At 69.7% G+C, this 55106-nt stretch carries 51 protein-coding genes and 1 pseudogene (1 of these 52 cut by a window edge); 25 read left to right on the top strand and 27 right to left on the bottom strand.

Annotated elements, in window-relative coordinates; all coding sequences use genetic code 11:
• Positions 1 to 596 precede the first annotated feature (596 nt).
• A complete protein-coding gene (locus JR064_RS03200; protein WP_033483465.1) occupies positions 597 to 806 on the top strand; it encodes a cold-shock protein in 210 nt (69 codons plus the stop codon).
• A 229-nt stretch (positions 807 to 1035) separates the two neighbouring features.
• Positions 1036 to 1731, top strand: coding sequence for a glutathione S-transferase family protein (locus JR064_RS03205; RefSeq protein WP_179565298.1), 696 nt, complete (start codon positions 1036 to 1038; stop codon positions 1729 to 1731).
• 70 nt (positions 1732 to 1801) lie between these two features.
• On the opposite strand, the gene JR064_RS03210 is transcribed toward JR064_RS03205, so the two are convergent.
• Positions 1802 to 2698, bottom strand: a complete 897-nt coding sequence (locus JR064_RS03210; RefSeq protein ID WP_206228804.1) for an alpha/beta hydrolase — start codon at positions 2696 to 2698, stop codon at positions 1802 to 1804.
• A gap of 461 nt (positions 2699 to 3159) precedes the next feature.
• Here JR064_RS03210 and JR064_RS03215 point away from each other — a divergent pair, with 461 nt between their 5' ends.
• The gene (locus JR064_RS03215; RefSeq protein ID WP_206228805.1) at positions 3160 to 4713 is read left to right on the top strand and encodes a protein adenylyltransferase SelO; all 1554 of its coding nucleotides are present in this window, start codon (positions 3160 to 3162) and stop codon (positions 4711 to 4713) included.
• Positions 4714 to 4846: 133 nt separating this feature from the next.
• Here JR064_RS03215 and JR064_RS03220 read toward each other — a convergent pair whose 3' ends face one another.
• Entirely contained in the window at positions 4847 to 5551 is a 705-nt protein-coding gene (locus tag JR064_RS03220) for a TetR/AcrR family transcriptional regulator (protein WP_241092831.1), read from the bottom strand.
• A 62-nt stretch (positions 5552 to 5613) separates the two neighbouring features.
• Between JR064_RS03220 and JR064_RS03225 the strand changes: the two genes are divergently transcribed.
• The 4 genes from JR064_RS03225 to JR064_RS03240 all read left to right on the top strand — a co-directional run bounded on the left by JR064_RS03225 (position 5614) and on the right by JR064_RS03240 (position 11101).
• Entirely contained in the window at positions 5614 to 6768 is a 1155-nt protein-coding gene (locus JR064_RS03225; protein WP_206228806.1) for an efflux RND transporter periplasmic adaptor subunit, read from the top strand.
• Positions 6769 to 6774: 6 nt separating this feature from the next.
• Positions 6775 to 9888: an efflux RND transporter permease subunit gene (locus JR064_RS03230; RefSeq protein WP_179565290.1), complete on the top strand. Its 3114-nt coding sequence runs from the start codon at positions 6775 to 6777 to the stop codon at positions 9886 to 9888.
• Between the two features lie 81 nt (positions 9889 to 9969).
• Positions 9970 to 10527 (top strand): adenine phosphoribosyltransferase, encoded by a 558-nt coding sequence (locus JR064_RS03235; RefSeq protein WP_179565288.1) that lies wholly within the window; start codon positions 9970 to 9972, stop codon positions 10525 to 10527.
• A gap of 223 nt (positions 10528 to 10750) precedes the next feature.
• Positions 10751 to 11101, top strand: a complete 351-nt coding sequence (locus JR064_RS03240; RefSeq protein WP_179565286.1) for a hypothetical protein — start codon at positions 10751 to 10753, stop codon at positions 11099 to 11101.
• 122 nt (positions 11102 to 11223) lie between these two features.
• Here the strand turns inward: JR064_RS03240 and JR064_RS03245 are convergent, their stop codons facing one another.
• Positions 11224 to 11736, bottom strand: coding sequence for a DUF6985 domain-containing protein (locus JR064_RS03245; protein WP_241092832.1), 513 nt, complete (start codon positions 11734 to 11736; stop codon positions 11224 to 11226).
• A gap of 2 nt (positions 11737 to 11738) precedes the next feature.
• Positions 11739 to 13115 (bottom strand): ATP-dependent RNA helicase DbpA, encoded by a 1377-nt coding sequence (gene dbpA, locus JR064_RS03250; RefSeq protein ID WP_179565282.1) that lies wholly within the window; start codon positions 13113 to 13115, stop codon positions 11739 to 11741.
• Between the two features lie 131 nt (positions 13116 to 13246).
• On the opposite strand from dbpA, the gene JR064_RS03255 reads away from it, so the two are divergent.
• Entirely contained in the window at positions 13247 to 15145 is a 1899-nt protein-coding gene (locus JR064_RS03255) for an ATP-binding cassette domain-containing protein (protein WP_206228808.1), read from the top strand.
• A 574-nt stretch (positions 15146 to 15719) separates the two neighbouring features.
• Here the strand turns inward: JR064_RS03255 and JR064_RS03260 are convergent.
• Positions 15720 to 16220, bottom strand: a complete 501-nt coding sequence (locus JR064_RS03260; RefSeq protein ID WP_179565278.1) for a barstar family protein — start codon at positions 16218 to 16220, stop codon at positions 15720 to 15722.
• The gene (locus JR064_RS03265) at positions 16217 to 16690 is read right to left on the bottom strand and encodes a guanyl-specific ribonuclease (protein WP_179565276.1); all 474 of its coding nucleotides are present in this window, start codon (positions 16688 to 16690) and stop codon (positions 16217 to 16219) included. Before JR064_RS03265 ends, JR064_RS03260 begins: the two co-directional genes overlap by 4 nt.
• A gap of 333 nt (positions 16691 to 17023) precedes the next feature.
• On the opposite strand from JR064_RS03265, the gene JR064_RS03270 reads away from it, so the two are divergent.
• Positions 17024 to 17635 carry a superoxide dismutase gene (locus JR064_RS03270; protein ID WP_185826205.1) on the top strand — a complete coding sequence of 204 codons (612 nt, stop codon included), beginning with the start codon at positions 17024 to 17026 and terminating at the stop codon, positions 17633 to 17635.
• Positions 17636 to 17695: 60 nt separating this feature from the next.
• Here the strand turns inward: JR064_RS03270 and JR064_RS03275 are convergent, their stop codons facing one another.
• Positions 17696 to 18187: a helix-turn-helix domain-containing protein gene (locus JR064_RS03275; protein WP_206228809.1), complete on the bottom strand. Its 492-nt coding sequence runs from the start codon at positions 18185 to 18187 to the stop codon at positions 17696 to 17698.
• Between the two features lie 143 nt (positions 18188 to 18330).
• Positions 18331 to 18729 carry a hypothetical protein gene (locus JR064_RS03280; protein ID WP_179565271.1) on the bottom strand — a complete coding sequence of 133 codons (399 nt, stop codon included), beginning with the start codon at positions 18727 to 18729 and terminating at the stop codon, positions 18331 to 18333.
• Between the two features lie 177 nt (positions 18730 to 18906).
• Between JR064_RS03280 and JR064_RS03285 the strand changes: the two genes are divergently transcribed.
• Both JR064_RS03285 and JR064_RS03290 read left to right on the top strand, forming a co-directional pair.
• The gene (locus tag JR064_RS03285) at positions 18907 to 21912 is read left to right on the top strand and encodes a triple tyrosine motif-containing protein (RefSeq protein WP_206228810.1); all 3006 of its coding nucleotides are present in this window, start codon (positions 18907 to 18909) and stop codon (positions 21910 to 21912) included.
• Positions 21913 to 21957: 45 nt separating this feature from the next.
• Positions 21958 to 22575: a response regulator gene (locus JR064_RS03290; RefSeq protein ID WP_179565666.1), complete on the top strand. Its 618-nt coding sequence runs from the start codon at positions 21958 to 21960 to the stop codon at positions 22573 to 22575.
• A gap of 33 nt (positions 22576 to 22608) precedes the next feature.
• Here the strand turns inward: JR064_RS03290 and JR064_RS03295 are convergent, their stop codons facing one another.
• The 3 genes from JR064_RS03295 to JR064_RS03305 form a co-directional block, all read right to left on the bottom strand.
• Positions 22609 to 23514: an endonuclease/exonuclease/phosphatase family protein gene (locus tag JR064_RS03295; protein ID WP_206228811.1), complete on the bottom strand. Its 906-nt coding sequence runs from the start codon at positions 23512 to 23514 to the stop codon at positions 22609 to 22611.
• Between the two features lie 64 nt (positions 23515 to 23578).
• Positions 23579 to 26560, bottom strand: coding sequence for a glycoside hydrolase family 3 C-terminal domain-containing protein (locus JR064_RS03300; protein ID WP_206228812.1), 2982 nt, complete (start codon positions 26558 to 26560; stop codon positions 23579 to 23581).
• A 78-nt stretch (positions 26561 to 26638) separates the two neighbouring features.
• A complete protein-coding gene (locus JR064_RS03305) occupies positions 26639 to 28411 on the bottom strand; it encodes a M14 family metallopeptidase (protein ID WP_206228813.1) in 1773 nt (590 codons plus the stop codon).
• Positions 28412 to 28590: 179 nt separating this feature from the next.
• Here JR064_RS03305 and JR064_RS03310 point away from each other — a divergent pair, with 179 nt between their 5' ends.
• Positions 28591 to 30147 carry a POT-type proton-dependent oligopeptide transporter gene (locus JR064_RS03310; protein ID WP_179565266.1) on the top strand — a complete coding sequence of 519 codons (1557 nt, stop codon included), beginning with the start codon at positions 28591 to 28593 and terminating at the stop codon, positions 30145 to 30147.
• 9 nt (positions 30148 to 30156) lie between these two features.
• On the top strand, positions 30157 to 30792 hold the full coding sequence (locus tag JR064_RS03315) for a rhomboid family intramembrane serine protease (protein WP_206228814.1): 636 nt from the start codon (positions 30157 to 30159) through the stop codon (positions 30790 to 30792).
• 175 nt (positions 30793 to 30967) lie between these two features.
• Here JR064_RS03315 and JR064_RS03320 read toward each other — a convergent pair whose 3' ends face one another.
• The gene (locus JR064_RS03320) at positions 30968 to 31168 is read right to left on the bottom strand and encodes a hypothetical protein (protein WP_179565262.1); all 201 of its coding nucleotides are present in this window, start codon (positions 31166 to 31168) and stop codon (positions 30968 to 30970) included.
• A 300-nt stretch (positions 31169 to 31468) separates the two neighbouring features.
• On the opposite strand from JR064_RS03320, the gene JR064_RS03325 reads away from it, so the two are divergent.
• From JR064_RS03325 to JR064_RS03340, 4 genes and pseudogenes are all read left to right on the top strand, one after another.
• A complete protein-coding gene (locus JR064_RS03325; RefSeq protein WP_206228815.1) occupies positions 31469 to 31756 on the top strand; it encodes a GNAT family N-acetyltransferase in 288 nt (95 codons plus the stop codon).
• A gap of 61 nt (positions 31757 to 31817) precedes the next feature.
• Positions 31818 to 32678: a DUF3298 and DUF4163 domain-containing protein gene (locus JR064_RS03330; protein ID WP_206228816.1), complete on the top strand. Its 861-nt coding sequence runs from the start codon at positions 31818 to 31820 to the stop codon at positions 32676 to 32678.
• A gap of 23 nt (positions 32679 to 32701) precedes the next feature.
• Positions 32702 to 33806, top strand: a pseudogene (gene cfa, locus JR064_RS03335) (cyclopropane fatty acyl phospholipid synthase).
• A gap of 79 nt (positions 33807 to 33885) precedes the next feature.
• Positions 33886 to 34383 (top strand): MarR family winged helix-turn-helix transcriptional regulator, encoded by a 498-nt coding sequence (locus tag JR064_RS03340; protein WP_179565254.1) that lies wholly within the window; start codon positions 33886 to 33888, stop codon positions 34381 to 34383.
• Positions 34384 to 34498: 115 nt separating this feature from the next.
• Here the strand turns inward: JR064_RS03340 and JR064_RS03345 are convergent, their stop codons facing one another.
• On the bottom strand, positions 34499 to 36700 hold the full coding sequence (locus JR064_RS03345) for a M3 family metallopeptidase (protein WP_206228817.1): 2202 nt from the start codon (positions 36698 to 36700) through the stop codon (positions 34499 to 34501).
• A 209-nt stretch (positions 36701 to 36909) separates the two neighbouring features.
• Between JR064_RS03345 and JR064_RS03350 the strand changes: the two genes are divergently transcribed.
• On the top strand, positions 36910 to 38952 hold the full coding sequence (locus tag JR064_RS03350) for an amidohydrolase family protein (RefSeq protein WP_179565251.1): 2043 nt from the start codon (positions 36910 to 36912) through the stop codon (positions 38950 to 38952).
• A gap of 4 nt (positions 38953 to 38956) precedes the next feature.
• On the top strand, positions 38957 to 39448 hold the full coding sequence (locus tag JR064_RS03355) for a glutathione peroxidase (protein ID WP_179565249.1): 492 nt from the start codon (positions 38957 to 38959) through the stop codon (positions 39446 to 39448).
• 136 nt (positions 39449 to 39584) lie between these two features.
• On the opposite strand, the gene JR064_RS03360 is transcribed toward JR064_RS03355, so the two are convergent.
• From JR064_RS03360 to JR064_RS03370, 3 genes are all read right to left on the bottom strand, one after another.
• Positions 39585 to 40364: a ferredoxin--NADP reductase gene (locus JR064_RS03360; RefSeq protein ID WP_179565247.1), complete on the bottom strand. Its 780-nt coding sequence runs from the start codon at positions 40362 to 40364 to the stop codon at positions 39585 to 39587.
• 97 nt (positions 40365 to 40461) lie between these two features.
• Positions 40462 to 40857 carry a hypothetical protein gene (locus JR064_RS03365; RefSeq protein WP_241092833.1) on the bottom strand — a complete coding sequence of 132 codons (396 nt, stop codon included), beginning with the start codon at positions 40855 to 40857 and terminating at the stop codon, positions 40462 to 40464.
• Positions 40858 to 40883: 26 nt separating this feature from the next.
• Positions 40884 to 42767 (bottom strand): ABC transporter ATP-binding protein, encoded by a 1884-nt coding sequence (locus JR064_RS03370; RefSeq protein ID WP_206228818.1) that lies wholly within the window; start codon positions 42765 to 42767, stop codon positions 40884 to 40886.
• 207 nt (positions 42768 to 42974) lie between these two features.
• Between JR064_RS03370 and JR064_RS03375 the strand changes: the two genes are divergently transcribed.
• Entirely contained in the window at positions 42975 to 43202 is a 228-nt protein-coding gene (locus JR064_RS03375; protein ID WP_206228819.1) for a hypothetical protein, read from the top strand.
• Positions 43203 to 43272: 70 nt separating this feature from the next.
• Here the strand turns inward: JR064_RS03375 and JR064_RS03380 are convergent, their stop codons facing one another.
• The 3 genes from JR064_RS03380 to JR064_RS03390 all read right to left on the bottom strand — a co-directional run bounded on the left by JR064_RS03380 (position 43273) and on the right by JR064_RS03390 (position 45809).
• Positions 43273 to 44178 (bottom strand): dimethylarginine dimethylaminohydrolase family protein, encoded by a 906-nt coding sequence (locus JR064_RS03380; protein WP_179565241.1) that lies wholly within the window; start codon positions 44176 to 44178, stop codon positions 43273 to 43275.
• A gap of 211 nt (positions 44179 to 44389) precedes the next feature.
• Positions 44390 to 44830, bottom strand: a complete 441-nt coding sequence (locus JR064_RS03385; RefSeq protein ID WP_179565239.1) for a carboxymuconolactone decarboxylase family protein — start codon at positions 44828 to 44830, stop codon at positions 44390 to 44392.
• A 97-nt stretch (positions 44831 to 44927) separates the two neighbouring features.
• On the bottom strand, positions 44928 to 45809 hold the full coding sequence (locus JR064_RS03390) for an RNA polymerase sigma-70 factor (RefSeq protein WP_206228820.1): 882 nt from the start codon (positions 45807 to 45809) through the stop codon (positions 44928 to 44930).
• A 101-nt stretch (positions 45810 to 45910) separates the two neighbouring features.
• On the opposite strand from JR064_RS03390, the gene JR064_RS03395 reads away from it, so the two are divergent.
• Together JR064_RS03395 and JR064_RS03400 are read left to right on the top strand one after the other, a co-directional pair.
• Complete coding sequence (locus tag JR064_RS03395; protein WP_206228821.1) at positions 45911 to 47434, top strand: FumA C-terminus/TtdB family hydratase beta subunit; 1524 nt, start codon at positions 45911 to 45913, stop codon at positions 47432 to 47434.
• A gap of 84 nt (positions 47435 to 47518) precedes the next feature.
• Positions 47519 to 48154 carry a glutathione S-transferase family protein gene (locus tag JR064_RS03400; protein WP_179565233.1) on the top strand — a complete coding sequence of 212 codons (636 nt, stop codon included), beginning with the start codon at positions 47519 to 47521 and terminating at the stop codon, positions 48152 to 48154.
• A 73-nt stretch (positions 48155 to 48227) separates the two neighbouring features.
• Here the strand turns inward: JR064_RS03400 and JR064_RS03405 are convergent, their stop codons facing one another.
• Positions 48228 to 49379: a phospholipase A gene (locus JR064_RS03405; protein WP_206228822.1), complete on the bottom strand. Its 1152-nt coding sequence runs from the start codon at positions 49377 to 49379 to the stop codon at positions 48228 to 48230.
• Positions 49380 to 49508: 129 nt separating this feature from the next.
• Entirely contained in the window at positions 49509 to 49994 is a 486-nt protein-coding gene (locus JR064_RS03410) for a DUF456 domain-containing protein (RefSeq protein ID WP_179565229.1), read from the bottom strand.
• Between the two features lie 236 nt (positions 49995 to 50230).
• On the opposite strand from JR064_RS03410, the gene JR064_RS03415 reads away from it, so the two are divergent.
• Entirely contained in the window at positions 50231 to 50446 is a 216-nt protein-coding gene (locus JR064_RS03415) for a cold-shock protein (RefSeq protein WP_046979462.1), read from the top strand.
• A 96-nt stretch (positions 50447 to 50542) separates the two neighbouring features.
• On the opposite strand, the gene JR064_RS03420 is transcribed toward JR064_RS03415, so the two are convergent.
• Positions 50543 to 51019, bottom strand: a complete 477-nt coding sequence (locus JR064_RS03420) for a glycine zipper 2TM domain-containing protein (RefSeq protein WP_206228823.1) — start codon at positions 51017 to 51019, stop codon at positions 50543 to 50545.
• Positions 51020 to 51172: 153 nt separating this feature from the next.
• The gene (locus tag JR064_RS03425; RefSeq protein WP_179565225.1) at positions 51173 to 51598 is read right to left on the bottom strand and encodes a hypothetical protein; all 426 of its coding nucleotides are present in this window, start codon (positions 51596 to 51598) and stop codon (positions 51173 to 51175) included.
• A gap of 95 nt (positions 51599 to 51693) precedes the next feature.
• Here JR064_RS03425 and JR064_RS03430 point away from each other — a divergent pair, with 95 nt between their 5' ends.
• Positions 51694 to 52527 (top strand): tRNA threonylcarbamoyladenosine dehydratase, encoded by an 834-nt coding sequence (locus tag JR064_RS03430; RefSeq protein ID WP_206228824.1) that lies wholly within the window; start codon positions 51694 to 51696, stop codon positions 52525 to 52527.
• Between the two features lie 69 nt (positions 52528 to 52596).
• On the opposite strand, the gene JR064_RS03435 is transcribed toward JR064_RS03430, so the two are convergent.
• The 4 genes from JR064_RS03435 to JR064_RS03450 all read right to left on the bottom strand — a co-directional run bounded on the left by JR064_RS03435 (position 52597) and on the right by JR064_RS03450 (position 54545).
• Positions 52597 to 53031 (bottom strand): hypothetical protein, encoded by a 435-nt coding sequence (locus tag JR064_RS03435; protein ID WP_206228825.1) that lies wholly within the window; start codon positions 53029 to 53031, stop codon positions 52597 to 52599.
• A 3-nt stretch (positions 53032 to 53034) separates the two neighbouring features.
• Positions 53035 to 53403, bottom strand: a complete 369-nt coding sequence (locus tag JR064_RS03440) for a hypothetical protein (protein ID WP_206228826.1) — start codon at positions 53401 to 53403, stop codon at positions 53035 to 53037.
• Between the two features lie 113 nt (positions 53404 to 53516).
• Positions 53517 to 54299, bottom strand: a complete 783-nt coding sequence (locus tag JR064_RS03445) for a TatD family hydrolase (RefSeq protein WP_206228827.1) — start codon at positions 54297 to 54299, stop codon at positions 53517 to 53519.
• 6 nt (positions 54300 to 54305) lie between these two features.
• Positions 54306 to 54545, bottom strand: coding sequence for a DUF6116 family protein (locus JR064_RS03450; RefSeq protein WP_191824034.1), 240 nt, complete (start codon positions 54543 to 54545; stop codon positions 54306 to 54308).
• Positions 54546 to 54724: 179 nt separating this feature from the next.
• On the opposite strand from JR064_RS03450, the gene JR064_RS03455 reads away from it, so the two are divergent.
• On the top strand, positions 54725 to 55106 hold the 5' portion of the coding sequence (locus JR064_RS03455) for a glycine zipper 2TM domain-containing protein (RefSeq protein ID WP_179565213.1). It continues 431 nt past the right edge of the window; 382 of the gene's 813 nt are visible here — the first part of the coding sequence; the start codon lies at positions 54725 to 54727; the stop codon falls past the right edge of the window.

Genomic DNA, 55106 nt, shown 5'->3' on the forward strand with positions numbered 1-55106 from the left:
GAGACGCGTCGCGCCGCACCCTCATCCCAACACCTCTCCCGGCGGGAGAGGGGGTTATGCGCCTGGCGGCTGTTCCCTTCTCCCCTCGGGACCATGGCCCCCTTTTCGGGGGAAGGTGCCCCGCAGGGACGGATGAGGGTACGGGCGCAGCCTCGTGCATCCAGACTCCGCGAGCCGCTTCGCGCCGGACCCTCACCCCAACCCCTCTCCCGATGGGAGAGGGGCTTTCAGTGTCATAGTGGACGACGATTGCGTGCGCCGGCAGGTCATCCAGTGGAACGCCCGGCAAGGGGAGGGCGGCTGCGCAATTTGCGTAGAACGGCAGTTATATCGACCGCACCACCGCGGACTTTAGGCCTGGGTTCAGCATCTTTGTGGGCGATCTCGGTTTGTCTACACAAACATGTCGCTTTTTGCGGACGACCCGCGTATGGTAGGTCCCACTGTGTTTGCTAGGGTCACCGTGAATCGTGGCCTGGTGCAGTTGATCTCGCGATCCGCTTCATCGTTCCGCTTTACCAACGCCTGCAACTCAGTCTCGGCCCCGATACCCGGTGGCTGCGATTTCTTCAATCCAATGTTTCAGGAGTTAGTAAATGAGCGAGCGTCAGGGTGGTACCGTGAAGTGGTTCAACGATGCCAAGGGCTTCGGCTTCATCACCCCGGAAAGCGGCCCGGACCTGTTCGTGCATTTCCGCGCGATCCAGGGCACCGGCTTCAAGTCGCTGCAGGAAGGCCAGAAGGTGACGTTCGTCGCCGTCCAGGGCCAGAAGGGCATGCAGGCCGACCAGGTGCAGGCCGTCTAATTTAGACGCCAGCTACCGCAAGGTTGCCAAAACGCCGGGAGCGCAAGCTCTCGGCGTTTTTATTTGTGCGTGTGCGTAGCTGCGGCCCCGCTTGGAGCCGCGCCCGCGTTGGCCCACACGTGCCTCTGCAGCCGCGTCGGGGTGCAGAGACCTTGCGCGGTGCCTGTAGTCGCGATCCCCATGCGGGCCCGGCTACCATGGCCGCCCCCGCGCCTTCGGAACCGTTGCCATGATCACCGTCCACCACCTCAACCAGTCCCGTTCCCAGCGCGTGCTGTGGCTGCTGGAGGAACTGGCGCTGCCCTACCAGGTGGTCAAATATCAGCGCGACAAGCAGACCATGCTGGCACCGCCGGAGCTGCGCGCGATCCATCCGCTGGGCAAGTCGCCGGTGCTGGTCGACGACGGCCACGTGCTGGCCGAATCCGGCGCGATCCTCGATTACCTGGTGGAGCGCTACGACACCGAGCGCGCGCTGTCGCCGTCGCCGCAGCCGCTGGAGGCGCCCGAGCGCCTGCGCTACCGCTACTGGATGCATTACGCCGAGGGTTCGGCGATGCCGCCGTTGCTGATGAGCCTGGTGTTCGGGCGCATCCGTTCGGCGAAGATGCCGTTCTTCGCGCGGCCGATCGCCCGCGCCATCGTCGACAAGGCGATGCACAGCTTCGTCGGCCCGCAACTGAAGCTGCATCTGGACTGGATGGAGCGCGAACTGGCGGCCACCGGCTGGTTCGCCGGCGACCGCTTCACCGCCGCCGACGTGCAGATGAGCTTCCCGGTCCAGGCCGCGGCCGCGCGCGCCGGCCTGCAGGCCTATCCGAACCTGGCCGGCTTCGTGCAGCGCATCGAGCAGCGTCCGGCCTACCAGCGCGCGCTGCAGCAGGGCGGGCCGTTCGAACTGCTCGGCAGCGGCAAGGCCGGCTAGGGCGCGTCCTTCGTCCCAAGGCAGAGCGCGGCCCGTGGCGAGGGCGTTCGATACGCTGCGCTACGTTGCTTCACGGTTGCGGCGTGCGCGGCTGGCACTGGCGCACGAAGGCGATGCTGTCGGCCATGACCGGCAGCGCCGGATCGTCCTTGCGCAGCGCCAGCGCCAGGCGCAGATGGCCGACGCCCGGATAGATCTTCAGCTCGGCGGGCACGCCGGCGCGGTGCAGGGCCGCCTGCAGCGAGCGGCTGTCGCGCGGTTCGACCACGCGGTCGTCGGCGCCGTGCAGCAGCAGCGCCGGCGGTTCGTCGCCATCGACGAAGGCCACCGGCTGCGAGCGCCGCTGCTGCGCCGGGTCGCGGCCGAACATGCCGATCAGGTCGGTGTCGGTCAGCGGCAGGAAGTCGTAGGGGCCGGCCAGGCCGACCAGGCCGCACAGGTGCCGCGGCGACAGGCCCTGCGCCTGCAGCCAGCGGCCGTCGGTGGCCAGCAGCGCGGCCATGTGCGCGCCGGCGGAGTGACCCATCAGCACCAGCCGGCGCGGGTCGCCGCCGTGCTCGGCGGCATGCCGTTGGCTCCAGGCGACCGCGGTGGCGGCATCGTGCATGAAGCCGTCCAGGGTCACCTGCGGGTACTTGCGGTAGTCCGGCACGATCGCGACCACGCCATGCCGTGCCAGCGCCTCGCCGGCCCAGCGGTACTGCTGGCGGTTGCCGGTCTTCCAGGTGCCGCCGTGGAAGAACACCACCACCGGCGCGTTCTGCGCCGCGACCGGGCGATAGACGTCCAGCTTCAGGCCATGCGCCGCATCGAACACGATCCCGCGCTGCTCGCTCAGCCCGTTGCGCGCGGAGCCGGCGTTGAGGCCGCCGAAGAACACGCTGCTGCAGGCGGAGACCAGTAGCGAGGACAGGGCGACCAGCAGGTGGCGCGGCCAGCGTGGCGGCGTTGGCGAACGTTCGGACATGACGGTACCTGCAGGAAAGGAGCGGGAGCATGCCGCATGCATGTGTCGGCAGCGAGTGCATGGCGTCGGCGGCACTGCCGGCAAGTACGCGCAAGATGTCGCTGCGGATGCGCTGGCCCGGCCGAGCCCGCCATTTCCTTCTCTCGCCGGAAGCGTGGCTCCCTTTTCGGGAAGGTGTCCGGCAGGGCGGATGAGGCTAGGGTAGGGGAAGCCTTTAGCACCTGGACACCGCGAGACGCTTCGCGCCGTACCCTCACCCCAACCCCTCTCCCGGTGGGAGAGGGGCTAGCGGCTGTTCCCTTCTCCCGTCGGGACCATGGCCCCCTTTTCGGGGGAAGGTGCCCCGCAGGAGCGGATGAGGGTCCGGGCGCAGCCTCGTGAATCCAAACGCAGCGAGGCGCTTCGCGCCGCGCCTTGACCCCAGCTCCTCTCCCGATGGAGAGGGCTGTAAGCTGGCGCGTATGCCTGCATTGCGCTTCGATAACCGTTTTACCGCCGAGCTGCCTGGCGATCCCGAGCGCGGACCGCGTTTGCGCGAGGTGGTGGGCGCGCTGTGGTCGGAGGTCGCGCCGACCCCGGTGGCCGCGCCGCAGTTGCTGGCCCATTCGCGCGAAGTGGTGGCCATGCTCGGCCTGTCGGAGCAGGAGGTGCTGGCGCCGCAGTTCGCCGAGGTCTTCGCCGGCAACGCGCTTTACCCGGGCATGCGGCCGTATGCGACGAACTACGGCGGCCACCAGTTCGGGCATTGGGCCGGTCAGCTCGGCGATGGCCGCGCGATCGCGCTGGGCGAGGCGCTGGGGGCGGACGGGCAGCGCTGGGAGCTGCAGCTCAAGGGCGCCGGGCGCACGCCGTATTCGCGCGGCGCCGATGGCCGCGCGGTGCTGCGCTCGTCGATCCGCGAATTCCTGTGCAGCGAGGCGATGCACCACCTCGGCGTGCCGACCACGCGCGCGCTGAGCCTGGTCGCCAGCGGCGAGCGCGTGGTGCGCGACATGTTCTACGACGGCCATCCGCGCGCCGAGCCGGGCGCAGTGGTGTGCCGGGTGGCGCCGTCGTTCGTGCGCTTCGGCAGTTTCGAGCTGCCGGCCGCGCGCGGCGAGACGGCCTTGCTGCGGCAACTGGCCGATTTCGTGATCGAACGCGATTTCCCAGTGCTGCACGCGGGTGGCGCCACGCCCTATGCTGACTGGTTCGGCGAGGTCTGCACGCGCACCGCGACGATGGTCGCGCACTGGATGCGGGTCGGCTTCGTGCATGGAGTGATGAATACCGACAACATGTCGATCCTGGGCTTGACCATCGACTACGGCCCGTACGGCTGGATCGACGACTACGATCCGGACTGGACGCCGAACACCACCGACGCCCAGGGCCGCCGCTACCGTTTCGGCACCCAGCCGCAGATCGCGTACTGGAACCTGACGCGGCTGGCGCAGGCGCTGGCGCCGCTGTTCGCCGACGTCGCGCCGCTGCAGGCCGGATTGGCCCGTTTCCGCGACACATACGCGCAGGCCGAACGCGACAACACCGCCGCCAAGCTCGGCCTGTCTGCCTGCGGCGAGACCGACCTGGCGCTGATGCAGGACCTGCTGCAACTGCTGCAGCAGGGCGAGGTGGACATGACCCTGTGGTTCCGCGGGCTGAGCGCGGAGCAACTGCCGACGCTGGCGGACCTGGCCGTGGCGTTCTACGACCCGGCCAAGCTGGCCGCGCAGGCGCCTGCATTCGAGGCCTGGCTGGCGCGCTATGCGCAGCGGCTGCGCGACGATCCGCTGCCGGCGCCCGCGCGCGCGGCGAAGATGCGCGCGGCCAACCCGCGCTACGTGTTGCGCAACTACCTGGCGCAGCAGGCGATCGACCGTGCCGAGCAGGGCGATGCCGAGGGCGTCGCCGAATTGCTGGAGGTGATGCGCCGGCCCTACGACGAGCAGCCGGGACGCGAGGCGTTCGCGGCGCGGCGCCCGGACTGGGCGCGCGACCGCGCCGGTTGTTCGATGCTGTCGTGCAGTTCCTGACGAAACACGAAGCACTGCAGCAGGGGCTTCGGCTCCGACGCTTTACCGGCAAGGTGTCGGAGCTGAAGCCCCTCCTGCAGAAGGCTCGGCATCGCCGCGATTTCGCAGTCGCCTCGTCAGGCCCGGGCGGGCGTCAGCGCGACGAAGGCGCGCGATAGCGCCAGGCGGCGAGGAAGCTGGTCACCACTTCCGCCGCCAGCGCCTGCTGGCTGTCGCGATCCGGGGCCTGCCCGTTGAGCATCGCGCCGGGATAGGCGTAGCCGATCGCCGCGCCGATGAAGGCGCTGGCGGCCAGCGTGGGCGAGGCCACGCGCACGTCGCCGCGCGCATCCAGCATCTGCAGCAGGTCGCTCAGGCGCTGGCGCAGGCGCCCGGTGCGGCGCTGGTGCATCGATTGCAGCAGGTCCGGCATCTGCGCGCTGGCCTGCACCAGCAGCCGGTGCAGGCGCAGCGAGGACGGCGCGTACAGGTGCGCCTGCACGGTCAGCGCGATCTGCTGCAGCGCGCGCGGCAGGTCCTGCGAGGCCGCATCGCCGATGTTCTCCAGCTGCGCCTGCAGTTCCTCGTTCAATGCCTCGAACACCTGCATCAGCAGGTCGGCCTTGCTGGAAAAATGGTTGTACAGGCTCTGCCGGGTGAGCCCGGCATGCAGCGCGATCTGCTCCAGCGAGACCTCCAGGCCGTGCTCCAGCAGCAGCTCGCGCGCGGCGTGCAGCAACCGCGGCCGCGCCAGCGCCGGGCGCCCGCGCTGGCGCCCGGGCGGCGCAATCGCCCGCGCTTCCGCCGTCGCCGCGGGGGCGCGAGGCGGCGTGGCGCGGACGATTGTGCGATCCTTCATGCTTATTTATTTGTCTTTAAGTAAATTAAATGATCCTCCCCCCAGCTTCCAGGATCAAGCGCATGCCTGCGCCTTTCGTCCAGCGTTCCCGCCGCACGCTGTCGTTGCTGCTGTCCGTCGCCCTCGTCACGCTCGCCGGCTGCAAGGGCGAGCGCACCGCGCCGCCGGCGCAGGCCAGGACCGTGGGGGTGGTGACCTTGCAGCCGCAAAGCGTGCCGCTCAGCGCCGAACTGGCCGGGCGCACCGCCGCCTCCGAAGAATCCGAAGTGCGCCCGCAGGTCGGCGGCATCCTGCGCAAGCGGCTGTTCGAGGAGGGCGCGATGGTGCGCGCCGGGCAGCCGCTGTTCCAGATCGAGCCGGTCCTGTACCAGGCCGCGGCCAACGAGGCGCAGGCCAACCTGGCCACCGCCGAGGCCACGCTGGCCACCGCCAAGCTGCGCGCCGAGCGCTACCGCGAACTGGGCAAGACCCGGCTGGCCGCACAGCAGGACGTGGACGACGCCCAGGCCACCTACAAGGAAGCGCTGGCCAGCCGCGACGCCAACCGCGCCGCGCTGGACACCGCGCGCACGCAGTTGCGCTTCGCCACCGTGGAGGCGCCGATCAGCGGCCGCATCGGCCGCGCGCGGGTGACCCCGGGCGCGCTGGTCACCGCCAGCCAGGCCGATGCGATCGCCAAGATCCAGCAACTGGACCCGATGAACGTGGACATCACCCAGTCCGGCAGCCAGTTCCTGGCGCTGCGTCGCGCGATCGCCGACGGCGGGGTGCAGCCGGCGACCGCCGAAGTGCGGCTGAAGCTGTCCGACGGCAGCGACTATCCGCTGCCGGGCACGCTGCAGTTCGCCGACATCGACGTGGAGGAAACCACCGGTAGCGTGACCCTGCGCGCGCGCTTCCCTAACCCTGACGCGCAGTTGCTGCCGGGCATGTACGTGCGCGCGATCGTCGGCCAGGGCATCCGCCAGCAGGCGCTGCTGGTGCCGCAGGCGGCAGTGGACCGTACGCCGCGCGGCGACGCGCAGGCCTGGGTGGTGGGCACCGACAACATCGTGCGCCAGCGCCAGTTCACCACGCTGCGCGCGGTCGGCGACCGCTGGCTGGTCGGCGACGGACTCAAGCCCGGCGAGCGGGTGGTGGTGGAGGGCCGGCAGGGCCTGAGCGACGGCGCCAAGGTCACGGTCAAGCCGGCCGCCGCTGCCGCCGGCCAGGGCTGATCCGGCATGCTCGCGCGCTTCTTCATCGCCCGCCCGATCTTCGCCTGGGTGCTGGCGATCTGCATCATGGCCGCCGGCGCCATCGCCGTGTTCACCCTGCCGGTGGAGCAGTATCCGGACATCGCCCCGCCCGGGGTCAACGTCACCGCCACCTACAACGGCGCCTCGGCGCAGACGGTGGAGGACAGCGTCACCCAGGTGATCGAGCAGCAGATCAAGGGCATCGACCACCTGCTGTATTTCTCCTCGACCAGTTCCTCGTCCGGGCAGGCGCGGATCAGCATCACCTTCGACCAGGCCGCCAATCCCGACATCGCCCAGGTGCAGGTGCAGAACGCGGTCAACCAGGCGCTCAACCGCCTGCCGCAGGAAGTGCAGCAGCAGGGCGTGACCGTCTCCAAGTCGCAGGGCGACAGCCTGATGGCGGTGGCGCTGTACGACAGCACCGACCGGCTGGACAACGTCGACATCTCCGACTACCTGATCAGCACCCTGCAGGACCCGATCAGCCGCATCAACGGCGTCGGCGAGATCAACGTGTTCGGCGCGCAGTACGCGATGCGCGTGTGGATGGACCCGCACAAGCTCAACGCCTACAACCTGATGCCCGGCGACGTGCGCAGCGCGATCGAGGCGCAGAACACGCAGGTCACCGCTGGCGAACTCGGCGCGCTGCCCACCGGCGCCGACCAGGAGCTCAACGCCACGGTGACCGCGCAGTCGCGGCTGCAGACCGCGGAGCAGTTCCGCGCCATCATCCTGGCCACCCAGGCCGACGGCTCCAGCGTGCGCCTGGGCGACGTGGCGCGGGTGGAGATCGGCGCGGAGAACTACCAGAACAGCGCCACGCTCAACGGCCATCCGGCGTCCGGCTTCTCGGTGACGCTGTCCTCCGGCGCCAACGCGGTGGCCACCTCCGACGCGGTGCGCGCCACCATCGAGCGGCTCAAGCCGACCTTCCCGCCGGGCATGGAAGTGGCCTACCCGCGCGACAGCACGCCGTTCGTGCGGATCTCGATCGAGGGCGTGGTGCACACCCTGATCGAGGCGATCGTGCTGGTGGTGGTGGTGATGTTCCTGTTCCTGCAGAACGGCCGCGCCACGCTGATCCCGGCGATCACCGTGCCGGTGGTGCTGCTGGGCACGTTCGGCATCCTCGCCGCTGCGGGCTTCACCATCAACACGCTGACCCTGTTCGCGATGGTGCTGGCGATCGGCCTGCTGGTGGACGATGCGATCGTGGTGGTGGAGAACGTCGAGCGGATCATGCACGAGCAGCATCTGCCGCCGCGCGAGGCGACCGAGCAGTCGATGGGCGAGATCACCGGCGCGCTGATCGGCATCACCGTGGTGCTGGGCGCGGTGTTCCTGCCGATGGCGTTCTTCGGCGGCTCCACCGGCATCATCTACCGCCAGTTCTCGATCACCATCGCCTCGGCGATGGCGCTGTCGGCGCTGGTCGCGCTGACCCTGACCCCGGCGCTGTGCGCGACCCTGCTCAAGCCGGTGGAAAAGGAGCGCCAGCTCGGACGCTTCTTCCGCTGGTTCAACCGCGGCGTGGAGCGCAGCCAGCACGCCTACCAGCGCCGGCTCGGCACGATGCTGCGGCAGCCGCGGCGCTGGATGGCGCTGTACGCGGTGATCGTGCTGGCGATGGCGGCGCTGTATGCGCGCATGCCGACCGGCTTCCTGCCGGTGGAGGACCAGGGCCAGGTGCAGATCCAGTTCACCACGCCCGAGGGCACGCCGCTGGCCAAGACCGAGGCGCTGGGCCGGCGCATCAACGATTACTTCATGGCCCACGAGAAGAACAACATCACCGCGGTGTTCATGGTGATCGGCCGCAACAACGCCGGCACCGGGCAGAACGCCGGCCAGGCCTTCGTCGCGCTGCGGCCGTGGGGCGAACGCAACCGCGACAACACCGCGCAGGCGATCATCGACCGCGCCAATGCGTATTTCCGCGGCACCGCCGACGCCAAGATCAGCGTGCTGTCGCCGCCGGCGGTGCGCGGCCTGGGCCAGTCCAGCGGCTTCGAATTGTGGATCCGCGACAGCGACGGCGCCGGCCGCCCGGCGCTGCTGAAGGCGCAGCAGCAGGTGCTGCAGGAGGCCGGCGACGATCCGCAGCTGACCGCGGTGCGGCTCAACGGGCTGGGCGACAAGGCGCAGCTGCAGGTGGACATCGACCAGGCCCAGGCCAGCGCGCTGGGGTTGGCGCAGAGCGACATCAACACCACGCTGTCCACCGCGTGGGGCGGCAGCTACGTCAACGACTTCATCGACCGCGGCCGGGTCAAGCGCGTCTACGTGCAGGGCGATGCGCCGTACCGTTCGCTGCCGGAAGATATCGGCCAGTGGTACGTGCGCGGCAAGGACGGGCAGATGGCGCCGTTCGCCAGCTTCGCCAGCACCCATTGGACCCGCGGGCCGCAGCTGCAGCAGCGGTTCAACGGCCTGCCGGCGTCGCAGATCCAGGGCGGGGCCGCGGCCGACAGCAGTTCCGGCGAGGCGATGCAGCGGATGCAGGCGCTGGTCGCCAAGCAGAAGGGCTTCGACCTGCAGTGGAGCGGCCTGTCCTATCAGGAGCAGCTGTCGAGCAACCAGACGCTGTGGCTGTATACCGCCTCGATCGTCTTCATTTTCCTGTGCCTGGCGGCGCTGTACGAGAGCTGGTCGATTCCGGTGGCGGTGCTGCTGGTGATCCCGCTGGGCGTGCTCGGCACGGTCACCGCGACCACCCTGGCCGGCTTCGTCAACGACATCTATTTCCAGGTCGGCCTGCTGACCACGATCGGCCTGTCGGCGAAGAACGCGATCCTGATCGTCGAGTTCGCCGAGGCCGAGCAGCGCGCCGGGCGGCCGTTGCTGGAGGCGGCGCTGGAAGGCGCGCGGTTGCGCCTGCGGCCGATCGTGATGACCTCGCTGGCGTTCGTCGCCGGCGTGCTGCCGCTGGCGCTGTCCACCGGCGCCGGCGCGGCCAGCCGCCGCGAGATCGGCGTCAGCGTGATCGGCGGCATGCTCTCGGGCACGCTGCTGGCGGTGCTGCTGGTGCCGCTGTTCTTCGTGCTGGTGCGGCGCCTGCTGCATGGCCGGGCGGCGGAGACGCAGGCCGGGTAGGTCGTAGACGGGCAATGCGGCGGCGCTGCACGGCGCCGCATTGCGCCTAAAATGAGCGCTTCCCCACGCTGCGATGTCCCGATGAACGATTCCTCCTGCTGCGGCGCGCCCAGCGACGCACCGGCCCACTGGTCCGGACGCATCCGCGATATCGCCGATTTCCCGAAGCCGGGCATCGTGTTCAAGGACATCACCCCGCTGCTGGCCGACGGCCCGGATTTCGCCTCGGCGCTGGACGAGATGGCGCGTCCCTGGCGCACCACACCGCTGGACGCGGTGCTGGGCATCGAGTCGCGCGGCTTCATCCTGGGCGCAGCGCTGGCGCACGAACTGCGCACCGGTTTCGTGCCGATCCGCAAGCCGGGCAAGCTGCCGGGCAGGACGGTGACCCAGGACTACACGCTGGAATACGGCAGCGACCGCATCGAGATGCACGCTGACGCGCTGCCGGCCGGCGCGCGGGTGCTGATCGTCGACGACGTGCTCGCCACCGGCGGCACCTTGCGCGCGGCGCTGTCGCTGGCGCGGCAACTGCAGCTGGAGATCGTCGGTGCGGTGGTGCTGGTCGAGCTGCAGGCGCTGCAGGGGCGCGAGCGCTGGAGCGACGCGGTGCCGCTGTTGGCGACGCTGACGTATTAGAGCGGGGCGGTCGGTGCGGATGGACGTCGTCGTGTGCGGCGCGCGGTCCTGCGCGCACGGCGAGGGCGACGGACTACCGCGGCAGCGGCAATCGAGCCGGGCGAGCGCTCGTTGGCGGGCGATGTCGATCCGCGGCTGAATGTGTCAACCGCGCGCATTCGCCCGCGAACTGCGTGGCTTACCGTTTTCCGCATGCGATCGGCATGCGACGGGTGGTGGCACGATGAACGGACAAACGCTGTTGCTGGCCTTGGCGGCCGCATTCGCGCTGGCCAAGCTGGTCTCGGCATTGCTCGTGGCGATCTGGCCGGGCGGCACGGCGGCGATCGCCGCTTCGCGTCTGGGCCGCTGCGTCTACGCCAGCGGCAAGACCACACCGGTGCTGCTGGCGCTGACCCTGCTGCTGTACGCGGTGCTGTTCGAACCGCCGGCGCAGCTGCGCGCCTGGCTGGCGCTGGCACTGCTGCTGGGCGCGGCGCTGGCGCTGCCGATCATCCACCTGCGCCGCAGCCGGCGCGGCAGGGGCGGGGCGCATCCGCCGCGGCAGTGGTCGCGGATCGTGCGGCTGCGCTGAGCGGGTCGAGGCCGGCACCGACGTCGGGTGCGCTTTGGAGCCGATCGTCGACGAGCGAGCGGCCATCGGCGGCAGCGTGCTCGCAGGGACCGCCGCGATCGCGACCCCCGCGCGACGCCGCATCAGTGCGGATAGACCACCGTTTCCAGGCTGGGGTCGGCGTAGGCGTCGGCGTGGCTCAGGTGCCCATCGAACGGGCCGACCTTGCAGATCCGTCCGTCGTGCGTGAACACCAACTGGAGTCCGTGTTCCTGTTCCCAGTCGCAGTTGCATTCCAGGCTGATGCGGATCCGCCCGTCGCGGTAGCGGCTGGCATAGGCCTCGCTGCCGAACTGGACGTGCTGCCACACCTGCGCCGGGTCGTCGATGCGTGGCGAGGGCAAGCCGTGCTTTTCGTGCAAGGCGTGCATGCGTTGGTAATACGCGAACACGTGCGTCGCGGCGGCGGCGAACACCGCATCGTCGATGTGCAGGAACGCTTCGATGGCGGCACCGAAGTCGGCCTGCGCCGGATCGGCGGCATAGTCTTCGAGGACGAAACTGCAGTCCGCGCGCATCCAGCGCACTGGCACCTCATCGCTCCAGGCGGTGCCGTCCTCGTCCTCGTCCAGCGACGCCAATATCTGCGCCAGCAAGCTCACAGCTTGCTGACCCGGAACCGGCGGCCCTTGATCTTGCCCGCCTGCAGTTGTCCCAGCGCGCGGCCGGCATGCTCGCGGGCGATGGCGACATAGGAGCGGGTCGCGTAGATCGCGATCTTGCCGATCGCCGCGCCCGACAGGCCGGCATCGCCGGTCAGCGCGCCGAGGATGTCGCCGGCGCGCAGCTTGTCGGTCTTGCCGCCGTCGATGCGCAACGTGACCATCGCCGCCTGCGGCAACTGCGCCGGGCGCGCGGTGGCCAGCGGCGCGCGCGACCAGCGCAGCGGCTGGCCCTGTTCGGCCTCCAGCGCCTGCGCGCGCGCCAGCTCGCGCGGCGCCACCAGGCTCAGTGCCAGGCCGCGCTTGCCGGCACGCGCGGTGCGGCCGATGCGGTGGCGGTAGGTTTCGGTATCGGTCGGCAGTTCGTAGTTGAGCACCGCCGCCAGGTCCTCCACGTCCAGCCCGCGCGCGGCCACGTCGCTGGCGACCAGCACGTTGCAGCTGCGGTTGACGAAGCGCACCAGCACCTCGTCGCGGTCGCGCTGTTCCATGTCGCCGTGCAGCGCCAGCGCCGAGAAGCCGAACTGCTGCAGCGAGCCGGCCACCTCGTCGACCTCCTTTCGGGTGTTGCAGAACACCACGCTGGACTCGGGGGTGAAGCGCAGCAGCAGCCCGGCCACCGCCTTCTGCCGGTAGGTGGGGTCGACTTCGAAGAACTGCTGCTCGATCTCCGGCGCGCTGTCGGCGCCTTCGATGGTGATTTCCGCCGGCTCCTTCAGCAGTTCGCGCGCCAGGGTGCGGATCGCGTCGGGGAAGGTGGCCGAGAACAGCAGGCTCTGGCGGTGCTTGTCGCAGCGGCTGGCGATCTCGCGGATCGGCTCCTCGAAGCCCATGTCGAGCATGCGGTCGCCTTCGTCCAGCACCAGCGTGCGCACCCCGCCCAGGTGCAGCGCGCGCTTGCGCGCAAGCTCCTGGATGCGCCCGGGCGTGCCGACCACCACCTGCGGATCGTGCGCCTCCAGCGAGGCCAGCTGCGGGCCCAGCGGCATGCCGCCGGTCAGCACCACCAGCTTCATGTTGGGAATGCCGGTGGCCAGCTTGCGCAGCTGCTTGCCGACCTGGTCGGCCAGTTCGCGGGTCGGGCAGAGCACCAGCGCCTGCGCGCGGGTCAGCGCCGGGTCCAGCTTGTGCAGCAGGCCCAGGCCGAACGCCGCGGTCTTGCCGCTGCCGGTGGGCGCCTGCACGATGACGTCCTGGCCGGCCAGGATCGGCGGCAGGCTCTGCGCCTGCACCGGGGTCATCGTGGTGTAGCCGAGCGCGTCGATGCCCGGCGCCAGCGCCGGGGAGAGGGACAGGGTGTCGAAATCGTTCATGGCGCATTTTAGCCGGGACTGGGGACTCGGGACCGGGGACTCGGCAAATCCGGAGCAATGCGCGGCGCCAACCGCGGCTGTCTGCGCTCTTGGTCCCGAGTCCCGAGTCCCGAGTCCCGTACAATTCCCCCATGCCTCTTATCACCCTACAGAACGTCGACTACAGCGTCGGCGGCCCCTTGTTGCTGGAAAAGACCGAACTGTCGATCGAGCCGGGCGAGCGTATCGCCCTGATCGGCCGCAACGGCGCCGGCAAATCGACCTTGATGAAACTGATCGCCGGCGAGCTCAAGCCCGACGATGGCGAGATTCGCGTCCAGCAGGGCGTGCGCATCGCGCGGCTGGAGCAGGAGGTGCCGCACGGCGCCGCCGGCAGCGTGTTCGACGTGGTCGCCGACGGCCTGGGCGAGCTCGGCCACTGGCTGGCCGAGTTCCACCGGCTCAGCCACGCCGCCGAGTTCGACGGCGACGCGCTGGGCGCGGTGCAGTCCAAGATCGACGGCGCCAACGGCTGGGCGCTGGACCAGCGGGTCAACGAGACCCTGACCCGGCTCGACCTGGACGGCGACGCCGAGTTCGCGCGGCTGTCCGGCGGCATGAAGCGGCGCGTGCTGCTGGCGCGCGCGCTGGTGTCGGCGCCGGACCTGCTGCTGCTCGACGAGCCGACCAACCACCTGGACATCGAGGCGATCGACTGGCTGGAACTGTTCCTGAAAGGCTGGAACGGCAGCGTGGTGTTCGTCACCCACGACCGGCGCTTCCTGCGTGCCCTGGCCACGCGCATCGTCGAGATCGACCGCGGCCAGGTCACCAGCTGGCCTGGCGACTGGGCCAACTACGAGCGCCGCCGCGAGGAGCGGCTCAACGCGCAGGCGCAGGAGAATGCGCGCTTCGACAAGATGCTGGCGCAGGAGGAAGTGTGGATCCGCCAGGGCATCAAGGCGCGCCGCACCCGCGACGAAGGCCGCGTGCGGCGCCTGGAGTCGATGCGCAACGAGCGCACCCAGCGCCGCGAACTCGGCGGCAACGTGCGCATGGAGGCGGCGCAGGGCGAGTCTTCTGGCAAGAAGGTGATCGAGGCCAAGGAGCTGAGTTTCGCCTTCGGCGCGCGGACCATGGTGCGCGATTTCTCCAGCACCATCCTGCGCGGCGACCGCATCGGCCTGATCGGCCCCAACGGCAGCGGCAAGACCACGCTGCTGAAGCTGCTGCTGGGCGAGCTGACCCCGGGCAGCGGCGAGGTCCGCACCGGTACCAACCTGCAGGTGGCCTATTTCGACCAGTACCGCGCCACCTTGCGCGAGGACTGGAGCGCGATCGAGAACGTCGCCGAGGGCCGCGACTTCATCGAGGTCAACGGCAAGCGCAAGCACGTGCACGGCTACCTGCAGGATTTCCTGTTCACCCCGGAACGCGCCCGCGCGCCGATCACCCGCCTGTCGGGCGGCGAGCGCAACCGCCTGCTGCTGGCGCGGCTGTTCGCGCAGCCGTCGAACCTGCTGGTGATGGACGAACCGACCAACGACCTGGACGTGGAGACGCTGGAGCTGCTGGAAGAGCTGCTCGGCGACTACACCGGCACCTTGCTGCTGGTCAGCCACGACCGCGACTTCATCGACAACGTGGTGACTTCGACCATGGTGATGGAAGGCGACGGCCGCATCGGCGAGTACGTCGGCGGCTACAGCGACTGGGTCCGCCAGCGCGCCGCGCCGCCGGCCAGCGCGATGGCGGTAGCCAAGGCCTCGGCCACCGCAGCGGCGACCGCGCCTGCAGTGGCAGCGCCCGCCGCTGCCGCGGCGCCGGCGGCCAAGCGCAAGCTCAGCTACAAGGATGCGCGCGAGCTGGAGCAGTTGCCGGCGCGGATCGAGACGCTGGAGCAGCAGGTCGCGGCATTGACCGCGGCGATGACGGAGTCGTCGTTCTACCAGCGCGATGCGGCGGCGGTGACCGCGCATACGCAGGCGCTGACCCAGGCGCAGGCCGAGCTGGACGCGGCCTATGCGCGCTGGAGCGAGCTGGACGCGTAGCGGCGCCGGTTTAAGGGGCGTTCTCTGCTACAGGCGCTTGCCATCGGCTGGCCGGCGCACGGTGGGGCTGCAGGGGCACTTCAGTCACTACAGTATTCGACGCCGGAGAGTCCACCGCTTCGCGCGTCGCGACTGAAGTCGCTCCCACAGGGAACTCGCGCCGCGTTGGATAGGTGCACTGTGTGAGGGACTTCAGTCCCGACGCGGGCCGGTTGCGGCGACTTCGCCGCTTCGTTCGTCGCGGCTGAAGCCGCTCCTACAAAGTCTCGCGGCCAGCGTGCTGGGTGCATTGTGGGAGGGACTTCAGTCTCGACGCGGTGCGGTTGCGGCGACTCCGCCGCTTCGTTTGTCGCGGCTGAAGCCGCTCCTACAAAGTCTCGCGGCCAGCGTGCTGGGTGCGCTGTGGGAGGGACTTCAGTCCCGGCGCGGTTCGGTTGCGGCGACTTCGCCGCTTCGTCCGTCGCGGCTGAAGCCGCTCCTACAAAGTCTTGCGGCCAGCGTGCTGGGTGCACCTTGGGCGGAATTTCAGCATTGAAGCGGCGCCAGCCGCGCGACTGCGCAGCCGGCGCTCCGCTCAGCGCGAGGCGGCTTCCTCTTCGTCGTCGTCTTCGTCCAGATCATCGGCCTGGCTGTCGCGCTCGTCGGATTCGGCCTCGTCGCCGGTCAGCAGGCCGACGAAGGCGACGAAGGCGATGCCGTCCTGCGCCCATTCCTTGGCCACGTCGTCGAGCAGTTCCAGCAGCACGTCGAAATCCTTCTTCGCCACCGATTGCAGTTCGGCCGCGTCTTCCAGCAGCAGCGCATAGCCGCCCTTGGCCGGCAGCCACGACAGGTCGCGCAGGCCGTCCATCAAGGCATCCCAGTTGCGGCCGAAGCCGATCGGGAAGTCCAGCTGCGCGGCCAGCCGCATCAGCAGCATCGGCTTGCTGCTGCAGCCCTGCAGGTCGATCCGGCACAGCCGCAGGCCGGCGTCGCGGCCGAGCGCGGCGATGCTGTCCAGGTCGCTGTTGGCGACGCGGTAGACGCCGGATGCGGCCGGCTCGGCCAGGTTCAGCGAAAAATTGAAAGTGTTCATGGCGACGGCCTCCCGGAGGCGATGCTGAAACTGCGGAAACTGGCGTAGTGGTCGTCGCTGTAGTACCAGACGTCCGGCGGGTCGCCGCCGGTGACGATGCGCCGCGTCCCGCGGTGCTCCAGCCCCGGCGTGTCGACGGTGTATTCGCGATAGTAGCCGCGCGGGCGTGACGGCAGCCGGTTTTCGCGGTTGCCGAACACGCTGCCGTCCTGGCGGTGCGGGAACGGACCGCCGCGCTGGATCAGGGCGATGGTGGCGCGCGCTTCGGGCGGCAGGAACGCCGGCAGCGTGGCGTCCGCGCTCGCGGCCGGCGTGGCCGGCGGCTGCGCCGGCGCAGGTGCCGGCAGCGGAGCGGGGTTGGTGAGCGCGGGCGCGAACTGCGGATGCGGCGGCTGCTGCAATGCGCGGATGCCCCACAGTCCGGCGGCGAGCAGCACGATCGCGGCGATCAGTAACACGGGCTTGCGCATCGGGGGAAGCTCCAGCGAGAACGGCGGGTGCCGCGTTCTGGCGCAGCAGCGGCACAGTATGGGCGAGCGCGGCTGTTCGTGCTCTTAACCACGCGCCAGCAATGCTGGCCTGGCGTCGCGCCAGCGCCGCGGACGCGGCTGCAACGCGCGATTCACATGCGACTAACCGGGTGCTGGCGCATGGTAGCCGCCGATCCGCGGCGGCGGCCGGCACTGCCGTTGCGCGATGGGACGATGTTTCCCCAACGCCGGTCTTGGTATGGTCGCCGGTCGTCCCTACCATTCATCATGCAACGTCCGTCCTTCCGGCGGGCGAACGTCCAGGAGAACCACATGGCCTACACCCTCCCCAAGCTGCCCTACGCCTACGACGCGCTGGAACCGCACATCGATGCGCAGACGATGGAAATCCATCACACCAAGCATCACCAGACCTACATCAACAACGTCAACGCCGCGCTGGAAGGCACCGAGTACGCCGACCTGCCGGTCGAGGCGCTGGTGTCCAAGCTGAAGTCGCTGCCGGAGAACCTGCAGGGTCCGGTGCGCAACAACGGCGGCGGCCATGCCAACCATTCGCTGTTCTGGACGGTGATGGCGCCCAACGCCGGCGGCGCCCCGGTCGGCGAGGTCGCCAAGGCGATCGACAGTCAGCTCGGCGGCTTCGACAAGTTCAAGGAAGCCTTCACCAAGGCCGCGCTGACCCGCTTCGGCAGCGGCTGGGCGTGGCTGAGCGTGACCCCGGACAAGAAGATCGTGGTCGAAAGCACCGCCAACCAGGACAGCCCGCTGTTCGAGGGCAACACTCCGATCCTGGGCCTGGACGTGTGGGAACACGCCTACTACCTGAAGTACCAGAACCGCCGCCCGGACTACATCGGCGCGTTCTTCAACGTGGTGGACTGGAACGAAGTCGAGCGCCGCTACCACGCCGCGATCGCCTGATCGCGCCGGCAGCGCCGTGGATCGAAAGGCCGGGTTCGCCCGGCCTTTCGTTTTGTGCGCTCAGGCGGCCGGCAGGCACAGCCTGGCGGTGACGGATGCACGCTCGGCGCCGTTGCCGGGCACCGCGGCCGGCGTGCCGGTACCGGCGCTGTCGCGGTTGTGCCGCGCATACCAGCCCGGGGTCGCGCCGGTGACGCGGCGGAAGCTGTTGACGAAATGGCTCTGGTCGAAGAAGCCGAGTTCGTAGGCCACCGTGCTGACCGAATGGCGTCCGCTCAACAGCAGTTGCCGGGCGCGTTCGATCCGCCGCTGCAGCAGGTATTGCATCGGGCTGTGGCCGGTACTCAGGCGGAACATGCGCGCGAAGTGGTAGCGGCTGACGCAGGCGGCGTTGGCGATGTCGGCCAGGCCGATGCGCTCGGCCAGATGGTGGTCGATGTAGCGTTGGGCGCGGGCCAGTGCGCACGGGCGCAGGCCTTTGCCGGCGGCGCTGGCGGCGGGCGGGCGATCGGTGGCGGTGGAGCGTTGGGCGGGAGCGTGGGGGCGGGGCATGGCGTGTCTCCTGGGAAGCGCCGGAAACGCACGCGCGCGATCTCGGCTGGCGCCTGCGGCATGCGCGTGGATGCGGTTCCGGGACCTGTCCATGCTGCTGCCGGCGCCGCAGCGCGGCCACCCCATTCCGGCAGAGCGGATGCTCACCCGTTCGGGGGATTCCGCTGCGAGGCCTGTGCCGGTTCGCGCGGCAACACCAGCAGGCGCCGGCCGAAACAGCGTGCGTCGAGCGAATAGGCTCCGGGCCCGAGCAGCGCCAGTGCCAGCGCCGGCAGTGCCGCCAGCAGTGCGCTGCCCGCCACGGTCGTGCCATGCCACAACGCCAGCGCCGGCACTGCGCAGGCCAGCGCGGCGGCGAGCGGAGTGAGCGCGCCGACCGCCGCCAGCAGCGCCAGCGCCAGCGCCGCCCAGCGCCAGTGCGGCGGCAATGCCCAGGCGCCGCCGGCGGTGGACGGCCATAGGCTCAGCGCCAGGAACAGCCGCAGGGCCAGCAGCCCGAGTCCGGCGCTGCCGCCGGGGAACATGGAGTAAAGTCGTTGCATGGCCCTCAGGCTAAGGCCGGCGCAGCACGCCGGCCTAGCCGTATTCGGGGCAGCGCAACATCCCTCGATCGGGGCGTTGGCGGGTTCGGCGCAGCCGTCGAAAATCCGGTTTTTTCCTTTTTGCGAGCGAGAGAAAGCGCAGTGCGAAGTCTGCGAAGACGGCTTTGGGCGGGCGCCGTGCTGGTGCTCGGCCTGGCCTTCGCGGCGACGCTTGCCGCGGCCACACCGACGCCGTTGCGGCCGACGCCGCTGCACAACACCGCCTGGCGGGTGGAGCAGGGCGCGCCGGCGGACGTGTGGGCGCTGGCGCAGTCGGGCGACGGCTATCTGTGGATGGCCACCGGGTTCGGTCTGTACCGCTTCGATGGCGAGCGCTTCGAGCGCCGCGAGCCGGCGCATGGCGCGCAGCTGCTGTCGCAGAACGTGACCGCGCTGACCGTGTTGCCGGACGGGCGCATGTGGCTGGGCTATTTCGATGGCGGCGCCAGCCTGCTGCAAGGCGGCCGGCTGCTGAACTTCGGCGCGGCCGAGGGCTTCCCGGCCGGGCCGGTGGCGCGCTTGGAAACGGACGGCCAGGGCACGCTGTGGGCGGCGACCTGGGCCGGGCTGGCCCGCTTCGACGGCCGCCGTTGGCAGCGGATCGGCGCCGACTGGGGGTATCCGTCCGCACGCGCCGACTGGCTGCTGCGCGACCGCCGCGGCGTGCTGTGGGTGAGCAGCGGCGACAGCGTGCTGCGGCTGCGCCCGGGCGCACGCCGCTTCGAGTCCACGGGCATCGCCACCATGCTGTACGCGGTGCTGGCCGAAAGCCCGGACGGCCGCATCTGGCTGTCGGACCGGCGCGGCGGCACCCGCGTCATCGCCGATGCCGACGGCACGCTGCTGCCGCCGACGGCGCAGCTCGCCGTGCCGGCGCTGCGCGGTCTGGCGGCACGGCGCATGGGCTTCGCCCGCGACGGCAGCCTGTGGCTGTCCGATTTCCAGGCGCGCGGCGCGGTGCGGGTGGTGCTGGACGATCCGCGCGCGCCGCGGCTGGAGCGGTTGCGCCGCAGCGACGGGCTGGCCTCGGACTTCGCCGCGCCGGTGCTGGAGGACAAGGAGGGCAATGTCTGGATCGGCAGCACGCTAGGTCTCAACCGCTACCGCCAGCGCAACGTGATGGCGCTGCCCGGCCAGCCCGGTGCCCAGGCCGGCGAGGTCGAAGTGCATGCGCAGCCCGACGGCAGCGTGCTGGTCTCCGACCCGCAGGGCATGTTCCGCGCCGACCGCGCCAGTGCCGAGCGGCTGCTGCGCGGCGAACCGCTGGCGCAGGAGTACGCGCGGCTGCGCGACAGCGGCTGGGTGCTCGGCGCCGACGCCATGCTGCGGCTGCGCCACGGGCGCCGCGAGGAGGTCGCGTTGCCGATCGGGTTCGCGCCGCGGCAGGTGCGCGCGTTCCTGTCCGATCGCGCCGGCGACGCCTGGGTCGCGATCGCCGAGCACGGCGTGTTCCGCTACCGCGCCGGGCAATGGATGCGGCAGGCCCTGCTGCCGCCGGCGACCTGCACCGCGATCGCCGAGGACGCGCAGGGCCGCTACTGGTTCGGCTACGCGTCCGGGGAAGTGCGGCAGTTGCAGGGCGGGCGGGTCCGCGCGTTCGCGGCCGGCGACGGCGTGCAGGTCGGCCGGGTCAATACCATCCATGCCGGCGCCGGCGCGCTGCTGGTGGCCGGCGAGCTGGGCATCGCGCAATGGCAGGGCGCGCGCTTCGCGACATTGCCGCCGTCGCGCGCACCGGGCTTGCGCGGCATCACCGGCATCGCCGAGAGCGAGGACGGCGAGCTGTGGCTCAACGGTGCCGTCGGCGTGTCGCGGATCGGCCGGCGCCAGCTCGATGCGGCGCTCGGCGCCGCCGCGGCGACGCTGCAACCGGCCTACTACGGTGCCGCCGACGGCTTGCCCGGCCTGGCGGTGCAGGCCAGCCGCAGCGGCACCGCGGCGCGCGACGGCGACGGCCTGGTCTGGCTGGCCACCAGCCAGGGCCTGGCCTGGATCGACACCCGGCGCCTGTGGCGCAACCCGTGGCCGCCGCAGGTGTTCGTGCGCGCGCTGTTCGCCAACGAGCGGCCGCTGCCGCTGGACGCGCCGCTGCTGTTGCCCAAGGGCACCACGCGGGTGCAGATTGCCTACACCGCGACCAGCCTGACCTCGCCGGAGCGGATGCGTTTCCGCTTCCGCCTGGATGGCGTGGACGAGACCTGGCGCGATGCCGGCGCGCGCCGCGAGGCGTTCTACACCAACCTGCGCCCCGGGCAGTACCGCTTCCAGGTCATCGCCGCCAACAACGACGGGGTCTGGAACACGCAGGGCGCCACGCTGCGCTTCGGCATCGCGCCGCGCTTCGTGCAGACCCCGGCGTTCTGGCTGCTGTGCGCGCTGGCGCTGCTGCTGGCCTTGTCGGCGCTGTACCTGCTGCGCATGCGCCAGCTGGCCACGCGGCTGCGGCTGCGGCTGGAAGAGCGCTACCAGGAGCGCGAACGCATCGCCCGCGAACTGCACGACACCTTGCTGCAGGGCTACCAGGGCCTGATCCTGCGCACCCATGCGGCGCTGGGCACGCTGCCGGCCGGCGCGCCGCTGCGGCGCGAACTGGAGAGCACGCTCGATCGCGCCGAACAGGCGCTGGAGCAGGGGCGCGACCGGGTCGAGGGCTTGCGCGCCAGCGCCGGGAACACGCCCTCGCTGCCGACCGCCTTCGCCGACATGCTCGAGGAACTGGGCGCGCAATCGCAGGTGCAGCGGCAGGTGCTGGTCGAAGGCGCGCCGCTGCCGCTGCAGCCTCTGGTCGCCGACGAGTTGTACCAGCTCGGCCGCGAGGCGCTGCTCAACGCGTTCCGGCATGCGCAGGCGAGCAGCATCGAGGTCGAGATCGCCTACGGCCGCGATGCGCTGCGGCTGCGTTTTCGCGACGACGGCCGCGGCATCGAGCCGCAGGTGCTGGCCGCCGGCGGCCGCGCCGGGCATTGGGGACTGACCGGCATGCAGGAGCGCGCGCGGCGCATCGAGGCGCGCCTGGATGTGTGGTCGCGGCCCGGCATGGGCACCGAACTCAATCTGCGCCTGCCGGCGCGCCGCGCCTACCGCGAACCGGCGCGAAACCGGCTATGGTGCCGCCTGCGCCAGTGGCTGGCGGGAACCGAGTGAAGTGAGACGTGAAGTGAGCGAGCCGAAGTGAACGAGGTGTTGCCGATGCCGATCCGCATCCTCGTCGTCGACGACCATCCGCTGCTGCGCGAGGGCATGGCCGCGGTGCTGGCCGCGCAACCGGACCTGCAACTGGTCGGCGAGGCCGCCGATGGCCTGCAGGCGCTGCAGGCCTATCGCACGCTGCGCCCGGACCTGGTGCTGCTGGACCTGCAGTTGCCCGGCCTCGGCGGCATCGAGGTGATCGTCGCCCTGCGCAAGGAATTCCCGCAGGCGCGGATCGTGGTGGTCACCGCCTCGCGCGGCGACGTGCAGGCGGTGCGCGCGCTGGAAGCCGGCGCCAGCGGCTATCTGCTCAAGAGCGGGCTGCGCCGCGAACTGGTCGACACTGTGCGCGCGGTGCACCAGGGCCGGCGCCAGGTGCAGGCCGAAGTGGCGGCGGGGATCGCCGAACACCTGCTCGGCGACAGCCTGTCCGCGCGCGAAATCCAGGTGCTGCAGAGCGTGGCCGCGGGCAACTCCAACAAGGCCATCGCCGCGCTGCTGTCGATCGCCGAGGAGACGGTCAAGGCGCACATGAAGAACATCCTGTGCAAGCTCGGCGCACGCGACCGCACTCATGCGGTGGCGATCGCGGTCAAGCGCGGCATCATCGAACTGTAGGCAGAGCGGCGCGCGCCGTCGCGCGCGCTGCGGTCAAGGCACCGGCAACGGCGGGGCCGCGTCCGCCGGCAGCGGATCCAGCGGTTGCAGCGCCACCAGCAGGCCGCGCGGGTCGGCGCCACGCGCGGCGCCCGGCGTGCGCGGCAGCAGCCGCGCGCTGCGCAGCGGACGGAAGCGGTCGCGTTCGAAGAACACATGGTCGGCCTGCGCGGCCAGCGCGAACAGGTGCGGATCCAGGCCGTTGCGCGGCGCGTCGTTGCCGGCGCCGCGCAGGCGCGCGTCGCTGTCGCCGAAGCGCGCGGCCAGCGGCGCCAGTTCCGGTGCGTCGGCGGCGGCGTAGAAGCCGCCGGCCAGCAGCGAGGGCACGCCTTCGGCGGTGGCGTCGATCCACGCCATCAGGTCGTCGGCCTGTTCGCGGCGGCTGGCGCCACCGTCGCGCTCGGCATGCAGGCGGGTGAAGTACAGGTTCACCGGCTGCCCGTGCAGGTCCACGCGGACCAGACCGGCCACGCTGTAGTCCTCGAACGGATGCAACAGGGTCTCCGCTTCTTCCAGCACCGGCAGCCGGGTCAGCAGCGCATTGCCGCGGCGTTGCGGCCGGCTCGGCGGATCGGCGCTGATGAAATGGCAGTGGTAGCCGAGCTGCGCGGCCAGCCATTGCGCCTGGTTCGGCAACGCGGAGGTCTGCAGCACTTCCTGCAGCGCGATCGCATCGGGTTGCAGCCGTTGCAGCGCATCGACGAGGCGCACGCGGCGCGCGGGCCAGTCGTTGCGGTCCTGATCGAGATTGAGGCTGACCACGCTGAGCGTCGCCGCGGGCGCAGGCGGCGGCACCGGCAAGCCGGCGGGCAGCGCTTGCGCGCCCGCATGCGTCACCAGGGCCAGCAGCAGCCAGCCGAGGCGATGCCGTCGTCGTGGAGTCCCGGGCGTGCGCGTCATGCGCTGGATGCTAGGACCTGCGGCTTCAGCGCCGCGTGTACATGGACACGCGGCGCTGCGGTTTCTAGCGCGGCAGCACGCTTTCTTGTAGACGCAGCGGCACGCTGGCCGCGGCCTGCGTCGCCGAGCGGCCCAGCACCAGTTCGTAGTCGCCGGCGGCGATGCGCCACTGGCGCTGCGCCGGGTCGTAGTCGGCCAGGGTCTTGGGTTCGGCGACGATGCTGACGCGGCGGGTTTCGCCGGGCTTGAGCGTGAGCTTGTCCCAGCCGACCAGGCGGATCGGCGTGTGGTGGCCCTGCGGCAGGCGCAGGTACAGCTGCGGCACGTCGGCGCCTTCGCGTTCGCCGCTGTTGCGCACGTCGAAGCTGGCGATCACCGTGCTGCCGTCCACCTGCACGCTCAGGTTGGCGTAGTCGAAGCGGGTGTAGGACAGGCCGTGGCCGAACGCGTACAGCGGATCCAGGCCGCGTGCGGCGAACCAGCGGTAGCCGACGTTGGCGCCTTCGATGTCGTAGTCGACATTGCTGCCGGCCGGTTGCGCCGGCTTGAAGCCCAGCCCCGGGATCGACGGCCGCGGCAGCTGCGCCACGTCGCGCAGCCAGGTCACCGGCAGGCGCCCGGACGGATTGGCCTCGCCCAGCAGCAGGCGCGCCAGCGCTTCGCCGCCGCGGATGCCCGGGTACCAGGCTTCCAGCACCGCCGGCACCTGTTGCAGCCACGGCATCGCCACCGGGCCGTTGGTCTCCAGCACCACCACCGTGCGCGGGTTGGCCTTGGCCATCGCCGCGATCAGCGCGTCCTGCTTGCCGGGCAGTGTGATGTCGGGCAGGTCCACCGATTCGGCCGACCACTGCGTGGCGAACACGATCACCGCTTCGGCACCGCGCGCGAGCTTGGCCGCCGCCGCCACATCGTCGCCGCTGGCATAGTCGATCTGCGCGTCAGGCATTGCCTTGCGCAATGCCTGCAGCGGTGAGGACGGATGGAACATCACCGGGCCCGGCCAGGTGGTCGGGGCCAGCCCCGGCACCGCGTTGGCGCCGTTGACGGTGAAGCCGACCATCGACGAGCCGCCGCCGCCGATCACGCCCTTGTCGGCATGCCCGCCGATCACCGCGATGCGGCGCAGCGTGCGCGGCAACGGCAGCGTGTCGCGCTCGTTGCGCAGCAGTACCGTGCCTTCCTCGACCACTTTCTGCACCGCCGCGCCGCCGGCGACGTCGTCGATCGGCTGGCGCTGCGGCGGATGGTCGAAGCTGCCGGTGGCGATGAAGGCGCGCAGGATGCGCCGCACCATGTCGTCCAGGCGCGCCTGCGGCACCGTGCCGCCGGCCACCGCCAGGCGCAGCGGCTGGTCGAAGTACACCGCCTTGTCGAACACTTCGCCGGCCGATTGCTGATCCAGCCCGGCCAGCGCCGCCTTGGAACCGCTGTGCACGCCGCCCCAGTCGGACATCACGTAGCCGGGGAACTTCCATTCCTGCTTGAGCACCTTGTTGAGCAGGTAGTCGTGTTCGCAGCCGTAGATGCCGTTGATGCGGTTGTAGGAACACATCACCGAGCCGGGTTCGCCGATCTTCAGCGCCAGCTCGAACGCCAGCAGGTCCGATTCGTGCATGGCCTGCTCGCCGATGTCGGCGCTGTGGGTGTTGCGCCCGGTCTCCAGGTCGTTCATCGCGAAGTGCTTCATCGTCGACACCACGCGCTGGCTCTGCACGCCGCGGATCGACTCGCCGACCATCACCCCGGCCAGCAGCGGATCTTCGCCGGCGTACTCGAAGTTGCGGCCGTTGCGCGGATCGCGCTGCAGGTTGACGCTGCCGGCCAGCAGCACGTTGAAGCCCTGCTGCCAGGCCTCGCGGCCCATGGTGGCGCCGCCGGCGAAGGCCAGGTCGCGGTTCCAGGTGGCGGCGGTGGCCGGGCCGGACGGCAGCGCGGTGGCGTGGTCGCCGGGGCGCACGTTGCCCGGATTGGTCACGCCGACGCCGGCGTCGGCCAGCTGCTGCGCGGCGATGCCCAGGCGTTCGATCGCCGGCACGAAGCCGGCCGAGCCGAGCGCGCCGGGCGGCAGCGGGCCGCCGTCCTTGCCCAGGCCGAAGTAGCTGTGCAGCATCTGGAACTTCTCGTCCTGGGTCATCGCCTGCACCAGCAACGCGGCGCGGCGGTCCGGCGCCAGCGCGCGATCGGTCCACGGGCGCTGCGCATCGGCGGTGGCGCTGGGCGCCAGGCGGAACGTGCTGACCAGGCCGAAGTGGTCCGAGGCCCAGACGCCGTTGGCGTCGGGCTTCTGGAACAGGATGCGGCTGCTCACCGGTTCGAACCGCTCGCGCTGGAAGAACACGTGGTCGATGCGCCTGGGCGGGTTGAACTTCGGGTTCAAGGTGCTGTCGGCACGACGGTCCTTGGCGCCGTGCAGGCTGCCGTAGCTGTCGCCGAAGCCGCTGCGCAGCGCGGCCAGTTCCGGCGCGTCGGCGCTGGCGTTGAAGTCGCCGGCGAGCAGCGACGGCGCGCCGTCGGCGGTCTTGTCGACCCAGGCCAGCAGGTCCTGCAGCTGGCGCTCGCGCAACGCGCCGCCGGCCTCGGTCCAGTGCAGGTGGGTGACGTAGAGATTGACCGCGCGGCCGTCCACGTCCAGGCGCAGGCGCCCGGCGGTGCGGCTGTCGTCGAGCGGGTTCAGGCGGATCTGTTCGCGCGCCAGGATCGGGCGCCGGGTCAGCAGCGCGTTGCCGTAGCGCTGCGCGGCGCCGGGCGGATCGACGCTGGTGAAGTAATAGGCGTAGCCGAGCTGCTCGGCCAGCCATTGCGCCTGGTTCGGGAGGGTGTCGTGCTGCAGCACTTCTTCCAGCGCGATCGCGTCCGGATGCAGTTCGCGCAGGGTCTGCACGATCTGGGTGCGCCGATTCGGCCAGTCGAGCTTGTCGTGGTACAGGTTCAGCGTGACCACGCTGAGCGTCGGGGTGTCCTTGGCGGTCGCGGGCGCAGGCGCGGCGAAGGCCGGCCAGGCCAGCGCGAGCGCCAGGCAAAGGAGTCCTGAAAACGTTTTCATAGCGGGGCGTGAGGCCTCTCTAGCAGCTGAAGGGATTGCGCATCGGGGGGAGTTGGGGGAGGGGAGAGCCGTGAAGCGCTAGGACGGCGCTTCGTCGCTGCGCATCACCGGATACAACCGGTACTGCGCATCCCAGGAGGAATGGCGGCGGTGGAAGAACTCCAGCCGCGCATGCGGATCCTTGGCGAAGTCGGCATCGTGCTCGAGCTTGCTCTCGAATTCGGCCTTCAGTGCCGGGTCGCTGGCCAGCATCTGCCGCGCCACGTCCTCGGCCACATAGTCTTCCATGTATTCGGTGCGCTCGAAGGCGCTGTTGAACTCGCCCCACTGCAGCAGCGAGTCCGGCGCCTGCGGTTCCAGCAACGCCATCAGCAACCGCGCCTTGGGCTGGGCGATCGGCACGAACAGGGCGCCGGCGCCGATGGCGCGCGTTTCGGGGGTCCAGGCGCCCTGCACGCTGAGCCGCTGGTGGCCTTCGGAGGAACGCGCGGCGAAGCTGGCATCGTCGGCGCGGAACGTCTGCACCGGCAGCGTGGCGGCGCGGTCCAGGGTGCGGAAGGCGATGCCGTGCTGGCGCAACTTGGCGGCGACCAGCGCCGCCTGCGCGGCCGGCACCAGATAGCCGGCGCGCGGCGCCACGACTTCCACGCTGGGCACGATGTGATCGCGCAGCGGTACCCGCCAGATCTGCGGGGTGCGCTCGTCGTAGCGGGTCATCAGCGCCCCGGACACCGGCGACAGCGTGCGGGTATAGGCGTAGCCGCGGAAATCCACCAGGCGCGACTGCTCGGTGGTGCGGTGGTCCAGCGCCAGCGTCTTGCCGCCGAGCTGCTGCGCGCGCGCGTCGGCGGCGAGCGCGTCGGCGCGCCAGCGGCCGCCGTTGCGCGCCACCTGCTGCAGCACCGAGACGATGGTGTTGCGGGTGATGCGCACGCGTTGCGGATAGGGCTTCCACGAATGCGTTTCCACCAGCATGCCGAAGCGGTTGCGCAGCTGGAAATAGCCGTGCGAGAAGCGCGGCGTGGCCACGCCGTCCTCGAAGCCGGAGGCCGGATCGTCGTTGACCACGAACGAGGGGTAGTAGGGCAGCGGCAGCGAGCCCTGCCGCTTCAGGTCGGCGAGCACGCCGTCGCGCAGGCGCAGGCCGTCGCCGCGCAGCGCGGCGTCGCCGGCATGCAGCGGTTCCACCTGCACCGACACGTCGTGCTCGAACTGCGCACCGTCGGTGACGTGCAGGTCCACGTACAGCAGCGGGTCCCATTGTTCGACCAGGCGCAGCATCGCCTGCATCTCCGGCGCGTCGGCCTTGACGTAGTCGCGGTTGAGGTTGAGGTTCTGCGCGGTGGTGCGCCAGCCCATCTGCTCCGGCCCGCGCTGGTTGGGCCGGTTCCAGGCGCCGAAGCGCTCGTGGCCATCGACGTTGAACACCGGCACGAACAGCCACACCTGCTTGTCCAGCGCGCCGCGCGCGGCCTCACCGTCGAGCAGCTGGCGCAGCGCCAGGAAGCCGGCGTCCTTGCCGTCGATCTCGCCGGCGTGGATGCCGCCCTGGATCAGCACCACCGGCAGCTTGCGCGCTTGCGCCGTTGCGGCATCCAGCGCGCCGGACGTGGAGACCGCCAGCGCCTTCATCGGCCGGCCCTCGGGCGTGGTGCCGAAGTCGAAGCACCGCACCGCCTGCGGATAGCGCTGCGCGAACGCGTCACACAGCGCGATGGTCTCCGCGTAGCGCCCGGTACGCAGAAAACCGCTGCGCTCGGCCTCGGTGGACAGGCCCGCATCGCTGGCCAGTAATGGCATGCTGCACAGCAGCATCGACAGCAGGAGGGGGACCAGCCAGGGTCGGATCATTGCGGCACCGTCGCGGGAGAGGCCCCCATGATGCGTGCAGCGCGCCGATTGCGAAAGCACCTGCGTGCCGCCGCGGCCGCTGCGCACGGTTCGATTCGCCCGGAACGATCGGGTAACCTTCTGAAAATTTTGCCTGGACCAGTGCCTGTGACGAGCGAACGATCGACGAGGAAGTGCGGATGAGTGCGGCCAACGCGCACGCCGGCGCGCGGATGCCGCGGCAGATCCCCTACATCATCGGCAACGAGGCCTGCGAGCGTTTCAGCTTCTACGGCATGCGCAACATCCTGGTGCAGTTCCTGATCACCTCGCTGCTGCTGCAGGAAATGACCGCGCCCGGCCGCGAGGCCGAGGCCAAGCACATCATGCACAGCTTCATGGTCGGCGTGTATTTCTTCCCGCTGCTCGGCGGCTGGCTGGCCGACCGCTTCTTCGGCAAGTACACCACGATCCTGTGGTTCAGCCTGATCTATTGCGCGGGCCACGCCTGCCTGGCGCTGTTCGAGGGCAGCCGCGAAGGGTTCTTCGTCGGCCTGGGGCTGATCGCGCTGGGCGCCGGCGGAATCAAGCCGCTGGTGGCCTCGTTCATGGGCGACCAGTTCGACCAGTCCAACAAGCACCTGGCCAAGGTGGTGTTCGACGCCTTCTACTGGATCATCAACTTCGGTTCGCTGTTCGCCTCGCTGCTGATCCCGCTGGCGCTGAAGAACCTGGGCCCGGCGTGGGCGTTCGGCATTCCCGGCATCCTGATGTTCGTGGCCACGCTGGTGTTCTGGGCCGGGCGCCGCCGCTACGTGCGCGTGCCGCTGCCGCCGCAGGATCCGCACGGCTTCGCCCAGGTGGTGCGCAGCGCGCTGCTGTCGCGCGCGCCGGGGCAGGGGCGTCCCGGCCTGGCGCTCGCCGCCATCGCGGTGGTGCTGGCGCTGGCCAGCTTCGCGCTGCTGCCGACGCTGGGCATCGTGATCTGCCTGTGCCTGGCGCTGGTGCTGCTGCTGGCGGGCATCGGCGGCGGCACCTGGTGGCAGCTGGAGCGCGCCCGCGCGGTGCATCCGGACGCGGCGGTGGACGGCGTGCGCGCGGTGCTGCGGGTGCTGGTGGTGTTCGCGCTGGCGACGCCGTTCTTCTCGCTGTTCGACCAGAAGGCTTCGACCTGGGTGCTGCAGGGCCAGCAGATGCAGATGCCCGACTGGTTCAGCGCCTCGCAGATGCAGGCGCTGAATCCGGCGCTGGTGATGCTGCTGATCCCGTTCAACAACCTGGTGCTGTATCCGCTGCTGCGCCGTGGCGGCTACGAGCCGACCGCGCTGCGGCGGATGACCGCGGGCATCGCCTTCAGCGGCCTGGCCTGGATCGTGGTCGGCACGCTGCAGGTGGCGATGGACGGCGGCGACGCGCTGTCCATCGCCTGGCAGATCCTGCCGTACGCGCTACTGACCTTCGGCGAGGTGCTGGTCTCGGCGACCGGCCTGGAGTTCGCCTACAGCCAGGCGCCGCAATCGATGAAGGGCGTGGTGATGAGCTTCTGGAACCTGACCACCACGGTCGGCAACCTGTGGGTGCTGCTGTCCAACGCGGCGGTGCGCAACGACACCGTCACCGCGCACATCGGCAGTACCGGGCTCAGCGAAACCGCGTTCCTGATGTTCTTCTTCGCCGCCTTCGCCTGCGTCGCCGCGCTGTTGTTCGGGCTGTATGCGCGCCGTTACCGCATGGTCGATCATTACCGTACCGCCTGAGGCCCCCGCATGCCGTCCGTCACCCCCGTCAACCTGATCCTGATCGTCCTCACCGTGCTGGTGTCGTGGGCGGCGTTCAACAACCGCAAGCTGCTCGACCGGCTGATCCTGTGGCCGCCGGCGATCGACCGGCACAAGCAGTACGACCGGCTGGTGACGCACGGCTTCATCCATGCCGATTTCCCGCATCTGCTGTTCAACATGATCACGCTGTATTTCTTCGGCGGCCCGATCGAACGGTTGATGGAGCGGTTGACCGGCAGCCTGCTGACCTATCCGCTGTTCTACCTGGCGGCGCTGGTGGTGGCGATCCTGCCCAGTTACCTGAAGAACCAGAAGAACCCGAACTACTTCAGCCTGGGCGCGTCCGGCGCGGTCTCGGCGGTGCTGTTCGCCTACATCCTGCTGGCGCCGTGGACCGGGATCTACTTCTTCTTCATCCCGATTCCGATCCCGGCGATCCTGTACGCGCTGTTCTACGTGGGCTACAGCATCTGGATGGACCGCCGCGGCGGCGACAACATCAACCACAGCGCGCACCTGGCCGGCGCCGCGTTCGGGGTGATGTTCCTGCTGATCATGGAACCGTCGGTGCTGCAGCACTTCCTCGACCAGCTGGCGCAGCCGCGCTTCGGCCGCGGCTAGCGGCCGCGCGGATTCGCGAACGCCGGCGGCGATGCCGTCGCTGCAGGTGGGCGCGAGGCGAGGGGACCGCCGAAACGGAAACCGGCCGCCAGCGCGGGGTGCGCGCTGCGGCCGGTGGCTCGAAACCTCTCCGGCGGTCTGCGGCCCGCGTCGCGGTCCGCGCGTGACGCTCGGCTCAGGCGGCCTGCTGGCCGCGCAATTGCACGTTGGCGCTGCCGATTGCGGCGTGTTCGTAGGTTTGCTTCAGCCGGTCGTAGACCTCGCTGTTGAGCTGGTCGAATTCCCAGCCCTGGGTGTGGCCGCTGACCACCAGTTGGTACAGCCCTTCCAGCAACGACGCATCGTGGTCGCCATGGATCTGTTCGTTGTCGCTCATGCGCATCGCCCCTGTTCGATTACACCGTGATGGATTTCGCAAGTCCCATGCCAGATTTCCACGGTGGTACGCGGTTGGTAGCGGCCGCGCGCGGCAGGACTTTAGGGCGCGTCGCCGATTCCCGAGCCGGCTGCAGGGGTCGGCGCGCGTCCCTGAGCCGCGTCGTGGTCGGCCGCCGGCCCGGCCCCGGCCGGAAGTGACGCAGCGCGTCGGCTGCGGGTGACGCGGCGCGGCGTGCGGCTTCACATCGTCGCGGCGCGCGCGCGACCAGACTGTGCATTCCGTCGCATGAGCCAGGCCATGAGCGCAGCGTCCTCCCCACCGATCGCACACGATCCGCAGCGACAGCGCTTCGCGCTGCAGCTGGACGGCCATGAGGCCGAGTTGGACTATCTGCTGCAGGACGGCCGCCTGATCATCACCCATACCGGCGTGCCGACCGCGATCGGCGGCCGCGGCTTGGCGGCACGGCTGGTGAGCGCGGCGCTGGACCATGCGCGGGCGCAGGGATGGAAGGTGGTCCCGGCCTGTTCGTACGCGGCGGTGTTCGTGCAGCGCCATCCCGAATACGCCGACTTGCTCGGCTGAGTGCGCACGACGCGACGACGGCGCGATAATTCGTCATCACACAGACGCAAGACACAGGGGAATGGACGTGAGGCACAGGGTACAGACGGGGCAGAACATTCCATGGCGGTGGACGGCGCTGGCGTTGGCGGCGACGTTGGCCGTGGCAGGGTGCAAGCGCGAGGCGGCGGCGCCGGTCGCCGAGCCGGCGCCGGCTCCGGCGCCCGCCGCCGCGGCGGCGCCCGCAGCGCCGGCCCCGATGGAACTGAAGGACGTGATCGAGCACAGCCCCAGCTACGTGGTCGGCATCACCTTCCCGCCGGCGCTCAACCGCTATCCGGGCCTGGCCGAGGCGGTCGGCCGCTACGCGCAGGCCGCGCGCGGCGAACTGATGGAAGCGGTCGGCGGCCTCGGCAACGACCGTCCCAGCGCGCCCTACGAGCTGTCGCTGCAGTTCGAGATGCTGCTGGAACGGCCCGAGCTGGTGGCGGTGGCCGCCGACGGCAGCCGCTATACCGGCGGCGCCCATGGCGAGCCGCTGGTGGCGCGCTTCGTATGGCTGCCGCAGCAGCAGCGCATGCTGACCGCCGAGACGCTGATTCCCGATCCCAAGGGCTGGGCGCAGGTGGCCGGCTATGTCGCCACGCAGCTGCGCCAGGCGGTGCAGGCGCGGGTGGATGCCGAGCAGTTGCCGCCGGAGGACCACGACGAACAGGTCCGCAGCGCCGACAAGATGATCGCCGAAGGAACCGAGCCGCAAGCGGAGAACTTCAGTCAGTTCCAGCCCCTGGTCGACGCCGCCGGCAAGATCGTGGCGTTGCGCTTCGTGTTCCCGCCTTACCAGGTGGGACCGTATTCCGATGGCACGCAGACGGTGGATGTCCCGGCCAGCGTGCTGCGCGGGTTGGTGGCGCCGGAATACGCGGAGCTGTTCGCGGCATAGCGGGTGCGGGCGTGGCCGGGCCGCTGCAGCGCCGTGTCGTCGACCTGCTCGCCAGTGCCGACGTGCGCGTCGGCGGCGCGCGCCCACGACATCGCGGTGCACGACCCGCGTTTCTACGCGCGGGTGCTGGCGCAAGGGTCGCTGGGCCTGGGCGAAAGCTACATGGACGGCTGGTGGGAGGCGCCGGCGCTGGACCAGACCCTGGCGCGGCTGCTCGATGCCCGGCTCGAGCAGCGCGTGCACGGCATCGCCGACCTGGCCTACGCGGTGCGCGCACGCCTGTTCAACCTGCAGCGCGGACGCCGCAGCTACGAGGTCGGGCGCCGCCACTACGACCTGGGCAACGACCTGTACCGGGCGATGCTCGGCCGCCGCCTGGTCTACAGCTGCGGCTACTGGGCCGCCGCCGACGCTCTGGATGCGGCGCAGGAAGCCAAGCTGGACCTGGTCTGCCGCAAGCTGCGGTTGCGCGCGGGCATGCGTGTGCTGGACATCGGCTGCGGCTGGGGCGAGGCGCTGAAGTTCGCCGCCGAGCGCTACGGCGTGGCCGGCGTCGGCGTCACCGTGTCGCGGGAACAGGCCGATTACGCGCGGCAGCTGTGCCGCGGCCTGCCGATCGAGATCCGCCTGCAGGACTACCGCGCGCTGGACGAGCGTTTCGACGCGATCTTCTCGATCGGCATGTTCGAGCACGTCGGCGACAAGAACTACCGCAGCTACTTCGCACGGGTACGGCAGTGCCTGCATCCGCACGGGCTGTTCCTGCTGCACAGCATCGGCAGCAACGTGTCGCGGCACCGGACCGATCCGTGGATCGCGCGTTACATCTTTCCCAATTCGATGTTGCCCTCGGCCGCGCAGATCGCCGCGGCGCTGGAAGGCCGCTTCGTGTGCGAGGACTGGCACAACTTCGGCGCCGACTACGAGCGCACGCTGCAGGCCTGGCGCGACAACGTCGAGGCGGCCTGGCCGGATCTGGATGCGCAGCGCTACGACCTGCGTTTCCGGCGCATGTGGCGCTTCTATCTGGCCGGGTCGATGGCCACCTTTCGCTGCCGCCGCGCGCAGTTGTGGCAGCTGCTGCTGTCGCCCGAAGGTGTACGGGGAGGATACCGCGCACCGCGTTGAGCGAAGGCGGGTGGTTGCTGTCGCACAACAGTCGGTAGCATTGGCGGCCCCGATCCCCGACGTGCGATTCCACCCTCCCATGGGAAGTTTTGATCAGACCGAGCGGCGCGTAGCCTTCACCTGCGAGCGCTACCCTGCCTTCCCACGCGAACCGGCCGTGCTGGTCAGGCTCGTCAAGCATCTGTACAAGCGCATCCACGCCAATGCCTGCGGGCTGCTCAAGGCGCACGGCATCAGTCCGCCGGAATACGAGATCCTGATGATGCTGTACGGCACGCCCGGGCAATGCATCACCCCGACCGAAGTGGCCGAGGCGGCGAGCGAGAAGCCCGCCAACATCACCCGCCTCACCGACAACCTGTGCGGCAAGGGCCTGCTGCTGCGCTCGGCCAGCCCCGAGGACCGGCGCAAGATCACCTTGACCCTGCAGCCGGCCGGGATCGCGCTGATCGAACGCATGTTGCCGGCGGTGTGCACGTTCCTGGACGAGGAGACCGCCGGCCTGGACGAGGCCGAGCAGGTGCAGCTGGAGACGCTGCTCAAGAAGATGCTGGCCGGCATCGACAGCGCCGGCTGACCGCGCCGCGTCCGCGCGTGCGGACACACGTGGCTGCGGCAAGCGCCGCAAACGACGACGCCGCCCGCGAATGCGGGCGGCGTCGGGGTGCGCATGGCGCGGGGGTTCAGTCTTTTCAGTCCTTGCCGGCCGGCGTCTGCGGCATGGCGCCGTCGCCGCCGCCCGGGGTCAGGCCGCGCTTTTCCAGCAACGGTTCGATCTTCGGCGCGTGCCCGGCGAAGTCCTGGAACAGCTGCATCGCATCGACGCTGCCGCCGCGCGAGAGCAGGGTCTGGCGGAAGCGGTCGCCGTTGGCGCGGCTGAGCCCGCCATGCTGCTTGAACCACTGCTGGGTGTTGGCGTCGAGCACCTCGGACCAGATATAGGCGTAGTAGCCGGCCGCGTAGCCGCCCATGATGTGGCTGAAATAGGGCGTGCGGTAGCGCGGCGGCACCGGCGCGTAGGCGATGCCGTCGGCGGCCAGCGCCTTGGCCTCGAAGTCCATTACCCCCGCTGCCGGCGGCACCTGGCCGGCAGCGAGCTGGTGCCAGCGCTGGTCGAGCATCGCCGCGCCCAGGTATTCGGTGGTGGCGAAGCCCTGGTTGAACTTGGCCGCGGCCACCACCTTGTCCAGCAAGGCCTGCGGCATCGGCGCGCCGCTCTGGTAGTGCTTGGCGTAGTGCTTGAGGATGGCCGGATCGTCCGCCCACATCTCGTTGACCTGCGACGGGAACTCGACGAAATCGCGCGGCACGCTGGTGCCGGAGAAGTACGGGTACTTCACGTTGGAGAACATGCCGTGCAGCGCATGGCCGAACTCGTGGAACGCGGTGGTGACCTCGTCCCAGGTCAGCAGCGTGGGCTGGCCGGCCGGCGGCTTGGGAATGTTGAGGTGGTTGGCGACCACCGGCTTGTAGCCGGTCAGCGCCGACTGCGACACGTAGGAATTCATCCACGCGCCGCCGCGCTTGGATTCGCGCGCGTACATGTCGGCGATGAAGATCGCCAGCTGCTGGCCGTCGGCGTCGAACACGTCGTAGACCAGCAGGTCGTCGCGGTAGGTCGGCAGGTCGGTGCGCTGCTTGAAGGTCAGCCCGTATTCCTGGTTGGCGGCGTAGAACACGCCGTTTTCCAGCACGTTCTTCAGTTCGAAGTAGGGCTTGAGCTGGGACTCGTCGAAGTCGTACTTGGCCTGGCGCACCTTCTCGGTGTAGTAGGCCCAGTCCCAGGCGGCGAGGGTGAAGCTCGGCTTGCCGGCCGCCTTCTGTTCCTTGTCGATCATCGCCTGCAGGTCGGCGGCCTCGCGCTTGGCGTTGGCGACCGCGGCCGGGGCCAGCTTGCCGAGCATCGCGTTGACCGCTTCGGGGGTCTTGGCGGTCTGGTCTTCCAGCGAGTAGGCGGCGTGGTTCGGGTAGCCCAGCAGCTTGGCGCGCTCGGCGCGCAGGCTCATGATCCGCGACACCAGCGCGGTGTTGTCGTACTTGCCGCCGTGGCTGCCGCGCGACACCGAGGCTTCGTAGATCTTCTGCCGCAGCGCGCGGTCCTTGAGCTGGGTCAGCGGCGGCTGGCCGGTGGTGTTGAGCAGCGCGATCACGTACTTGCCGTCGAGCTTGCGTGCCTTGGCCGCTTCGGCCGCCGAGGCGATCTGTTCGTCGGACAGGCCGTCGAGCTGCTTGACGTCGTCCACCACCACCGCGGCGGCATTCACTTCGGCCAGCACGTTCTGGCTGAACTGGGTGCCGAGCTTGGCCAACTCGGCGTTCATCGCCTTGAGCTTGGTCTTGTCGGCATCGCCGAGCTTGGCGCCGTCGCGCACGAAATCGCTGTAGTACTTCTCGACCAGGCGCACGCCCTGCGCGTCCAGGCCGAGCTGGTTGCGGGTGTCGTACAGCGCCTGGATGCGCGCGAACAGCTTGGGATTGAGCGAGATCGTGTCGCGGTGCGCGGCGAACTTGCCCGAGTACTCGGCCTGCAGCTGCTTGCGCGCATCGTTGGTGTCGGCGCCGACCAGGTTGAAGAACACCGTGGTCGCGCGGTCCAGCACCTGGCCGCTCTTCTCCATCGCCACGATGGTGTTGTCGAAACTCGGCTTGGCCTTCTGGTTGGCGATCGCCTCCACTTCCTTCAGCTGCTGCGCCATGCCGGCGTCGAAGGCCGGGGCGAAGTCGCTGTCCTTGATCCGGTCGAACTGCGGGTAGTGCAGCGGCAACGGGCTTTCGGCGAAGAACGGATTGGCCTGCGTGGCCGCTTGCGAAGCGGCGGGCGTGGCGGCGTTGGCGTAGGCAGGCATGGCGAGTCCGAGCGTGGCGGCGAGCGCGAGGGCGAGGCGGGTGGTCATCAAGCGGTATCCAGCGATAAGGTTGGACCATGCAGGCTACCGCAGTGCGGCGCATGCGGCCCGTGACTAAAGCCATGGGGGCTATGGCGCGGCGCAGCACATGCTGCAAGCGCGCTTGCCTTCGCCGCGGCGGCGGCGTCATATAGCGCCTGACCGATGCAGACCACTGCCATTGCGTGAACACGGCCGACGGCCGCAGGGAGAAACCGATGAAAGCGATCTTCGGCTTGTGCGTGGCCGCGTGCGCGGCATGGGCGGCGCCGGCGTGGTCGGCGCAGACGCTGCGCTACGTGGTGCTGGTGGACGGCGGCAAGCAGGCCGGGCAGCAGAGCGTCAGCGTCGGCGACGACGGCATCACCCGGGTGGACTTCGTGTTCAAGGACAACGGCCGCGGCCCGGAACTGAAGGAGCAGTACACGCTGGCCGCCGACGGCACCTTCAAGACCTACCAGGTACAGGGCACCTCCACCTTCGGCGCGCCGGTGGACGAGCGCTTCAGCCGCGACGGCGAGCGCGTGCAGTGGAAGTCCACGTCCGACCAGGGCGAGCGGCGCGTGGCCGGCGGCGCGCAGTACTGGCCGCTCGGCGGCACCCCGGCGGCGACCTCGGCGGCGGTGACCGCGCTGAGCCGCCGCGCCGACGGCAGGCTGCCGCTGATCCCCAGCGGCGCGCTGACCCTGCGCAAGCTGCAGCAGGCGCAGGTCGGCCAGGGCAACAGCGCGCGCAAGGTGCAACTGGTGGCGCTGACCGGGGTCGGCTTCACCCCCACCTTCGCCTGGCTCACCACCGACACCACGCCGCGCCTGTTCGCGTTCATCGCGCCGGGCTGGATGCAGCTGATCGAAACCGGCTACGAAAAGGATGCCGACGCGCTGGAAGCGGCGCAGAAGCAGGCCGAAGCCACCGCCCTGGTCGAGTTGCAGCAGCGCCTGGCGCATCCCTTGCCCGGTACCACGCTGATCCGCAACGCGCGCGTGTTCGACAGCGAGCACGCCACGCTCGGCGCCGCGTCCGACGTGCTGCTGCGCGACGGCAAGATCGTCTCGGTGGTCGCCACCGGCAGCGCGCCGGCGCAGGCGCAGCAGGTGGTCGATGCGCAGGGGCGGGTGCTGCTGCCCGGCCTGTTCGACATGCATGGGCACGTCGGCCGCTGGGACGGCGGCCTGCACCTGGCCGCCGGCGTCACCACCGTGCGCGACATGGGCAACGACAACGCCACGCTGCAGCAGGTGATGCAGGAAGAGCGCGCCGGCCAGTTGCTGATGCCGAGCCTGGTCGCCTGCGGCTTCCTGGAGGGCGAGAGCCCGATGGCGGCGCGCAACGGCTTCGTGGTCAGCACCCAGGCACAGGCCAACGAGGCGGTCGACTGGTATGCGGCGCACGGCTACGTCGGCATCAAGATCTACAACTCGTTCCCGCAGGCGCTGGTGCGCGACACCGCCGCCTACGCGCACGCCAAGGGCCTGCGCGTGAGCGGGCACATTCCGGTGCACATGCTCGCGCACGAGGCGGTGGAGCAGGGCTACGACGAGATCCAGCACATCAACCAGGTGCTGCTGAACTTCTACGCCACCCACGACACCGATACGCGCACGCTGGAGCGTTTCTACCTGCCGGCCAAGCGCACCGCCGACCTGGATTTCGACTCGGCGCCGGTGCAGGCCTTCGTGCAGGAACTGGCCAGGCGGCAGATCGTCATCGATTCGACCGTGGCCACCTTCGACTTCATCCGCCAGCGCCCGGGCGACCTGTCGCAGGCCTATGCCGCGGTCGCCGGACACCTGCCGCCGGACGTGCAGCGCGGGCTGCGCAGCGCCGAGTTCGACATTCCCGACGACGCCACCGCGGCGCTGTACGAGCGTTCCTACGAGAAGATGGTGGCCTTCGTCGGGCGCCTGTACCGCGCCGGCGTGCCGCTGGTGGCCGGCACCGACGCCACCCCGGGCTTCACCCTGCAGCGCGAGATCGAACTGTACGTGCAGGCCGGGCTGACCCCGGCGCAGGCGCTGCAGGTGGCGACCTGGAACGGCGCCAAGTACTCGCGCACGCTCGACAGCCGCGGCTCGATCGCGCCGGGCAAGCGCGCCGACCTGATCCTGGTCGATGGCGACCCGACCCGCGACATCGCCGACCTGCGCAAGGTCGCGCTGGTGGTGAAGCAGGGCACGGCGTATTACCCCAGCGAGGTCTACGCGGCGCTGGGCATCGAACCGTTCGCCGCGCCGGCGCGCATCGCCACCGTCGAGGATTGAGCGCATGGACACGCCGACCACCGCCTACGCCTTCACCGCCGACGACCTCGATGGCCGTCCGCAGCCGCTCGCCGACTACACCGGCAAGGTGCTGTTGATCGTCAATGTCGCTTCCAAGTGCGGCTTCACCCCGCAATACGCCGGGCTGCAGGCGCTGTGGCAGCGATACCGCGAACGCGGGCTGGTGGTGCTGGGGTTTCCCTGCGACCAGTTCGGCCACCAGGAGCCCGGCACCGCGGAGGAAATCAAACAGTTCTGCGCGCTGACCTACGACGTCGATTTCCCGATGTTCGCCAAGGTGCAGGTCAACGGCGACGCCGCGCATCCGCTGTGGCAGTGGCTCAAGCAGCAGAAGTCGGGGCTGCTCGGCATCGCCGCGATCAAGTGGAATTTCAGCAAGTTCCTGGTCGGCCGCGACGGCCGGGTGCTGGCGCGCTATGCGCCGACCGACAAGCCGGAAGCGCTGGCGGCGGAGATCGAGCGCGCGCTGGGGTGAGCGGAAGCGATGTGGCCCGCTTTTCTGTAGGAGCGGCTTCAGCCGCGACAGGCTCTGCGGATAGCGGCTGTCGCGGCTGAAGCGGCGCCTACAGTGGTGCGTCGCGATTGGCAGGCGCAGCGATCGCGGCCGCGCGTCACTTCTCGACGAAGGCGCGCTCGAACACGTAGTGGCCCGGCGTGCCGATCCGCGAGGAGGCGACGAAGCCGCGCGCGTCCAGGGTCTGGCGCAGGTCGGCCAGCATCTGCGGGCTGCCGCAGATCATCGCCCGGTCGTATTCCGGATTCAGCGGCGGCAGGCCCAGGGTCTGCTGCATCTGCCCGCTTTCCAGCAGTTCGGTGAGGCGGCCGCGGTTGCGGAAGTCCTCGCGGGTCACCGCCGGGTAGTACAGCAGTTTCTCGCGAATGGTCTCGCCGAGGAACTCGTGCTGCGGCAATTCGTTCTCGAAGTAGTCGCGGTAGGCGAGGTCTTTTTCGAAACGCACGCCGTGGGTGAGGATCACCTTGTCGAAGCGCTCGTAGGTTTCCGGATCCTTGATCACCGACAGCCACGGCGCCAGGCCGGTGCCGGTGCCGAGCAGATACAGGTGCCGGCCCGGGTGCAGGTCGCTGATCAGCAGGGTGCCGGTGGGCTTCTTGCCGACCAGCACCGCATCGCCCGGCTTGATGTGCTGCAGGCGCGAGGTCAGCGGGCCGTCCGGCACCTTGATGCTGAAGAACTCCAGCCGCTCTTCCCAGTTGGCGCTGGCGATGGAGTAGGCGCGCAGCAGCGGCCGCGTCTCCGTCTCCAGGCCGATCATCACGAACTGGCCGTTGTCGAAGCGGAAGCCTTCGTTGCGGGTGGTGGTGAAGCTGAAGTAGTCGTCCGTCCAGTGGCGGACGTCGAGCACCGTTTCGGGGCCAAAAGCAGAGGACATGCCGTTGATCGTGATGGGGAAGGAGCGGGCGCCATTCTACCCCATGTCGCCCCAAATGAGAGGGAATCTCATTTGGGATGGTTCATCCCGGCGTGCGTCACTTCTCGAACGACAGTTCGTAGGACAGGTACAGCGGCGCCTGCGGCGGGACCAGCAACGGGCGCTGGCGCAGGAAGCGCTCCATGCACAGCGCCAGCGGCGTGGTGCCGTTGCGCCAGCTCGCGCCGACGTTGCCGTCGGCCTGCAGCTGGACCACGACGACGAACGGCGAGGTGTCCGGGCGCGGCGTGGCGCAGCTGGCCACGCCCTCGTCCAGCGCCGCGCGTTGCAGCGCCTGCAGGCGCTGGGCCAGCGCGCCAGGCAGCGCGGCCTCGTCGCGGTCGGCCAGGGCCTTGGCGGCGGCGTAGTCGGATGGGCCGGGAACCGGGTCGGCCGCGGCGGCGGGGACCGCCACGGCGGCGGCAAGCAGGCAGGGCAGGAGGCGTCGCAGCATGGCGGATCCGAAAGGGCAGACGAAGCTCAACGATACCCAGCAGCCTGCAATTCGAACAGCTCCGCGTAGCGTCCGCCCTGCGCCATCAGTTCGGCATGGGTGCCGCTGGCCTCGATCTGGCCGCCGGCCAGGACCAGGATGCGGTCGGCCATGCGCACGCTGGAGAAGCGGTGCGAGATCAGCACCGCGGTGCGGTTGTCGGACAGCTCCTTGAAGCGCTGGAACACCTCGAACTCGCTGCGCGCGTCCAGCGCCGCGGTGGGCTCGTCGAGGATCATCACCTGCGCATCGCGCATGTAGGCGCGCGCGATCGCGATCTTCTGCCATTGCCCGCCGGACAGGTCCACGCCGGTCTTGAAGCGGCGTCCGATCAGTTGCTCGTAGCCATGCGGCAGGCCTTCGATCAGCTCGCTGGCCATCGCCCGCTGCGCGGCGGCGCGGATCCGCGGTGCGTCGGTCATCGAATCGACCCGGCCGACGCCGATGTTCTCGCCGGCGCTGAGGTGGTAGCGCACGAAATCCTGGAAGATCACCCCCAGGTTGGCGCGCAGGTCGTCCAGGTCGTAGTCGCGCAGGTCGCAGCCGTCGAGCAGGATGCGGCCCTCGTCCGGGTCGTACAGCCGCGCCAGCAGCTTGACCAGGGTGGTCTTGCCGGCGCCGTTCTCGCCGACCAGCGCCAGCACCTCGCCGGCGCGCAGCTCGAAGTCCAGGTGCCGCACCGCCCATTGCTCGGCGTCCGGGTAGCGGAAGCCGACGTTCTCGAACACGAAGCCGCGCACGATCGGCCGCGGCACCGGCACCGCGCCGGGGCGGGTGCGGATCTCGGGCACGATGCGGAAGAACGAATACAGGTCGTCCAGGTACAGCGCCTGTCCGGCGACCTGCGAAAACCCGATCAACAGCCCTTCCAGCAGCTGGCGCAGGCGCAGGAAACTGCCGGCCAGGAAGGTCAGGTCGCCGATGCTGAAATCGCCGCGCACCGTGCGCCAGGCGATGTAGCCATAGGCGGCGTAGTAGCCCAGCGTGCCCAGCGCCGCCAGCAGCGTGCCCCACAGCATGCGTTTGCGCGCCAGCGCGCGGTTGGCCTGGAAGAAGCGGTCGGCCAGCGCGCGGTAACGCGCGATCAGGAAGCTGTGCAGGTTGAAGATCTTCACTTCCTTGGCGGTCTCGACGCTGGCGCCGACCTGGCGCAGGTAGTCGAGCTGGCGCCGCTCGGCGGTCCACTGGAAGTTCAGCGAATAGCCCAGCGCGTTGAAATGCGCCTCGCCGACGAACGCCGGGATCAACGCGACGGCCAACAGCAGCATCAGCCACGGCGCATACACCACCAGGCCGATCGCGAAGCTGACCACGGTGATCGCGTCCTGCACCTGGCCGAACAGCTGGCTCATCAGGTTCATCCGGCCCATGGTCTGGCGCCGCGCGCGGTCGAGCTTGTCCTGCTGCTCCGGGTCCTCGAAATCCTCCAGGTCCAGTTGCGCGGCATGTTCCATCAGCTGCACGCTGGTGACGTTGTTGAACAGCTCCGACAGCAGCGTATCGGCATAGCTGACCAGCCGCCCGAGCAGGTCCGAGCCGATCGCCAGCGCCAGTTCCAGCGCCAGCAGCTCCAGCAACCGTTCCAGCCGCCCGCTGGCCAGCGCCTCGCCGAACGAGGTGAAGCCGGGCGACTGCCCGACCAGGTGGATCGCCTCGTCGATGATCAGCTTGCCGATGTACAGCGAGGCCACCGGGATCAGCGCGCGCAGCACGCGCAGGCCGATGCTGGTCAGGGTCAGCCCGCGGCTGGTCTGCCAGATCTGGCGCAGGAACGGCGGCAGGTTGCGCATCGCGTCGAAGCGTTCGCGCAGGCTGGGGCCGGTACGGGGAGAGGGGCGCGGCGCGCCATGGACAGAAGAAGGGGAGGCCATCCGCGCATTGTGCCGGGGCCGGGTGTGGGCGGGGAGTGTTTGGGCCTGGTGCGACCGGCGGGCCGCCGTGCGCTATCGGTGCGGCGGCCGCGGCCCGCTGTCGCCAAGACGCTATTCCCGCTATCTTCCGAGCCTGGACCAGGGGCCGCTCTCCATGCAGGACGCACTGCCGCTTGCCGCGCTCGACTGCTTTGGAGGACGTGCGCGATGACGGCGGGCTTCGCCATCCGATACGTCGTCTACTGTCTGGCCATCCTCGGTTGCCTGTTCTGGATCAACTCCTTTCTGCCGCCGGCTGTCGTCATCGTCGCCGCGCTGGTGTTCTTCGGGTTTGCGGTCGTCTACACCGCGTTCCGCCTGCTGGGCGGGCGCGGCCGCATCGGTGTCGGCAGACTCTGGAAGGCGTTCCTGGATTTCCTCTACGGTCTGGGCTGACCAGCGGCGCAGCGCTGCGGGTATCGCGCATGCGGCCATGCACTGGCAGGCCGTCGATCGCGGCGGAACGTCACTCGTCCAGGCGCAGGGTCAGGCACTTGGCCGCGCCGCCGGCCTTCAGGAATTCGTCCAGCGGGGTCTGCACCACGCGGTAGCCGATCCGCGCCAACGCCGCGCACAGCTCCGGCGAGGCGCGGTTGAGCAGCAGGCGCTGGTCCAGGTCCACCGCATTGCAGGCGAAGGCGAGGGCGTCGGCTTCGCCGACCGCGATGCGCCGCGCCGGCGGGATGCGGCGGGCGATGGCTTCCTGCGCGTAGTCGTCGAAGGCGGCCGGGTAGTACAGCAGGTAGCCGTCGCGCAGCGGGCAGAAGCAGGTGTCCAGGTGGTAGAAACGCGGATCGACCAGGCGCAGCGGCATCACCTCGATGTCCAGCAGGTCGGCCAGCTCGTGCGCGGCGGCGAGGTCGCTGCGATGGCCATGGCCCATCCACAGCCGGCGTGCGCCACGCTCCAGCAACGCATCGCCGGCGCCTTCGAAGCGTACGTCTTCGGGCAACGCACGGATGCGGAAGCCGGCGCGGCGGCACCAGTCGGCGAACAGCGCTTCCTCGCCGCGGCGCTCGGCATGGCGGAAGCGGCTGGGCACGAAGCTGTCGCCGAGCACCAGGCCGGCGTTGGCGCTGAACACCATGTCCGGCAGCCCGGCGGCCGGGGCGATCCGCTCGACCTGGGCGCCGGCCGCCTCGGCCGCCGCGACCAAGGCATCCCACTGCGCCTGGGCGCGCTCGCGGCTGGCGGCGTGGACGTTGCCTTCCATCCAGGGGTTGATCACGTAATCCACGGCGAAGTGCTGCGGCGCGCACATCAGCAGGCGATGGCCTGCGTGGGCGGCGCTGCAGGCCTGCGCTTGCGGCTCGGCGAATGCCAGGTCCGTGTCGTCCGCGGCCGCGCCACCCGCCAGGAATTTCTCGCTCATGCCCGCCTCGCTGTGCGTTGGTGATGCGCAAACGCTAGCGGTGTCGTGTTGCGGTTTGCGGTCACGCTATTCGGGATTCGGGATTCGGGATTCGGGATTCGGGATTCGGGATTGGGGATTGGGGATTGGGGATTGGGAGTCGGGAGTCGGGATCGGGATTGCGGGGCGGGCGGCGTACCGGCGTGCGCCGGGACGCCGCTTCGCGCTTCGCTTACGGCATTGCCGGTTGCAGGCCTACGCCGAGCCGGTTCCAGGCATTGATGAGGGCGATGGCCATGGTCAGCGCGCTGATGCCGTGTTCGTCGAAGTGCGCCGACAGGGCGTCGTAGGCGTCCTGCGGCGGCGCGCCGGACGGCAGGGTGGTGAGCGCCTCGGCCCAGGCCAGCGCCAGCCGTTCGCGCGGATCGAAGAAGCGGCTCTCGCGCCAGCCGGCGAGGGTGTCGAGCTTGCGCGGTTCGATGCCGGCCTTGCGCAGCGCGGTGGCGTGCATGTCGATGCAATAGGCGCAGCCGTTGAGCTGGGATACGCGCAGGAACACCAGTTCGGCCAGTTCGTGGCCGAGCACGCCCTCGTGCACCTGCTGGCTGGCGCTCAGCAGGGCGCGGAAGGCGACGGGTTCGTGGCGGGTGTAGTCGATGCGATGGAAGTGCATGTGTCCTGCTCCATGACGGCCGCAACGGCCGTCTTCGCAGCAAGGACGCGGCAGCGCGCGGCGGCGTGACAGCGCCGCCCCGGACCAGGCGTTCGCGTCAGGCGCTCGCGGCAGCGCCTGCGCCGGCCAGCGGCGGCAGCTTGTCCGGATTCATCAGGGTCAGCACTTCGACGATGCGCTCGCCGTCGATCACCACCAGCACCGCCGAATGCAGACGCGTGCCGATGAAGCGCAGGATCGCCGGTTCGCCGTTGACCGTGCCGATCCGCGCCTGCAGGCCCAGGCCGCGCCGCGCCACCGCCCAATACAGCATGGCGATGCGTTCGGCGCCGAGCAGCGGACGCAGCGTAGCGGTGACCTTGCCGCCGCCGTCGGAGAACATCCGCGCATTGGCGTCGAGCAGGGCCACGATCGCGCCGCGGTCGCCCTGTTGCGAGGCGTGCATGAAGCGCTCCAGCAGTTGCCGGTGGCGTTGCGGCGTCACCGCGAAGCGCGGCCGGCCGGCCTTGAGCCGTTCGCGCGCGCGGTGCACCAGCTGCCGGCAGTTGGCTTCGGCATGTCCGAGCAGCTGGCCGATCTGCGCATAGTCGTAGTCGAACGCTTCCTTCAGCAGGAACGCGGCACGCTCCTCCGGACCCAGCCGTTCCAGCAGCGCCAGGAACGCCACCGACACCTGCTCGGCGCGCGCGTGGCGCTCGGCCGGGTCGGTGTCCTCGGCGATCTCCAGCGGCTCGGGCAGCCACGGGCCGGTGTAGTGGACGCGGGCGCTGCGCGCCGCGCGCAACCGGTCCAGCCCGAGCCGGGTGGTGGTGGTCACCAGCCAGGCCTCCGGGTCGCGGATCGCGGTACGGTCGCTGGACTGCCAGCGCAGCCAGGCGTCCTGCAGCACGTCCTCGGCGTCGCTGCGGCTGCCGAGCAGGCGATAGGCCAGGCCGAACAGCCGGGGACGTTGGGATTCGAAGGCGGGATCGGGGCTCATGGCGACCAGGACGGAACAGCGCGTGCCGGCGTGACAGCGGGCGAAGCGGTCACTTTGCCCTAAAATGGCCGGGTTTCCCCCCGCCAGCCGTAGAGCCAGCCGTGACCTCGATCAAGCAGGAAGACCTCATCCAGTCCGTCGCCGACGCGCTGCAGTACATCAGCTACTACCACCCGGTCGACTACATCAAGAACCTGGCCGCCGCCTACGAGCGCGAACAGTCGCCGGCCGCCAAGGACGCCATCGCGCAGATCCTGATCAACTCGCGCATGTGCGCCGAGGGCCACCGCCCGATCTGCCAGGACACCGGCATCGTCACCGTGTTCCTGGAAATCGGCATGAACGTGCGCTGGGACGACGCCACGATGGGCGTGGAGGACATGGTCAACGAGGGCGTGCGCCGCGCCTACAACCATCCGGACAACAAGCTGCGCGCCAGCGTGCTGGCCGATCCGGCCGGCAAGCGCGCCAACACCAGGGACAACACCCCGGCGGTGGTCAACACCAAGATCGTGCCGGGCGAGCACGTCGAGGTGATCGTCGCGGCCAAGGGCGGCGGCTCGGAAGCCAAGAGCAAGTTCGCGATGCTCAACCCGTCCGATTCGATCGTCGACTGGGTGCTCAAGACCGTGCCGACCATGGGCGCCGGCTGGTGCCCGCCGGGCATGCTCGGCATCGGCATCGGCGGCACCGCCGAGAAGGCGATGCTGCTGGCCAAGGAAGCGCTGATGGAGCCGATCGACATCGTCGACCTGCAGGCGCGCGGCGCGTCCAACCGGGCCGAGGAACTGCGCCTGGAGCTGTACGAGAAGGTCAACGCGCTGGGCATCGGCGCGCAGGGCCTGGGCGGCCTGACCACGGTGCTGGACATCAAGGTCAAGGACTATCCGACCCACGCCGCCAATCTGCCGGTGGCGCTGATTCCGAACTGCGCGGCGACCCGCCATGCGCATTTCACCCTGGACGGCAGCGGCCCGGTGATGCTGGAGCCGCCGTCGCTGGAAGACTGGCCCAAGCTCACCTACAACCCGAGCAACGCGCGCCGGGTGAACCTGGACACCATCACCAAGGAAGAAGTCGCCAGCTTCAAGCCGGGCGAGGTGGTCCTGCTCAACGGCAAGCTGCTGACCGGCCGCGACGCCGCGCACAAGCGCATGATCGACATGCTCAACCGCGGCGAGACGCTGCCGGTCGATTTCACCAACCGCTTCATCTACTACGTCGGCCCGGTCGATCCGGTGCGCGACGAAGTGGTGGGCCCGGCCGGCCCGACCACCGCCACGCGCATGGACAAGTTCACCCGGCAGATGCTGGAGCAGACCGGCCTGCTCGGCATGGTCGGCAAGTCCGAGCGCGGCGACGCGGCGATCGCGGCGATCCGCGACAACAAGGCCGTGTACCTGATGGCGGTCGGCGGGTCGGCCTACCTGGTGTCCAAGGCGATCAAGGCCTCGCGCGTGCTGGCGTTCGAAGACCTGGGCATGGAGGCGATCTACGAGTTCGAGGTCAAGGACATGCCGGTCACCGTGGCGGTGGATGCCAGCGGCGAGTCGGTGCACAAGACCGGCCCGCGCGAATGGCAATCGCGCATCGGCAAGATCCCGGTGGTGGTCGAACCGGCCTGAGCCGGCGCCGCCGCCGGCACGGCGCGGCATGCGAGACTGCCACGGCCGCAGTGATCCGGCTGCGGCGACTTACCAGGAGATTGCATGAGCGCCACCCTGTACTACTCGCCCAGCACCGCTGCCCTGGTGGTGCACTGGCTGCTGATCGAACTGGACGTGCCGCATACGCTGCACGCCCTGGATTTCGAGCGGCGCGAGCATAAAACGCCGGAGTACCTGCAGCTCAATCCGGCCGGCGTGGTGCCCACGCTGGTGCTGGACGGGCAGGTGCTGACCGAGGCGGCGGCGATCGTGCTGCACCTGGCCGACCTGCATCCGCAAGCCGGACTGGCCCCGCCGCCCGGCAGCCCGGCGCGCGCCGACTACTATCGCTGGATGTTGTTCTGCGCCAACACGCTGCAGCCGGCCTACCGCGCCTGGTTCTATCCGGACGAGCCGGCCGGTGCCGACAACGTCGAGGCGAGCAAGGCGCAGGCGCGGCAGAAGCTGGAGGCGGCCTGGGAGCAGGTCGCGCAGCATCTGCAGGCGAACGGTCCGTACCTGCTCGGCGCGCAGCTGTCGGCGGCCGATTTCATGCTGACGATGATGATGCGCTGGTCGCGCAACATGCCGCGGCCCAGCGATACCTGGCCGGCGCTGCAGGCGCACGCGCAACGGATGAAGGCGCGTGCCGCGTTCCAGGAAACCTACCGCCGCGAAGGCCTGACCGACTGGACCTGAGCGCGGCGCCGGCCATGTGGCGCGGCGGCCGCTGACGGCCGCCGCGCGATGCCGCTCCGAGGCCGTTCGGGCCTCAGTACCACTCCAGCAGCGACACGCCCAGGCCCACATAGGTGGCGCGGTGGTTGTAGTCTATCATGCTCTCGCCGTAGCCGTCGAACACCTGCACATGGCCGCGCAGCAGGTTGCTGATCGGAAAGCCCCAGTCCAACTGCACCGCGCCGTGCGAACGGTCGCCGCTGCGCAGCGAATGCCGCGCCATCAGCGAGATTTCGTGGCCGCCGCGGTTGTAGGTCAGGGTCGCGTCGCCGCGGCCCATGTAGTCCTCGATGTCCGGGTTGTTGTCCTGGCGGTCGCTTTCCGGGAGCCGGTACCACGGGCGCAGCACCAGCGCCCAGTTCTCGCGGTCCAGGCCGACGTTGAGGATCGCCCGGTTCCAGCTGCGCGAGAACGGATCGCTGCGGCCGTTGGACTGGTGGGTGAGCTGGATCCCGGTCATCCGTCCCTTCCAGCCGAACAGGCTGTAGTTGTTGCGGAACACCAGCGCCAGCTCCGGCTCGTAGTTGGTCTCGCGGAACGGCCGCGACTGCTCGCTGTTGTAGACCTGCCAGCGCGAACTCTGGGTATAGGCGCCCCACAGGTCGCCGTTGTCGCCGAAGATGTTCTCCACGATCTTGGTCTTGAAGCTGAGCTGGAACTTGGCTTCGATGCTGTCCAGCGACTCGGCCGTGGTCACCGTGTTGTTCGGGTTCGGCGAGGACGGCGTCTCGTTCTTCTTGCTGGTCCAGAACGCCGGCAGCAGGTACACCGGCTTGTAGGCGCGCAGCTGGAAGGTGCCCAGCTTGGAGTCCTTGGCCAGTTCCCAGCGGCTGTCCAGCAGCGAGCCCTTGCCGGCGTTGGCGATGGTGGCGTCGTAGCGGTCGTCCTTGAACAGCGAGGCGGCGCGCTGGCGGGTGCGTTCGGCCAGGCCGGCGTCCTGCGGGATCGACGCATCCAGCTGTTGCTTCTGGTTCTCGATGGCCATCTTCGCCGCCGCATCGGCGGCCTGCGGATCGGCGACCCGGCGCGACAGCGCCTGGTCGTAGCAGGACAGGCGCGCGGCGTCGCTGGTGATCGCGACGCAGGCCTCGGGCGAGGCAGGGGTGGGCTTCACTTCCTGGGCGTGGGCCAGCGGCATCGCCGCGAAGGACAGCAGCAACAGGGGACGGGCCGGGCGATGGATCATGCAGGTTCTCTCGGAAACAGGCGGCGCGGGCGGGTGGTGCGCTGCCGAGGTGAATAGCCGGCTGCGAAAATACAGCAGCGTCCACAACGGAGTCATCACGCGTTCATCTCACGACGCCGACGCGGGGCCTCACAGCAGCCAGGCGGCGGCGAACAGGCCGACCATCGCCAGCGCCAGGGCCAGCTTGGCGGCGGTCCCCAGGACGATGCCCAGCCAGGTGCCGAGGCCGACCTTGGTCGCCTGCTGCAGCTGCCGGCCGTGCCAGTATTCGCCGGCCAGCGCGCCGACGAAGGGCCCGACGAACAGGCCGATCGGCATGAAGAACAATCCCGCAATGCTGCCCAGGACCGAGCCCCACAGCGCCTTGCGGCTGGCGCCCACGCGCTTGGCGCCGAACACGGTGGCCAGGAAATCGACCAGGAACGACAGCAGGGTCAGCACGCCGAGCACCGTCAGCATCACCCAGCCCACGCGCTGGAAACCGTCGGCCCAGGCCGCCAGCAACAGCCCGGCGAACAGCAGCGGCATCCCCGGCAGGGCCGGCAGCACCACCCCGGCCAGGCCCAGCACCACCAGCAGCCCGGCGACGATGTAGTAGATGAACGTAGGATCCACGCGGCTTGCTCCGGAGGGTGATTTGGGGGTTGACAGACGGGGTGTTTTTGCTGATTGCATTTTCATTTTCGCCGCGGTAAGTTTCAGCCGCTGCGTTTGCAAAGGTCACCGTGAATCGTGGCCCGATGCGGTAGATCCAAACGATCCGCTACAGCGTTATACCTCGCTTCCTCCTTGCAACCAGCCGCCGAACCCACGGCGTACCCACCCCTGAGACTGTTTCAAGGAGTAAGTCCATGACTGACGGCAATCGCGAAAACGGCACCGTGAAGTGGTTCAACGATGCCAAGGGCTTCGGTTTCATCAGCCGCGAGAACGGCGAGGACGTGTTCGTGCACTTCCGCGCGATCCAGACCCAAGGCTTCAAGAGCCTGAAGGAAGGGCAGAAGGTCAGCTTCACCGTGGTGCAGGGCCAGAAGGGCCTGCAGGCCGACGCGGTGCAGCCGGTCTGAACCCGGCGCGCCCGGCGCAACGCCGGGCCCGCGCCCAGCAAAAAGGCCCGCACTGCGGGCCTTTTTGCGTTTCGGCAAGCGCGGCAGCGCGAGCGCTTAGCGCGTCACCACGCGGCCGTTGACCACGCGCACGTAGGTGTTCTCGCGGATCCCGGCCAGATCGCGCTGGTTGACCACGATCACCCGGCCATCGTCCATCTGCACGTGCACGTCGTAGCTGTCGCTGGTGACGTTGTTCTGGATCTGGTTGCCGGCCAGCGCGCCGGCGGCGGCACCGGCCACGGCCGATACGTTCTGGTTGCCCTTGCTGCCGCCGGTGTGGTCGGAGATCTCGTGGCCGGCGATCGCGCCGACGATGCCGCCCAGGACCGCGCCGGTGCCGGTGGGCGCGGTGCGGCCGGAGGCCACCGTATCGATGCGGGTGACGATGCCGCAGTCCGCGCAGCGGTTGTCCGAATAGCCGCGCGACGGCTGGCTGTAGCCGCCGCCACCGCCGCCGTAGCCGGGGGACGTGGCGCAGCCGGCCAATGCCAGAACGGCGACGGCGCCAGTGGCCAGTAGATGGATCTTCATGTGTGCTCTCCTCGACAGACGGTGGACCGCGGCAGCCCCGCGTTTGCACGCATCCTGTCCGCCAGCGTGTGAATGCAACGCCAATCGCCACGCGCCTGGATGGCCGACGCGCTGCAGCGTCAGGGGGAATTCATCGACGAGCGCGACGGCGGGTCAGCGGAAATCGCGATGGCAGGCGTCGCAACCGTCGTCGATCCGGTGGGTGAGCTGGTCTAGCGCGGCGCAGGTGGTCGGCAGCGGGGCCTGCGCCGCATCCAGGGTGGCGCGCAGCGCCCCGGCATGCTGCTGGAAGCGGCTGTCGTCGCCGAGTCCGGGAAACGCGGTTTCCAGGTCGTTGCCGAGCAGGCGCAGCGTGTGCACGCGCGCTTGCAGGTCGGCGGCGCTGCAGCGGTTCTGCGCATGGCTGCGTTGCAGCAAGGCCAGCTGCTTGTCCATCACCTGCATCAGGCTACGCGGGAACGGATCCTGCCGCGCCTGCAGCGCGCGCATCGACATCACGGTCGCGACCAGGCCGATCAGGATCCCGGCGAGCAGCACGAACAGGTAGCGGGAGGCAGTGGAGGCGGGCGGGCTGGCCATGGGGCGGGCTGGCGGAAGGAAAGCGCGATAGTACGCCGGCCGCCGACCCGCGTGGCGTCGCCGCCGCGGCGTCGCCAATGAAATAAACTGCGCGCATGAACGAACAATTGCGCGAGCGCTTCGCCGGCATCGACCGGCTGTACGGGCGCGGGACCATCGAGCGCCTGGCGCAATGCCGGGTGGCGGTGGTGGGGATGGGGGGCGTCGGCTCGTGGGTGGTGGAGGCGCTGGCGCGTTCGGCGGTCGGCCATCTGACCCTGATCGACGCCGACGACATCTGCGTGTCCAACACCAACCGCCAGTTGCCGGCGCTGCAGGGCCAGTACGGGCGCAACAAGGCGCGGGCCATGGCCGAGCGCTGCGTGGCGATCAACCCGGCGATCGAAGCGACCGCGGTCGAGGCCTTCCTGACCCCGTCCAACATCGCCGAACTGCTCGGCACCGGCTTCGACCTGGTCGTCGATGCCTGCGACAGCTTCCGGGTCAAGGTGGAGACCATCGCCTGGTGCCGCCGGCGCAAGCTGCCGCTGCTGACCGTGGGTTCGGCCGGCGGCCGCACCGACCCGACCCTGGTGCGCATCCGCGACGTGTCGCGCACCGAGCACGACGCGATGCTGGCGTTGATCCGCAAGAAGCTGCGCAGCGAGTTCAACTTCCCCAAGAACCCGCAGCGCTACTTCGGCGTGCCGGCGGTGTATTCGCTGGAGAACGTGCGCTACCCGCAGGCCGACGGCAGCGTATGCGGGCTGCGGCCGCAGCTGGGGCCGGATGCGGCGTTGAACCTGGACTGCGGCGCCGGGCTGGGCGCCGCCACGCATATCACCGGCGCGTTCGCCTTCGCCGCGGCGGGCAAGGCCTTGGAGATGCTGTTGAAACCGAAGCGGGAGCAGCCGGCGACGGCGACGGCTGCGGCGCTGGAAGCGGAGTAGCGAGCCGAAGCGGTTGTCCGCCCCGTGGGCCTGACAATTGGTTCACGCCTGCCGGCCTGACGGAGTCCGTCAGTGATTCTTTTCCAGATAGAACGCGAGGTACTTCCTTGGCCGTTCCTGGAAGGCTCTTGCCTTGCCGAGGCGGTGGGCTTGGTCGAAACAGCGATAGGCCTCGGAATATTCTTCCAGCTCGAAGTGCGCCATTCCGAGGTCGAGCAATGGGCCGGTATCGCTATCCGATTCACGGGCCTGTAGCGACTTCTGCGCCCATTGTTTGGCGGCGGCGAAGTCGGCGTTGTCGAAATGCAGGTTGTAGAAGGAGCCGGTGATCCACGCCGACAGCGGCGGCCATTCCAGCTTCGGCTCGGGCAGCAAGTCCCAGGCGCGGTGGTAGGCCGATCGGGCGGCGCCCTTGTCGCCGCGCTCGTCCAGCGCATTGCCCGACTCCATGATACCCATGATGTCCTTCGCCAGCTCGGGGTTTGCGTCTGCCAGGTCTTCCATGCGTCATGGCTCCTTGCCGATGCGTTCTTCGTGGTCCGCCGATTCTACATCCGGCCCAGCGGGCAGCCATTTGCCCTCGATTCTCTTGTAGCTGTCTGCCCGATACGGGTGGCGAGCGACGATGCGCGAAATTCGCGTCTGGAAATCGCGCTCCTCATGCCAGACACTGCCGCATTCGCCGCAGCCCCAGAACGGCGGCGGATCGGCATCGACCAATCGACCCATCCCGCGCATCGTGGAAGCGGGCCGCGATAGGGGTGCCTCGTGGTCATGTGGTTTGGCGACAGCGACCATCGTGACGTACTGCGTGGACGCGCCGCAGCACGGGCACTCGATCATGATGGAACGCTGACCCTTTGCCAGCAGCGGCATGACGAACGCACGCGGTTGCGTGTCCAGGCCGAAGCGCTCCTTGCAGGGCTGGCACTGTGCGTTCGCTGTGACTCTATGTCTGTTTCCCTGCAGGCCGCCGCATTTCCGAGCCGTCACGCGGGCTCGGCACGCGCATCCAGGCCGAACAGTTGCTGCGCATTGCGCGTGGTCTGTTCGGCGATCTCGGCGGCGGGCTGGCCGCGCAGCATGGCGATCGTGTCCAGGACCGTGCGCAGCCGCGCCGGCTCGTTGCGCTCGCCGCGGATGGACGCGTCGGGCTGGTCCGGGGCGTCGGTTTCCAGCAGTAACTGCTGCAGCGGCAGCTCGGCCGCCAGGCGCCGCAGCCGCTGCGCGCGTGCGTAAGTGACCGGGCCGCCGAGGCCGATCAGGAAATCCAGCGACTGCAGTTGCCGCGCCTGTTCCGGGCTGCCGGCAAAGCTGTGCACCACGCCGCGCAGGCGCCCGACCTTGCGGATCGCCAGGATCACCGCGTCCACCGCGCGCCGCGCATGCACGATCACCGGCAGGTCGAACGCGCGCGCCAGCTGCAGCTGGCCGGCGAAATACCGCTGCTGTTCGGCCTCATCCAGTCCTTCGACGAAGAAATCCAGGCCGCATTCGCCGATGGCGCAGGGGCGCTCGCGTTCGATCCACTCGCCGAGCAACGGCAGATGCTCCGGGCGGTGCTGGTCCAGGAACAGCGGATGCAGGCCGTAGGCCGGATACAGGCCGTCGGCCATCGCGCAGACCTCGCGCAGCTTCGGCCAGGAGGCCGCCGTCACCGCCGGCAGCACCTGCGCGACGATGCCGGCGGCCTGCGCGCGCGCGACCACCGCGGCGCGGTCGCCGTCGAACTCGGCGGCGTCGAGATGGCAGTGGCTGTCGATCAGACGCATCGGCGGTCAGCGGCGCACGCGGCGCGCGCTGGACGCGATGGGCTCCGGTTCGACGGGCGCAGGCGTGCGGGTCTTCCAGTTGGCCAGCAACAAGGTGCCCAGGCCGAACACGATCTCGTCGATGAAGGGCAGCGGGTCGGGCAGCAGCACGCTCAGCACGAACAGGCCGGCGGTCAGTTTGAACAGCGTGGGGTAGCGCAATTTGCCGGCCCACCGAAGCAATGGCAGCACGATCGGGTTAGGCATGGACGATCCTCCGGCAGGGTGATGAAAACGCTAACACGCTTGATATGGCGCCTTTCCGCATGCCGCACCAGTCCGCGCTCAGGATTTTCGCTGAATAGGGAGCGGATCGGTTCAGCTTCGGCATGGTAATCACAGCACCGTAGATGCAGACAACGCGGCCAGACCGCAGGAGAGAAACGATGAAGAGCAATACGACAACCATTCTGGTCGCGGCTGGCGCATTGCTGGTCGGCGGCGTGGCCACCGCGGCCTTCATGAACAACCGCGACAAGCAGGAGTTCGCCGGCAGCGGCGACGTGCGTCCGGCCGCGGACAGTGTTGCCGGCGACGCGGTCGCAGGCAACGATGTCGGCGGCAAGCTGGAATACGCCGACGTGGTGCGGGTCGATCCGATCACGCAGAAGGAACAGCGCTACGCCGAGGTGATCGGCACCGAGCCGCTGCGCGAGACTTCCACCACCACCACCCCGCGCCAGGTCTGCAACGACGTGGTGGTGCAGGAACGCCTGCCCGAGCGCGACGGCAACGTCGGCGGCACCGTGGTCGGTGCGGTGGTCGGCG

Origin of the sequence: Xanthomonas bonasiae (assembly GCF_017163705.1) — a bacterium.
GTDB lineage: Bacteria > Pseudomonadota > Gammaproteobacteria > Xanthomonadales > Xanthomonadaceae > Xanthomonas_A > Xanthomonas_A bonasiae.

What these genes read in the sequence shown, in the direction of transcription:
- JR064_RS03200 (WP_033483465.1), top strand. Translation starts at nt 597, where the DNA reads ATGAGCGAGCGTCAGGGTGGTACCGTGAAGTGGTTCAACGATGCCAAG.
- JR064_RS03205 (WP_179565298.1), top strand. Translation starts at nt 1,036, where the DNA reads ATGATCACCGTCCACCACCTCAACCAGTCCCGTTCCCAGCGCGTGCTG.
- JR064_RS03210 (WP_206228804.1), bottom strand. Translation starts at nt 2,698, where the DNA reads ATGTCCGAACGTTCGCCAACGCCGCCACGCTGGCCGCGCCACCTGCTG.
- JR064_RS03215 (WP_206228805.1), top strand. Translation starts at nt 3,160, where the DNA reads ATGCCTGCATTGCGCTTCGATAACCGTTTTACCGCCGAGCTGCCTGGC.
- JR064_RS03220 (WP_241092831.1), bottom strand. Translation starts at nt 5,551, where the DNA reads ATGAAGGATCGCACAATCGTCCGCGCCACGCCGCCTCGCGCCCCCGCG.
- JR064_RS03225 (WP_206228806.1), top strand. Translation starts at nt 5,614, where the DNA reads ATGCCTGCGCCTTTCGTCCAGCGTTCCCGCCGCACGCTGTCGTTGCTG.
- JR064_RS03230 (WP_179565290.1), top strand. Translation starts at nt 6,775, where the DNA reads ATGCTCGCGCGCTTCTTCATCGCCCGCCCGATCTTCGCCTGGGTGCTG.
- JR064_RS03235 (WP_179565288.1), top strand. Translation starts at nt 9,970, where the DNA reads ATGAACGATTCCTCCTGCTGCGGCGCGCCCAGCGACGCACCGGCCCAC.
- JR064_RS03240 (WP_179565286.1), top strand. Translation starts at nt 10,751, where the DNA reads ATGAACGGACAAACGCTGTTGCTGGCCTTGGCGGCCGCATTCGCGCTG.
- dbpA (WP_179565282.1), bottom strand. Translation starts at nt 13,115, where the DNA reads ATGAACGATTTCGACACCCTGTCCCTCTCCCCGGCGCTGGCGCCGGGC.
- JR064_RS03255 (WP_206228808.1), top strand. Translation starts at nt 13,247, where the DNA reads ATGCCTCTTATCACCCTACAGAACGTCGACTACAGCGTCGGCGGCCCC.
- JR064_RS03260 (WP_179565278.1), bottom strand. Translation starts at nt 16,220, where the DNA reads ATGAACACTTTCAATTTTTCGCTGAACCTGGCCGAGCCGGCCGCATCC.
- JR064_RS03265 (WP_179565276.1), bottom strand. Translation starts at nt 16,690, where the DNA reads ATGCGCAAGCCCGTGTTACTGATCGCCGCGATCGTGCTGCTCGCCGCC.
- JR064_RS03270 (WP_185826205.1), top strand. Translation starts at nt 17,024, where the DNA reads ATGGCCTACACCCTCCCCAAGCTGCCCTACGCCTACGACGCGCTGGAA.
- JR064_RS03275 (WP_206228809.1), bottom strand. Translation starts at nt 18,187, where the DNA reads ATGCCCCGCCCCCACGCTCCCGCCCAACGCTCCACCGCCACCGATCGC.
- JR064_RS03280 (WP_179565271.1), bottom strand. Translation starts at nt 18,729, where the DNA reads ATGCAACGACTTTACTCCATGTTCCCCGGCGGCAGCGCCGGACTCGGG.
- JR064_RS03290 (WP_179565666.1), top strand. Translation starts at nt 21,958, where the DNA reads ATGCCGATCCGCATCCTCGTCGTCGACGACCATCCGCTGCTGCGCGAG.
- JR064_RS03295 (WP_206228811.1), bottom strand. Translation starts at nt 23,514, where the DNA reads ATGACGCGCACGCCCGGGACTCCACGACGACGGCATCGCCTCGGCTGG.
- JR064_RS03300 (WP_206228812.1), bottom strand. Translation starts at nt 26,560, where the DNA reads ATGAAAACGTTTTCAGGACTCCTTTGCCTGGCGCTCGCGCTGGCCTGG.
- JR064_RS03305 (WP_206228813.1), bottom strand. Translation starts at nt 28,411, where the DNA reads ATGATCCGACCCTGGCTGGTCCCCCTCCTGCTGTCGATGCTGCTGTGC.
- JR064_RS03310 (WP_179565266.1), top strand. Translation starts at nt 28,591, where the DNA reads ATGAGTGCGGCCAACGCGCACGCCGGCGCGCGGATGCCGCGGCAGATC.
- JR064_RS03315 (WP_206228814.1), top strand. Translation starts at nt 30,157, where the DNA reads ATGCCGTCCGTCACCCCCGTCAACCTGATCCTGATCGTCCTCACCGTG.
- JR064_RS03320 (WP_179565262.1), bottom strand. Translation starts at nt 31,168, where the DNA reads ATGAGCGACAACGAACAGATCCATGGCGACCACGATGCGTCGTTGCTG.
- JR064_RS03325 (WP_206228815.1), top strand. Translation starts at nt 31,469, where the DNA reads ATGAGCGCAGCGTCCTCCCCACCGATCGCACACGATCCGCAGCGACAG.
- JR064_RS03330 (WP_206228816.1), top strand. Translation starts at nt 31,818, where the DNA reads ATGGACGTGAGGCACAGGGTACAGACGGGGCAGAACATTCCATGGCGG.
- JR064_RS03340 (WP_179565254.1), top strand. Translation starts at nt 33,886, where the DNA reads ATGGGAAGTTTTGATCAGACCGAGCGGCGCGTAGCCTTCACCTGCGAG.
- JR064_RS03345 (WP_206228817.1), bottom strand. Translation starts at nt 36,700, where the DNA reads ATGACCACCCGCCTCGCCCTCGCGCTCGCCGCCACGCTCGGACTCGCC.
- JR064_RS03350 (WP_179565251.1), top strand. Translation starts at nt 36,910, where the DNA reads ATGAAAGCGATCTTCGGCTTGTGCGTGGCCGCGTGCGCGGCATGGGCG.
- JR064_RS03355 (WP_179565249.1), top strand. Translation starts at nt 38,957, where the DNA reads ATGGACACGCCGACCACCGCCTACGCCTTCACCGCCGACGACCTCGAT.
- JR064_RS03360 (WP_179565247.1), bottom strand. Translation starts at nt 40,364, where the DNA reads ATGTCCTCTGCTTTTGGCCCCGAAACGGTGCTCGACGTCCGCCACTGG.
- JR064_RS03365 (WP_241092833.1), bottom strand. Translation starts at nt 40,857, where the DNA reads ATGCTGCGACGCCTCCTGCCCTGCCTGCTTGCCGCCGCCGTGGCGGTC.
- JR064_RS03370 (WP_206228818.1), bottom strand. Translation starts at nt 42,767, where the DNA reads ATGGCCTCCCCTTCTTCTGTCCATGGCGCGCCGCGCCCCTCTCCCCGT.
- JR064_RS03375 (WP_206228819.1), top strand. Translation starts at nt 42,975, where the DNA reads ATGACGGCGGGCTTCGCCATCCGATACGTCGTCTACTGTCTGGCCATC.
- JR064_RS03380 (WP_179565241.1), bottom strand. Translation starts at nt 44,178, where the DNA reads ATGAGCGAGAAATTCCTGGCGGGTGGCGCGGCCGCGGACGACACGGAC.
- JR064_RS03385 (WP_179565239.1), bottom strand. Translation starts at nt 44,830, where the DNA reads ATGCACTTCCATCGCATCGACTACACCCGCCACGAACCCGTCGCCTTC.
- JR064_RS03390 (WP_206228820.1), bottom strand. Translation starts at nt 45,809, where the DNA reads ATGAGCCCCGATCCCGCCTTCGAATCCCAACGTCCCCGGCTGTTCGGC.
- JR064_RS03400 (WP_179565233.1), top strand. Translation starts at nt 47,519, where the DNA reads ATGAGCGCCACCCTGTACTACTCGCCCAGCACCGCTGCCCTGGTGGTG.
- JR064_RS03405 (WP_206228822.1), bottom strand. Translation starts at nt 49,379, where the DNA reads ATGATCCATCGCCCGGCCCGTCCCCTGTTGCTGCTGTCCTTCGCGGCG.
- JR064_RS03415 (WP_046979462.1), top strand. Translation starts at nt 50,231, where the DNA reads ATGACTGACGGCAATCGCGAAAACGGCACCGTGAAGTGGTTCAACGAT.
- JR064_RS03420 (WP_206228823.1), bottom strand. Translation starts at nt 51,019, where the DNA reads ATGAAGATCCATCTACTGGCCACTGGCGCCGTCGCCGTTCTGGCATTG.
- JR064_RS03425 (WP_179565225.1), bottom strand. Translation starts at nt 51,598, where the DNA reads ATGGCCAGCCCGCCCGCCTCCACTGCCTCCCGCTACCTGTTCGTGCTG.
- JR064_RS03430 (WP_206228824.1), top strand. Translation starts at nt 51,694, where the DNA reads ATGAACGAACAATTGCGCGAGCGCTTCGCCGGCATCGACCGGCTGTAC.
- JR064_RS03435 (WP_206228825.1), bottom strand. Translation starts at nt 53,031, where the DNA reads ATGGAAGACCTGGCAGACGCAAACCCCGAGCTGGCGAAGGACATCATG.
- JR064_RS03440 (WP_206228826.1), bottom strand. Translation starts at nt 53,403, where the DNA reads ATGCCGCTGCTGGCAAAGGGTCAGCGTTCCATCATGATCGAGTGCCCG.
- JR064_RS03445 (WP_206228827.1), bottom strand. Translation starts at nt 54,299, where the DNA reads ATGCGTCTGATCGACAGCCACTGCCATCTCGACGCCGCCGAGTTCGAC.
- JR064_RS03450 (WP_191824034.1), bottom strand. Translation starts at nt 54,545, where the DNA reads ATGCCTAACCCGATCGTGCTGCCATTGCTTCGGTGGGCCGGCAAATTG.